Below are 51225 nucleotides of genomic sequence, written 5' to 3'. Positions count from 1 at the left end.
GGTCCCGGGTCGGCCGCCCCGCGGCCGCGGGGGGGGGGGGCCCCCCCCCCGCCCCCCCCCCCCCCCCGCGACCGTGGTCCGACCGATTTTTGCTGCCGGTTTTTGCTACCAGTTTTTGTGTACAGCATCTATGGAATCCGTGGACAAGATATTTAAGAGTCATTCGCATGGACTCTCGTATGACGGCTGGACCACCGATAGACGAACTGCACTACGACGACGCACCCGACGTCGGGGCGGTTCCCGGACCCGAATCGCAGAAGCTACTCGAAAAACAGCGCGAAATCGACAGCAGCGCGGTCGCGTACCCCGAGGACATCCCGGTCGCGTTCGAATCCGGGAAGGGCGCGACCGTCCGCGACGCCGACGGCAACACCTTCATCGACATGTTCGCGGGCATCGGCGTGCTGAACGTCGGCCACGCGAACCCCTACGTGATGGACGCGGTCCACGAGCAGGCCGACAAGCTCGTTCACACCGTGGACTTCCCGACCGAGGCGCGACTCGAGCTCATCGAGAAGCTCGACGAAATCGCGCCCGGCGGGCTCCGGGGCAACAACAAGGTCGTCTTCGGCGGCCCGACCGGAAGCGACGCCATCGAGGCCGCCATCAAGCTCGCAAAGTACAACACCGGCGGCGACGGACTCATCGCGTTCCGCGGCGCGTACCACGGCGCGACCAGCGGCGCGATGAGCCTCACCGGCAACAAGGGGTTCAAGGACAGCTACACCCCCCTGCTCTCGGACGTTGTCCACGCGCCGTACCCCCACCCGTTCGGCCAGGACAAAGCGCCTCAGGAAGCGGTCGACCACGCGCTCGAAGAGGTCCGGGCGATTCTCGAAGACCCCTACGGCGGACTCGCCAACCCGGCCGGAATCTTCGTCGAGCCGATTCAGGGCGAGGGCGGCATCATCACGCCCCCGGAGGGATTCTTACAGGGACTCCGCGACATCGCCGACGACAACGACGTACTCCTCGTGTTCGACGAGATTCAGAGCGGACTCGGCCGGTCCGGCCAGTGGTGGGCGAGCGAGTGGTACGACGTGACCCCCGACGCGATGACGACCGCGAAGGCGCTCGGCGGCGTCGGCTTCCCGCTGTCGGCGATGATGTACCACGACGACCTCGACACGTGGGGGTCGGGCGACCACGCGGGCACCTACCGCGGGCACGTCGTCGCAATGCGCGCGGGCACGCGGGCCATCGAGTACATTCAGGACCACGACCTGCTGGCTCACGGCCGGGCGGTCGGCGAGTACATCCGCGACCGACTCCGCACCGTCGGCGACGAGACCGGCAGCATCGGCGAGGTTCGCGGAAAGGGACTGTTCGTCGGCGCGGAGTTCGTGGACGAGAACGGCGACCCGGACAGCGACACCGTCGCCGCGATTCAGGACCTGTGCTACGAGCGCGGCGTCCTCGTCTGGAAGGCGGGCCGCCACGGCAACGTCCTGCGACTCCTCCCGCCGCTGGTCATCACCGACGACCTCGCCGAGACCGCGATGGACGTTATCGTCGACGCGGTCCGGGACGTCGCGGCCGAACAGCAGACGGCCTGAACCGACCGTCGAACGACTCCCAGACACTCCAGTATGAGCAACACCGACAGAATCGTGACGGACGACGCACCGCGCAACGACAACCCCTACTCGCAGGGGGTCTTGGCTGGCGACACGCTCCACGTCTCGGGCTACGGACCAGTGGACCCCGAGACCGGCGAAGATGTCGAAGGGGACATCGAAGCACAGACCGAGCAGGTCCTCGACAACATCGCCGCGGTGGTCTCGGAGGCCGGTGGCGACGGCCTCGACGACGTGGTGAAAGTCACGGTCTACCTGACCGACCTCGACGACTACGACCGGGTGAACGAGGCCTACGGCGCGAAGTTCCCCGGCGACCCGCCGGCGCGGGTCTGCGTCGAGGTGTCGCGGCTTCCGGGCGACGTTCGGGTCGAGATGGACGCCGTGGCGTATCTCGGCTGAGATTCGACGCGCCTCGGCGTCCGTCCGCACCCGTTACCTCGTGACGACCCTCCTTCGAGACGCTCCGGTCGCGCTTCGAAGGGGTGCGAGTTCACGGCTCCCATTCACAGGCGGTGCCGTACGTCAGTTCCTCGCTCTCGATGTACGCCGCGAGACACGCGTAGTTGCAGAACCGACCCGCCTGATTTCCGGGTGCATTCGCGCCTTCGTTCACGAACACGGGGTCGTGGCGCTCGATGTCACTTCCGCAGTACGTACAGCCGTCGGTCATGGTCTCATTTGGGTCGTGGCACAGTAAACCGTTGTCCCGGACGTGCCGAACGGCTCACAGAGCATGCTCGAAGGGAGTGACGACTGGCCGCTTCTCTACTCCGCCGACTCGTGGGGAACCACGAGGGGGTCGTCGTCGGGGACCGCGAGGTCGAGGAGCGGGTCGTTCTCGTAGGCGGTCGCGCCCTCGTGGCGACTCAGGACGTAGCCGTCCTCCTCGGTTCGCACGGTCGTCTTTCGCTCGCCGTGGGGCGTGAGGATGTCGGCGACTGCATCCCCTTTTTCGACGGCGTCGCCTTCGCGGACGCGATACTGGACGACCCCCGCGGTGTCGGTGTGGGGGTGGACCGACCGCTTCAGAGGGTGGGGTATCGGCGGTTCGAGTTGGGGGTCGGTCCGGGGCGATTCGGCGACCATTTCGAGCGTCCGAGCCACGTTCTTCAGGCCCTCGACGCCGTACGCTCTGGCGTCGTCCTCCACGATGTACCGCCCGCCGAGTTCCGGCGTGAAGGCGGGGATTCCGGCCTCTCGCACCGCGGCACCCGAGAGCGACCGGTGGAGACCCTCCGAAATCTCGCGCGATTGGCTGTACTGATTCACCACCGGCAGGCCGAACGCCTCGGTCAGGTCGGTGAGTTCGTCGGCGAGCGCGCGGGCCTCGTCCTCGGTTCTGTCGTCGCCGTGGGTGACGCGGGGCTGGATGACGTACGACGCCGACCCGACCCACGACGTGTGGAGCGCGACGACGGCGTCGGCGGAGTCGGTGATACGGTCGAACAGCCGCCGATTGATGAGTTCCTGGACCTTGCGAGGACGCGCGCCGCCGGCGTCTTCTGCCGGGAAATAGCGATTCGGGTCGTCGCCGTGGTAGTACGACTCCCGACCGTTCACCCGAAAGCCCGCCGGGTTCGCGTTCGGGACGCAGACCACGCGGCCCGCGAGTTCGTCGGGGTTTAGCCAGTCCACGAAGTCGTGGGCGACCGCCAGACTCGTCGTCTCGTCGGCGTGAATCGCGCCGACGACCCAGAGCGTCGGGCCGGTCTCGACGCCCTCGGCCACGACGACAGGGATTTTCTCCGCACCGCCGGTCGGCAGTTGGGTCGCTTCGACGTACCCGGTGGACAGTTCGCCCGCTCGTGACTCGGCAGTTCCGATTTTCATACACGTCCGTCTCTCGGCGGGCGACAAAGTGTATTCCGTCCCGGCAACGCGACGATTTCCGGCGCGCGAACGGTGCGAATCGCGTCGGTCGGCGCTCAGTCGTTGGTCAGTCAGCGTTCAGTCGCTGGCCGGTCGGCGCTCAGTCGTTGAGCTCCTCGACGCGCGCGTCGCGCTGTTCGGCCGCGGCGTCGACCTGCGCGATGAACTCGCTCATCTGCTCTTTCATCTCCGAGCGAATCGAGGTCGCGGAGAACTCGTCGGACTCGGAGAGCAGTCTGACGAACGCCCAGAGCTCCTCGTCAGTAATCTCGCCGAAGTCGCCGAATTCGAGTTTGTCGATGACCTCGTCTACGTCTATCTGGCCGACCGGGTCGACGTTGAAATCGACGGTCACCATCCGGTAGTCTGACCCCGCGAGTTCCTGTTCGGCCTTGTTGACCCCCTGCGAGAGCATGTCCTTGAACGGGGTGTAGTACCCCATCGTGCCGAGATGGAGGAACGCGAGCAGGTCGATGATGCCTTGCGTGTACGCGTCTCGCGCGTCGTCGTCGGGGTTGAAGACGGTCTCGCGGTCGCGGTCTTCGAGGTGTTCGAACAGAATCGTGAAATCGAGGATGGCGTTCCGGATGCGGTGTCGGATTCGGTTGCGCTTCTGCTTTTTCGAGTGTTCCGTGTAGTCAGTCTTGCGCCCGAGCAGAAACTCCCGGTCGCTCGGCGTAAGGATTCCTCTGGGCCGGTCGGCCGAGTAGGTGAGACTGCGCTCGGAGTCGCGCTCGTCAGGGCCGTCTACCATACACAGAATTTGTATACAGACGGGATTAATAGTTACGATACTCACGTAAATTCGGCGAGACGCCGACAACGGACGCCGCGGAAGGGGCGTAGCTCCCACGACACGAGCGCCGTCCGATAAGACGAGCGACCAGTCTACAATTAGTGTGTACCCCAATCAGCACTCCTGACGGCGCACAACGCCAAGCGTCGAGCCGAGTAGAACCACAAACAGATTGTCAGTTTCTCGCTTCCGTCTCACGAATTACCGTTTCGAGTGTAAACACATAGCGTATCGCAACGCCATAAGTAAACACATTCCGTATCTGCCGGCCTCAATAATCGTAATATTTATCACGATATTTCACGACAGTGGCTGATGTGCGTCACCGTGCGACACGGTGCGTGAGAGGATACCTCATGAAATCCGAGATTCACGGCGGCGAAAGGCGGCGTCGGGCGGTGAACAGTACGAGCAAACGCATCGGCTATCGGCTCGGTTCGCAGTCGCGTTCCGGGTCGCCCCGAGAGCCGAACGGGGGACGCAAACGGGGTGTTCGGACGTGAGCGACGCGAGCGGTTCGGGTGCCGTGGACCGTTTCCGCGAGGAAATCGACCCAATCGTGTTCCTGTTCGGGGCGGGCCTGACGGTCGGTCTCATCGCGACCTACTTTATCAGTCCCGGTCTCGTCCAGTTCGGTATCGACGCCGGGAACACGCTGATGAATCAGTACCTCAACTGGGCGCTGTTGGTCATCGTCTTCCTCATCGTCCTGTTCTTGCTGTTCCTCATCGTCGGCCCGTGGGGCAACATCAAATTCGGCGACGAACCGCCCGAGTACAGCTTCCTGTCGTTCTTCGCGATGCTGTACTCCGCCGGGTTCGCGGCGGGCGTCGTGTTCTGGGGACCGACCGAGGCGCTATTCTACTACGACTCCCCGTCGCCGCTGTTCGACGTGTCGAGCGGGTCGCCCGAAGCGATGGTCGTCGCGGTTCAGCAGACGCTGTTCCACTGGGCGCTCCCCCAGCTCGCGGTGTTCACCATCATCGGAATCGCAATCGGCTACTTCGCGTACAACTACGAGAGCGTCCCGCTCCGAGTCTCCTCGGCGCTCACGCCGATTCTCGGCAAGGACAACCTCGACGGGGTCGCCGCGAAAATCGTGGACATCATCGCGGTGTTCGCGACCATCGGCGGCGTGGCGACCTCGCTCGGCTTCATCGGAAGCCAGTTCATCACGGGCCTCGACTACCAGTGGGGTATCGACCTCGGCAACACCGGTGTCATCCTCGTCGTGACCGGGATGACCCTCCTGTTCACGATTTCGATGGTCCTCGGAGTCGATAGGGGCATCCGTCGGCTCTCGAACTTCAACATGATTCTGTTCGTCGCGCTCATGATTGCGACGTTCATCATCGGCCCGTCGATATTCCTCGTGCTGCTCGGAACCCAGGCGTTCGGCGGCATGATAACCGACTTCGTCTCGATGAGCCTCTTTACCGGTGCTGGCCCGATGGGCGCGGGCAACCCGGACGCCACGGAGTGGATGAACTCCTGGACCGTCTTCTACTGGGCGTGGGCGCTCTCGTGGTCGCCGTTCGCGGGGCTGTTCATCGCCCGCATCTCGAAGGGCCGGACCGTCCGCGAGGTCGCGTTCACCGGTATCGGTGCGACCTCGGCCGCCACGATTCCGTGGTTCACCATCGTCGGCGGGACCGCGGTGTGGTCACAGCACAACGGCACGGACCTGCTCGGTCCAATCGGGACCCACGGCGAGGCCGTCGCCGGGTTCGCGCTGTTCGAAGCGTTCCCGTTCGGGTCGGTCTTCATGGTGGCGTTCATGGTGCTCGTGACGACGTTCTTCATCACGTCGGCGGACTCCTCGACGCTCGCTGTGTCGATGATGACGACCGGCGGGAAGGCCCGACCGTCGAGCATCAACCGCGTGTTCTGGGGAGTCGTCCTCGGGATGTTCGCCGCGATTCTGATGACGCTCGGCGGTGCGAGCACGCTCCAAGACGCCGTCATCATCACGGGTGCGCCGTTCGCGTTCATCTGCTTGCTCGCGACGCTCGGACTCATTCGGGAGTTCGGCGCGAACTACGGGCAGGTCCTGTTACAGGAGCAGACGACGCTCATCGGGTCGCCCGACGAGACCGGCCAGTCGGGCGCGTCCAATCGCCCGGCGGCCGACGACGACTAAGTCGGTCCCTGACTAATAATAACTTTTAATTGACGGTGCATACGTTTTCTGTGTATGGATAGGGACACCGCGGAACCCGACGCGGGTGGACTTCCCGGCCCGAACGCCGAAAAGTGGATGGCGTTTCACGGCGAACACGCCGCGCCGAGCGAGTACTCCCACGAGTTCGTCTGGGACGTCACCGCCGACGCCGACGGCCCGTTCGTGACCGACGTGGACGGGAACGTGCTCCTCGATTTCACGTGTCACATCGGGGCCGCCCCGCTCGGCTACCAGAACGAGAAGGTCCTCGGAAAGCTCCGGGAGTTCGACCTGCTCGAACCCATGAAAATCGCGGGCCAAGACATGTACTTCGGGGCGGGACCCGACCCGGAGACCGCGGAGTTCCCGGGGTCGAGCCACCTGATGGACAAGCTGACCGACGTGTCGAGCCACTACGGGATGGACACCGTCTTCCTCTCGAACTCGGGCGCGGAGGCGGTCGAGAACTCGATGAAAATCGCGTACGACCGAAACCCGACCGCGAAGTACGGCTTCACGTTCGACGACAGCTTCCACGGCCGGACGCTCGGAACCCTCTCGCTCACCCGGTCGAACGAGGTGTACACCCGCCACTACCCCGAAATCGCGGGCATTCGGACGGTGCCGTTCTGCAACGACCGCGACCACGACCCCGCCGACGGCTCGTGTGATTGTGGCTTTTTCACCGCGAACGGCTCCCAACTCCGGAACGCGCTCGCCCCCGAGGGCGGCCATCTCAACCCCGAGGAGGTCGGCTTCCTGGTCGTGGAGCCGGTCCAAGGCGTCGGCGGCTACCGATTCCCGAACGAGGAGTTCATGAAGGAAATCGGCGACGTCTCCTCGGAGTACGACATCCCGCTCGTCGTGGACGAGATTCAGTCGGGCGTGGGCCGGACCGGGAAGATGTGGGCGTCGGACCACTACCCCATCGAACCCGACGTCATCGCCAGCGCGAAGGCGCTCCGGGTCGGGGCCACGATTTCGCGCTCGGACGTGTTCCCCTCGGAGGCCAACCGCCTGGGTTCGACGTTCGGCGGCGGCGACGTGCTCGCGTCGATGCAGGGCGCGTTCACCCTCGAAGCCATCGAGGAGTACGACCTGCTCGACAACGCGACCGAACGGGGTCGGCAGGCCAAGGAGCTGCTCCGGGACGCCGCGCCCGACCACCTCGTGGACGTGCGCGGGAAGGGCCTGATGCTCGCCGCGGAGTTCGACACCAAAGACCGTCGGGACGCCGTGGTCGAGGAGTCGCTCAAGCGCGGCCTGCTCACCCTCGGGTGTGGCACCAAGACCATCCGACTCCTCCCGCCGCTCGACTCGACCGAGCGCGAAATCGAACTCGGCGTCGGCATCTTCAACGACGCGGTCGAGGCGGCCGGGCGAACGTCCGTCGCGTAGTCGGACCCTCGCTACTTTCTCCGCTTGCTTACTCCGACCGACGACCTTCGGGTTCCTCGACCGCGAACGACCCCTCGCCGTTCTCATCGAGAATCACGAACGAGAGGTGTGCGAACGTCGCGTTCGGCTTCGCGCCGTGCCAGTGAGGTTCGTCGGGCGGAATCGAGATGATGTCGCCCTCCGAGACGGGGTTCTTCTCGTCTTCGCTCGCGAGGATTCCCTCACCCTCGGTCACGTAGAGTATCTGGCGGACGGTGTGTTCGTGCATCGCGGTTCGCTCGCCCGGCGCGAAGAAAATCTCGCTCATCGAGACGCCGTGGTCGCCGAATTCCTCGGACGGCCCCGCCTTCCGGTGGACCTGCGTCTCGAAAATCGGGCCGGTGAGTCGCTCGGCGTCGGTCTCGTCGAGTCGTGTAACATCCATGCGAATTGATAACGAACACCGATATAGATGTAGCTATCGCCTCGGTCGAGCGCGTTTACGCCTCGAAATCCGCGTCGATAACCGACACGCCGTCGAGCGAATCGAGCGCGGCTAGCGTCCCTTCGAGGTGGTCCGGCCCGCTCGCGGTCACGCTCGCGGTTACGGGAACACGGTTTGGGTCGTCGTCCGCGGTTCGGCGCGCGCGCCGAACCGCGTCCAGCCCCGCGCCTCGCTCCTCGACGGTGTCGGCGATTTCGCCGAGGTTGGTCGGCCAGTCGGCGACCGCCAGCCGGACCGTCGCGTACCGGCCGAGTTCCGCGAGGCCGGTCCGCGCGAGGTCGGCGTGTTCGGTGAGGTCCACATTCCCGCCCGAGACGACGACCGCGACGTGTTCGCCTTCGACATCGACCGCGCCCGAGAGGAGCGCAGCGAGGGGGGCCGCGCCCGCGCTCTCGGCGACAGTCTTGGCGCGCTCGGCGAGGAGCGCGACCCCCGCCGCAATCTCGCGGTCGCTCACCGAGACCACTTCGTCCACGCGCTCGCGGGCGACCGCGAACGTCTTCTCCAGCAGTCGGGTGTCGGCGATGCCCTCGGCGACCGTATCGACGCCCGGCAGTTCGCGTATCTCGTCGGCTTCGAGCGACGGCTTGGCGTGATACGCGCCCTCGGGTTGGACGCCGACGACGCGAACGTCCGAGTCGCGGGCCGTCAACGCAGTCGCGATGCCCGAAATCAGGCCGCCGCCGCCGATGGCGACTAGAACCGTATCGAGTTCGGGGTACTGCTCTGTGAGTTCCAGCCCCACGGTCCCCTGTCCAGCGATTATCGCCTCGTCGTCGAACGGGTGGACGAACGTCAGCCCCTCGCCGTCGGCGAGGTCGAGCGCGCGCTGATACGATTCCTCGTAGATGTCGCCCTCGACGAGGACTTCCGCGCCGTAGCCCCGTGTCGCCTCGATTTTCGCCGCGGGCGTCACCTCCGGAACTACGATTGTCGTGTCGATATCGAGCAGGTCGCCCGCGAGCGCAACCCCCTGGGCGTGGTTGCCCGCGCTCGACGCGACCACGCCCGCCTCGCGCTCGTCGGCCGAGAGCTGAGACATCTTGTTGTACGCGCCCCGAATCTTGAACGACCCGGTGCGCTGGACGTTCTCCAGTTTGAGACCCACCGACGCCGCGCCGCTCATCTCCGCGAACGTGGTCGAGCGGTCGAGCGGCGTGCGGTGAGCCACGCCTTCGAGTCGGTCGCGCGCGTCCTCGATGTCGGCGAGCGCGACGACCGACTCCGCGCTCGGGAGTTCCTCGGTAGTCACGGCCCGTCCTCCGCGACCGCGAGTATCGAGTCGGTCAGCACCGTGACACCGGTTTCGAGGCTCCGCTCGTCCACGTCGAAGGTCGAAGTGTGGTGGCTCGTCGGGTGGTCGGTACCGACGATGAGGTACGACGCGAGACCGTCCTCGTCCTGCACGCGCTCCATCAGGAAGGTAGCGTCCTCGCTCGCGCCGAAGTCGGCGGTCGGGACGACCGAATCGACGCCCGCCGCTCCCTCGGCCACGCCCGCAATCACGTCCACGAGTTCGGGGTCGCTGTCGGCCCGGGGCGACTCGCTCACGATTTCGACCTCGGCGTCACAGCCGTGCATCTCGGCGGCGGTCTCGAACGTTCTGGTCAGCCGCGATTTCACGTACTCCATGAGTTCGGTGGTCTCGCCCCGGGCCTCGGCGACCACGTCGGCGCGCTCGGCGATGACGTTGCTCGAAGTCCCCGACTCCGCCCGGCCGACGTTGACTCGGGTCATCCCGTCCTCGTGGCGCGGGATTCCGTAGGCGTTCTGGATGGCGGTGCCGAGCGCCTGCATCGCGTTGTCGCCGTCCTGCGGGGCTTTTCCGGCGTGGGCGGAGGTCCCCCGAATCGTCGCGTCCACGTGGCACATCGCGAGCGGGCGCTCGATGCCAGCGACCACCTCGCCCGTCGGGTGGTCGAGACCGACGTGGACCGCGAAGAAGTAGTCCAACCCCTCGGCGAATCGGCTCTCTGCCATCGGATGACCGCCGCCCGAGGCCTCCTCTGCTGGCTGGAAGAAGACGACCAGCCGCCCCTCGAAGTCGCTGTCTTTGATGGCTTCGAGGGTCGCCAATCCCCACGTCATGTGGGCGTCGTGGCCGCAGGCGTGCATCGTGCCGTCGGTTTCCGACCGGAAGCCCTCGACCGCGGGAACGTGGTCGTCGTCGGCCGACTCCTCGATGAACAGGCCGTCGATGTCCACCCGGAGACCGACCGCGGGACCCTCGCCCCGGTCGAGGACCGCGATTGCCCCGGTGTTCCCGCCCGCCATCGTTTCGAGGAGGTCGGGGTCCGCGCCGCGCTCGCGTGCGCGCTCGAACCATTCCTCGATGTCGTCGTTTTCGGGGACAGCCATCCGGTCGTCGGGGTCGTAGGCGTCGGCTCCGACGGCGAGTTCGTCCACGCCGATTTCGCGGAGTCGCTCGACCAGCGCGTGAGTCGTGTAGAACTCGCGCCACGCGGGTTCGGGATACCGGTGAAAGTCGCGCCGTACCTCGGTGAGTCGGCCTCGTATCGTGGGCGTCATGGGTGAGCCTGACACGCTCCAACCACTTATTTGTAAACGGTTTCCGTTGATAGCGGGTACACAAAGGATTAAGTCCACCACTCGCCATGAGTCGAACATTCACAGCGTCCGCGAGACGCGAACTCACAAGCATGACCGAGAATCCGGATGTCGTCGTCCTCCGCGAGGGGACGGAAGGCCTGTCGATGGAATCGTACGCCGACGAACTGCGCGACCGGCTTCCGGGCCGAACCGTCGAACTGGCCCGCACGCCGAAGCAGGAGCGCGAACTCCTCGAAACCGCGCGAGTCGTCACCGGCATCACCGTCGAGGAGGAGGCGCTCGCCGCGGCCGAGCGCCTCGAACTGTTCGCCTGCACGTTCGCCGGGACCGACCACGTTCCGATGGACGCCTTCGCCGAGCGCGGAATCGGCGTCACGAACGCCGGAGGTATCCACGCGCCCGGCATCGCCGAGCAGGCCATCGGCAACATGCTCACGTTCGCCCGGCGACTCCACGAGGGGTGGCGACGTAAGCAGAACCGTGAGTGGCGGCACTTCCAGTCGGGCGAACTCACCGACAGCACGGTGACGGTCGTCGGTCTCGGCTCCATCGGGCAGGAAGTCGTAAAACGCCTGCAGGGGTTCGAAGTAGAGACTATCGGCGTGCGCTACACCCCCGAGAAGGGCGGCCCGACCGACGAGGTAGTGGGATTCGACGGGGACGCCATCCACGACGCGTTCGCCCGGAGCGAGTACGTCGTCGTCGCGTGCCCGCTCAACGACATGACTCGCGGTCTCGTCGGCGAGGCGGAACTGGCGACCCTGCCGACCGACGCCGTCCTCGTCAACACCGCGCGCGGTCCCATCGTGGACACCGACGCGCTGGTGTCGGCGCTCCGGTCGAACAAGATTCGGGGCGCGGCGCTCGACGTGACCGACCCCGAACCCCTGCCCGAGGACCACCCGCTCTGGAACCTCGAAAACTGCCTCATCACGCCTCACACCGGCGGCCACACCCCGCGCCACTGGGAGCGACTCGCCGACATCGTGGCCGAGAACGTCGCGCGCCTCGACGCGGGCGAGGAACTGGAGAATCAAATCCTCGCACCGGGGACGGACTGATTCGGGACGATGGCGACACAGGACACGCCGACGGACGACGGCCCGGATGGTCGCTCCGTGGGCGACCCCGCGAGCGACCCGAGAGCCGACTACGACTACGTCGGCGGCGACGAGGCCCGGTCGGGCCTCGTCGCCGACCTCAGCGCGCGAATCGACGGCGAAGTCCGGTTCGACAGCTACTCCCGACAGCTCTACGCGACCGACGCCAGCGCCTACGAGATGACGCCCATCGGGGTCGTGCTTCCGGCCACGACCGCCGACGTGTCGGCGGTCGTGGCGTACTGCGCCGAGCGTGAGATTCCGGTGCTTCCCCGGGGCGGCGGCACGAGTCTCGCAGGCCAAGCCGTCAACGAAGCGGTCGTCCTCGATTTCACGGCTCACATGGACGACGTGGTGAGCATCGACCCGGACTGCGCTCGCGCGCGAGCGCAGTCCGGGGCGGTCCTCGCGGAACTCAACGCGGAACTCGAACCCCACGGACTCAAATTCGCACCCGACCCGGCCGCCGGAAATCGGAGCGCGGTCGGCGGTGCAATCGGGAACAATTCGACCGGTGCGCACTCCCTGAAGTACGGCAAGACCGACGCCTATGTCGAGGAGTGCGAGGTCGTCCTCGCAGACGGCACCGTGACCACCTTCGGCGAGATGGAAGTCGAAGAACTCCGCGAGCGCGCCGACCCCGAGGGTGGTCTCGAAGCCCGAATCTACGCCGAAGTCGTCCGGATTCTCGACGAGGAGACCGACGAAGTTCGGAAGCGATTCCCCGACCTCAAGCGGAATGTCTCGGGGTACAACTTCGACGTTCTCGTGGAGGAGGCAGAGTTGGGTACCGTGAATCTGGCGCGCCTGCTCGCGGGGAGCGAAGGAACCCTCGCAATCGTCACGGAGGCCGAACTGTCGCTCGAACCCGTCCCCGAGACGAAGGCGGTGTCGCTGTTGTTCTACGGGAGCGTCCTCGACGCGGTGACCGACGTTCAGCACATCCTCGAACACGGCCCCGCGGCGGTCGAACTGATAGACGACGTGCTGCTCGGACTCGCGCGCGACACCGCCGACTTCGAGGAAGTCTCGTCGCTCGTCCCCGAGCGCGCGCAGGCGGCGCTCCTCGTGGAGTTCTACGCCGACGACGACGCCGAGGGTCGAGAGCGGACCGCCGGACTCCTCGCCGACAGGGTTCCGGGGACCGACACCGAAATCGCCCCGCCCGCCGACCGCGCGGACACCGACGAGACGCTCGCGTTCGCGGGGCTGGAGGCCCACGACGAGGGCGAGCGCGACAAATTCTGGAAGCTCCGGAAGGCCGGGCTTCCCATCCTGCTCTCGCGGACCTCCGACGAGAAGCACATCAGTTTCATCGAGGACTGTGCGGTGCCGCCCGAACACCTCCCGGAGTTCGTCGAGCGATTCCAGTCGCTCCTCGCCGAGAAGGACCGGGACCTCGACGCGGCGTTCTACGCCCACGCCGGGCCGGGCGTCCTCCACGTCAGGCCGCTCGTGGACACGAAGACCGCGGCCGACCGCGAGGACATGGTCGCCATCGCCGACGAGGTGACCGACATGGTGGTCGAGTTCGGCGGGAGCGTCTCGGGCGAACACGGCGACGGCCGCGCCCGAACCCAGTGGAACCGCAAGCTCTACGGCGACGACCTCTGGGAGGCGTTCCGCGACCTCAAGACCGCGTTCGACCCCGACTGGCTCCTCAACCCCGGCAACGTCTGTGGCGACCACGACATGACCGAACACCTCCGGTACGACGACTCGTACGCCCACGACGCGGGGTTCGACCCGGCGCTCGACTGGGACAACGAGAACGGCTTTCAGGGGATGGTCGAACTCTGTCACGGCTGTGGCGGCTGTCGCGGCGAGCAGGAAACGACCGGTGGCGTGATGTGCCCGACCTACCGGGCGGCGGGCGAGGAGAGCACCGCCACGCGAGGCCGGGCGAATCTGCTCCGGCAGGCCATGTCGGGGGAGTGGGAGGCGGCGCACGCCGCCTCCTCGGAGCGGGCGAAGCCCGCGGAGACGGGCGAGCAGTTCGACACCGAGTTCATGGCCGAGGTGATGGACCTCTGCATCGGCTGTAAGGGCTGTGCCCGCGACTGCCCCTCGGAGGTCGATATGGCTAAGCTCAAGGCCGAGGTCGAGCACGCGAACCACGAGAAGAACGGCGCGAGCGTCCGGGAGCGCCTGTTCGCCGAGGTCGGCCGTCTCAACGCAATCGGGTCGGCGCTCGCACCCGTCTCGAACTGGGCGAGCAAGCTTCCGGGCGCGCGATTCGTGATGGAAAAGACGGTCGGCATCGCCAGCGAGCGAAGCCTCCCGACGTTCCACCGCGAGAGTCTGACCGAGTGGTTCGAGAAGCGGGGCGGCCCCCGCGTCTCCGAGTCCGAGGCGACCCGAACGGTCGCGCTGTTTCCGGACGCGTACACCAACTACAACCACCCCGAGGCCGGAAAAGCCGCGGTCCGGGTCCTCGAAGCCGCGGGCGTCCGGGTCCGCATCCCCGAGGGCGTGACCTCGACCGGCCGCCCCGCCCACTCGAAGGGCTTCCTCGACAAGTCGCGTGAGCGCGCCGAGACGAACGTCTCGGCGCTCGCGCCGAAAGTCGAGGACGGGTGGGACGTGGTGCTGGTCGAACCCTCCGACGCGGTCATGTTCCAGTCGGACTACCTCGACCTGCTCGGCGAGACGCCCGACGCAAACCGGGTCGCGGCCAGTACGTACGGAATCATGGAATATCTCGACGCGTTCGACCTGACCGAGTCGCTCGATTTGGCCGCGCCCGAGGAAACGCTGACCTACCACGGCCACTGCCACCAGAAGGCGACCAAGAAGGACCACCACGCCGCCGCCGTCCTCGACGCGGCGGGCTACGAAGTCGATGCCCTCGACTCGGGGTGCTGTGGCATGGCCGGAAGTTTCGGCTACGAGGCCGAACACTACTCGATGAGCCGAGCCATCGGCGAGATTCTGTTCGAGCAGGTCGAGGACAGCGACGGCGACACCGTGGTCGCGCCCGGCGCGTCCTGCCGCACCCAACTTGGCGATTGGGAAGGCACGCGAGAAGAACCACCCCATCCCATCGAGAAGGTCGCAGAGGCCGTGGGTCGGTAATTTTGGGGCCGGCAGACGGTGGTTCCGGACGCTCTTACGCCGTGAACAGTTCGCGCGGGAACTCGGCCAGCACTTCGACGCCGGTCGAGGTGACCCGGAAGGTCTCGCTGAGTTCGACGCCGAAGTCGTCGAACCACAGGCCCGGAATCATGTGGAACGTCATGTTCTCCTCAAGAATCGTCTCGTCGCCGGGTCGGAGACTCGCGGTGTGTTCGCCCCAGTCCGGCGGGTAGCCGAGTCCCATCGAGTAGCCGATTCGGTCCTCCTTCTCCACGTCGTACTTCGCGATGGTCTCGCGCCACGCCTTCTCGACCGATTCGGCGGTTACGCCGGGTTCGACCGCGTCAAGCGCGGCGTCGATGCCCTCGATGACGATGTCGGCGGTCTCTTGGACCTCGGCGGGCGGGTCGCCGACGAACGTCGTCCGGGCCAGCGGCGAGTGGTACCGGTGGCGACACCCCGAGAGTTCGATGATGACCGGGTCGCCGTCCTCGAAGGGCCGGTCGGTCCACGTCAGGTGGGGCGTCCCGGTGTGGTCGCCCGACGGCATCAGCGGCACGATGGAGGGGTAGTCGCCGCCGTACTCGTCGGTGCCGTCGATGAGCGCGGAGTAGATGGCCTCGGCGGCCTCGTACTCGGGGACGCCCTCGCCGATGGCGTCGAGTCCGGCCTGCATCGCGTTCTCGGAGATGCGGGCGGCTTGGCGCATGTACTCCAACTCCTGTTCGGACTTCTTCACCCGGACCCAGTTGACGAGCAGGGTGTGGTCCTCGAAGGTGGCTTCGGGGAGGTTCTGCTGGAGGCGCGTGTACGACTTCGCGGTGAAGTAGTAGGCGTCCATCTCCAGGCCGATTTTCGCGTCCGAGACGCCAAGGGACTCCAGTTCGTCGGCGAAGAAGTCCATCGGGTGGAGGTCGTACGGCGAGTGGACGTGGTCGTCGCTGTACGCTCGGATGCTCTCCTCGCCGAGTTTCGTGGTCGCGCGAGCGCCGTTCGCGTCCATCTCGCGGCCGACCCACACCGGTTCGTCGCGGTCGAGGGTCACGAGGACGGCCTGGTGGACGTAGAACGACCACCCGTCGTACCCGGTGAGGTAGTTCATGTTGGCCGGGTCCGAGACCACGAGCGCGTCGAGGTCCGCATCGCGCATTCGCTGTTTGGTTCGCTCTATTCGGCGTTCGTACTCGGTCTCGTCGAAGACTGCTTGCGGAATGGCAACGTCACCCACGTACTCGTTCACCGAGACGTTGTATAAGCTTTTTGTGTACGATGAATCCATAAACTGTGTACGTTTTTCGGAGGCGACTAGGGACTGCCGAGCGCGACTGCGTGGAGAAACCGAGGCAACATGTTTTTATACTATAGTATTTTTTACCTATATAATGTCTGGCGATAGCGACCCGAAGAACTGTGGAATCGGCATCCGGGGCGTGGCGATGGCCATCGATACGGTCGTCTGGCTCGTATTCCTGTTCGTCGCAGTCTACGTCGTGGCCGCAGTCACCGGAGACATCCAGTCCGGCACTGACGGGGCCCAAGCCAACTTGGAGGGCACTCCCGCACTGCTCTCGTTCGCGCTCTGGTTCGGACTCGCGATTGGCTACCACACGGTTCTGGAATGGAAGTACGGGAAGACTATCGGGAAGCGACTCGTCGGGATTCGAGTGACCAACGCCGATGGCTCGCGGGTGTCGCTCGGGTCGTCGGTAGTCCGGAACGTCCTCCGACTCGTCGACTGGCTCCCGATGTTTTACGTCGTCGGCATCGTGGCCATCGCCATATCGAAACGGCAAGCGCGGTTGGGCGACCGATTTGGCGGGACCACCGTCGTTCGCTCGTAAACTCGCTGCGACCGCACAGGCCGTAGTGAGACATCGACCGGTCGAGCACCGCGCGCTCGCTTCGCTTGGCCACTGGCCCGAACGAGTACACCTGCGTCGTCGGACGGCTACGGCGTGAACGTCGAGAAGACGAACCCCGCGCTGAGGTCGGGAGAAGTCAGCGATAGACGAGCGTAACGAACATCGCGGCTTCGCCGACGAGGACCGCCCCGCTAATCAGACCGACCACCAGTACGTCGGGCACAGGGCCAGCAGCACGGAGGAGTACGCTGACTGGCGTAGGGAACGCCACCAGACAGAGGACGCCGAGCGAGAGCGACCCCATCGCAAGCGAGCGGTATCGGTAGGCGGCCCTGGCGGCCTGTCCGGCGACGAACGTCGCCAGCGCCACGACGGCTCCGGCGGCCAGAATGGCCGCCCCGGAGCCGAGGAGAACGCCGACGCCGACCGTCGCGGTCGCGAACGCGAGCGACAGTCCGACGACCGCCAAATCGCGCGTCGTCGGACGGTGAATCAGCCGCCCGTCGGTCGGTCGCGGGTCGCCGTACATCCCCCAAAGAATCGCGAGCAGTCCCAGCGTTTCGAAAATCGGGAGGAACACGTCCCGGAGGACGGGCGGAACCGTACCCTCGACGAAGATTCGAAGCGGGAGCGGAGCGACGGCTATCAACACCAGACCGACGACGAACGACCGGAGGCCGGGGTCGGAGCGAGCGCGGTATCGGTAGAGGGCGAGTCCGGCGGTCGCTACACCCAACAGAACCGCGAGTACGACGGTCACGATGAAGGCCAATCCGAGCGGTTCATCGACCGTCATCCGCGGTTCGCGCTGGGCGACCCGCGAGGCTTCTACCGCGAGGATAGCGAGCGTCCGTGTTGCAGTGGGAACATCTGTCATTGCTGAAGTCGCTCGTACAGTCGGTTGAGTCGGTCAACGGCGTCGTCCTCGACGACCTGGCGGTCGACGTCGATATCGAATCCGTTCGTTCCGAGGTCTATCGTGACCCGGTCGAGGCGGGCGCGATAGGTGTTGAAGTGGTGACCGTCCGGGTCGAGTTCCTGGCTCTCGGTCAGCAGGTCTAACTCGACCAGGCGGCGGATACGGCGGTAGACCGTCGTCCGGGAAGACTCCGACCCCTCGACTAGCTCGTCGGCCGACAGCGCTCGATTCGCGGTTCGCACGAGGATGGACCGCGCCAAGGAGTCGTCGAGGACGGAGACGACGGTCGCAACGTCGTCGCCTTTGGTCTCGTCGCCGTCACCCATCTGTGGACGGTTCGAACTCCGGATATTTCAGTTCACGGGAAGTTTCGCAGGCCAGGTGCTCCGCCGTACCGCCCGTGCAGGTCACAGGTCGCTGGCACGGAATCGCCAGTACCCGACCGCCGCGGGAACCACCGACCAGAGCGCGAGCACGAGGGCCGAAGCCGAAGTCGAGAGAGACACCGGGACCGGTCCGCCACCCAACTGTTCGGCCGCGGTCGCGGTCATCGCGTCCGGGGGGCGAATCGAGAAAATGGACGCCTGCACGGGCGCGCCCAGCGCCGACTCGACGAGCACCTGATACGCCATCGAGGGCGAGAGTCGTTCGAGGACCAGGTACCACGCGGGAACCTCGACACCGGGAACGGTTCCAGTGACGGCGTAGTACGCTCCGCCAGCGATCAGTTGCCAGAACAGGACGAGCAGGAAATACGCACCGACCGCGAGCGCGAGCGCCTTCCCGCGCGAGCGAACCGACGCCGAGATTCCGACCGCGAGACCGACGAAGGCGACGCCCAAGCCGACCGTCGCTAATGCGAACCCCGCGTACCGGAGGACCGAGAACCCGCCGTACAGCGCGAAGCCGACGCCGCCAGCGACCGCGAAAGCGACGGCTATCGACCCCGCGACGACGACGGTTCGGGCGACGACCTTACCCGCGACCACCGCACCCCTCGAAACCGGAAAGCCGAGCAGGAGCCGCAGATTGCCGGACCGTCGCTCGCCGACGACGGCCATGTAGCCGACGACGATGGCCGCGAGCGGGACGAGCAAAATCGAGGGGAAGGCGATTGCCTCCGCCGCCCGTATCGCGGACGCCTCCTCGACGCCCAAAAGAGCGAACAGCGAGACTCCCAGAACGGAAAAGAGCGTGAACACGCCGGTCAGTCCCCAGACCATCCGAGAGCGACTGATGTCGAGGACGTCCTTCCGCGCGAGACCGATGACGCTCACGCGTCCACCTCCACAGGCCCGTCGTCCGGCCGCGCGTTCACATCGGAACGAGCGGCCGAATCCTCGATGTCGGAGCCACCGACCGACGCGGCGAACAGGTCCTCCAGCGAAGCCGTCTCGGTCTCGAAGTCGACCAGCGTCGCGCCCGATTCGCGAACCGCGGAGAGCAGTCGGAACTTGGTCTCGCCGTCCGTGCAGTCGGCCACGAGTCGTCCGTCCTCGGCCGCGACCGAGCCGACCCCCTCGACGTTCGAGAGTCGGTCGGCGTCCGGAAGCGGAACGGCGTCGACACACAGCCTCGTCGCCGCACCGAGGCGCTCGCGCAGGCCATCGACGGTATCGACCGCGAGCAGTTCGCCGCGGTTCAAGATACCCACGCGGTCGCACACCGCCTCGACCTGGTCGAGGTCGTGACTGGAGAAGAAGACCGTCGTCCCGCTGTCGGCCTCCTCGCGGACGATTTCTCGGAGCGTGCGAACCCCGTTCGGATCGAGACCGGACGCGGGTTCGTCGAACACGAGCAGGTCCGGCGAGCCGACGAGAGCCACGCCCAATCCGAGGCGTTGGCTCATACCCTTCGAGTACCCGCCTGCGGGGCGGTCCGCCGCGTCGGCCATGCCGACGCGGCGGAGGAGTCGGTCGGGGTCGTCGTCGGCCCCCTTCAGTTCGATAGCCAGTTCGACGTGTTCGCGACCGGTCAGCCGGTCGTACAGCGCGTAGCCGTCCGAGAGCACGCCGACGCGTCGGCGAATCGCCTTCGATTCATCGACCGCGTCGTACCCCAAAATGGTTACCGCGCCCGCGGTGGGCCTCACGTAGTTCAACATCACGTCGATAGTGGTGGACTTCCCGGCACCGTTCGGACCGAGGAAGCCGAACACCTCGCCCGACGGGATGGAGAGGTCCAGACCGTCGATGGCGACGGTGTCGCCGTACTCTTTGCGCAGCGACTGGATGGATATCGCGTCGTCCATGCGGAACCGTACGACGGTGGGGGACGTATACCGGGTTCGACGGTCACAGTGACCGAAACTCTGGGAAACGTATTTATACCGTGTCACGATACCCACGGTCTCGTTCGACGGCGCCCGCCAATCGACGCCGAAGGCGCGCGCTTGGGGGACGGGCCGACGACGAAAAGCGGGTTCGAGAGGAAAGGACGTTTTAGCCTCGCCGTCCATCCCTCCGACAATGAGCGAATCGGACGGCCCGAAACAGGTAGACAGCCCGGACTACCACAGCGAGAACCACACGGCGGCGCAGACGTGCGGCTGGACGGCGAACGCGCTTCGAGGTGAAGGAAAGTGTTATAAAAATATCTGGTACGGAATCGAATCACACCGCTGTATCCAGATGACGCCCGTCGTGAAGTGCAACGAGCGATGCGTCTTCTGCTGGCGCGACCACGCGGGCCACGCCTACGAACTCGGCGACGTGGAGTGGGACGACCCCGAAGCGGTCGTAGACGCCTCGATTCGCCTCCAGAAGAAGCTCCTCTCCGGATTCGGCGGCAACGACAAAGTCCCGCGCGAGGTGTTCGAAGAGTCGATGGAACCCCGCCACGTCGCAATCAGCCTCGACGGTGAACCCACGCTCTACCCCTACCTGCCCGAACTCCTCGAGGCGTTCCACGACCGCGACATCACCACCTTCCTCGTCTCGAACGGCACTCGACCCGAAATCATCCGCGAGTGCGACCCGACCCAACTCTACGTCAGCGTGGACGCCCCCGAGCGCGCGACGTTCGATAAGGTCGTCAAAGCGATGGAGGACGACGCGTGGGAGAAACTGGTCGAGACGATGGACATCCTTGCGGACAAAGACGAGACGCGGACCGTCCTCCGAACGACACTGGTCGGCGGCCAGAACGTCGCAAACCCCGACTGGTACGCCGGATTCTACGAGCGCGCCGACCCCGACTTCGTGGAACTCAAATCCTACATGCACGTCGGGGAGTCGCGCGACCGGGTGGCGCGCTCCTCGATGCTCGACCACGAGGACGTGATGGAATTTGCAGAGCGCGTCCAGGAGCATATGCCCGACCACGAGTACCTGAAGGGCGTCCCGGCCTCGCGGGTGGCGCTGCTGTCGAAGACCGACGATACGTGGGTGCCGAAACTGAAGAAGGATAGTGAGTTCTGGGAGCGTGACCCCGTGACCGGGGACTGACCGGACTTCGATTCACGCGGTCTGTTCTCGCTCGTCCGCAGTCGAGAGCGCCTCTCGAACCGCGTCGGGGAGTTCGGGCCGCGGTGCGTTCTCGTGCCGTTCAACCTTCGCGGACTTTCGGGTGTTCTCGTAGAGCGCTCGCGCCACGGGAACGCCGCGAAGGTAGTTGTACTCGTAGAGAATTTCCACGCCGCGCTCGGTCAGCCCGTAGAATTTGGAGGGGTAGTCTCGCGTCGTCTCGCTCGGTTCGTGGCGGTACAGGTCGAGGATACCGGCGTCGATGAGATTGTCGAGTTGGTCGCGAACTGCCCCCCGACGCTTTGGAACCGCGTGGTCGAGTTCGGTCCGCGATATCAGATGCTCCGGATGACCAAGCACGGACTGGATAATAAGGTGGTGCGTCTCCTGAGAGAGAAGTTCGAAGATTCGTCGTTGTTCCTTGGAGAGTGAAGATTGATCTGTCGACCAATCGTGTTGCATACGTCCTATTTTGAGCTACAGGAAGTAGTCTATTTCGACTAACTCTATCAAAGTGCGAAAGCGGGTAAATAACCGTGGGACGACTGCTTACAACTCCCCGTTCACGATAGCCGCGACCTTCTCGCGGTCGAACAACTGCGCGTCCTCGGGAATATCGGGATAGGGGTCGCCGTCCTCGTATCGGGGCCACTCGCCGAACACGTCGGGGTAGAGCTGTTTCGCGCCCATCTCGATTTGGAACAGATTCATGATGGGACCCTGATACCGCATTCCGGCGGCGTGGACGCGGTCGTCTTCGACTGCGGTGAGTTGGCTTCCGAGCGAGTGGTCTTTGAGCGACGCGCGCGTGTCGGCCATGCTGTAGTTGGGCGTGATACCCCAGAGGTGGAGAATAACGTCGGGGTCCGCTTCGAGCATCGCCTCGTAATCAACGGTGCCCCAGAGATTGCCCCAGTCCTCGTCGGCGAAGGCGTCGTTCGCGCCGAGCGGTCGGGTGTCGGCCAGCCAGTAGCCCGGCTTGTTGAGGTGGTAGGTGTAGAACGATTCGCCGTCGGCCGCGAGCGTGACGCGCACGACGGTCGGGCGGTCGTCCTCCGGCGGGAGGTCGGCCTGTATCTCGGAGACGAGGTCGGCGTGGACCTCCGCGAGCGCCTCGTAGCGGGCTTGCTCTTGGAAAACTTCGGCCACCTTCCCGAACAGTTCCCAGAGGTCGTAGTACTCGTAGTCGTCGTACTCCTCGGGCGGGGCGTCCTGCGTGCCGCTGTAGAAGTTCCCGAACCACGGCGCGACTTGGGAGTCGATTTCCTCGACATCCGTGCGACTCCAGTTGTCCTGCGTCGAGGCCCACGCGGGGTCGGCGAGATGAACGTCGCTGTCGAGTTCGAACAGCATCTCCTTCGAGAGACCGTCGCTCAGGGGGTCGTGGAGGTCCTCCCAATCGAACGAGACGCCGTCGAGGTGGTGATAGTAGTGGTTCATCGTCGTCCCGGACATCTCCGGGACGTACACCGCGTTCACCGCGTCGCCGTGGCCGAGCGCGACCGCCATGTCGGCGTACTGGGAGAACACCGTGAACACGCGCTCTGGGACCGCGTCGAACTCGACCTCGCCCATCGGCGACATCGCGACCGAGTGCGGCCCGTCGGCGTCGGAGGATTCCGAGTCGGTGGTCGTCTCTGACTCGTCGGCCGTTTCCGTCCCTGTTCCCACCCCGCCCTCGGTCGTCGCGTCGGTCGTCGTCGAGTCTGAACTCTCGCCGGTACAGCCAGCGAGCAGTCCGCCGGTCGCGAGCGCGGAACCGTACTTCAGATACGCCCGCCGCGTCGGTGCTTCGAAGTCGTCGTTCGTTCCGGCCATGTTTTTAGGCTTGCCTAAAACGACTTAGTTCTTTCTTCTTCTCGGGGGATAGCGGGCAAAATTGTCCGACGAATCAGGCGAAGAACCAACTATTCGTCGAGCGCGCGATGCGGAGAGATGTGCGGTCCGGTCGGACTCTCCGCATCGACGCTCGCATCGACCCGAAACACGTCGGCCAGCAGTTTCTCGGTCACGACCTCGCGGGGCGGCCCCCAGTCGTACAGCGAGCCATCCTTCATCGCGATGAGGTTGTCGGCGAACCGGGCGGCCTGCCCGAGGTCGTGGAGGACGACCGCGATGGTGATGTCCTGCTCGCGGTTGAGCGTCCGGACGACCTCCATGACCCGGAGTTGGTGGTGGAGGTCGAGGAACGTCGTCGGTTCGTCGAGCAACAGCAGGTCGGTGTCTTGAGCGAGCACCATCGCAATCCACGCCAACTGTTTCTGACCGCCGCTCAGACTCGACATCTCCTCGTCGCGGATGTGGCCGACGCCAGCCATCTCGATTGCGCGCTCGACCGCGACGTGGTCGTCATCGCCGACCGACTCGAAGAATCCGCGGTAAGGGTACCGGCCGTGGTAGACGAGGTCCTCGACCGTGAGACTCCCCGGCGACTCGTTCTCCTGAGAGAGCAGGCCGAGCTTTCGGGCCAGTCGCTTCGATTCGAGCGAGTGAACGTCCTCGCCGTCCACGACGACGGTGCCGCGCTCGGGCGAGAGCTGTTTCGCCATCGCCTTCAGCAGGGTGCTCTTGCCGCTCCCGTTCGGCCCGACGAGCGCGGTGACCTCGCCCGCCGGAATCACGACCTTCTCGCACTCCACGATGGGTTCGTCGGTCGAGGGGTAGCCGATTGCGAGGTCCTCGCCGAACAGTTCGCTCGCGGCGTCCGAGTCGGCCGCTCGCGATTTCGCGTCGGTCCGGGGTTCCTCGTCGAGTCGCGATTCGGCGGGCGGCGACTCGTCGCCGCCCGCCGAATCGCGGATGTCGTTCGACGCCGGGACGCCGCCGTCCGACTGTGGCGTCCCCCGTGGTTCGTCTGTAGAAGGACCCGATTCGTCGGTCGAAGAGGTTCGGTCGTCCGTCATCAGATTTCACCCAGTTGCTCCTGTTTGCGCATCAGGTAGAGGAAGTACGGCCCGCCGACCAACCCGGTGACGATGCCGACCGGAATCTGGACCGGGTCGAGCGCGAGGCGCGCGCCCACGTCGGCGGCCACCATCAGCGCGGGTCCGGCGAAGACGCACCCGATGACTAGCTTCTTGTAGTCGCTTCCGACCGTGGTTCGGACCATGTGCGGGACGATGAGACCGACGAAGCCGACGATGCCCGCGACCGCGATGCTCGCCGAGGCGGCGAGGACTGCGACACCTGAGAGCGCGAATCGGACCTTCTCGACCGACATCCCGAGCGACTTCGCGGTCTGCTCGCCGAGGAGGAGGACGTTTAGCTGGCGAGAACTGAGGAGCGCCAACAGCATCGCGACCACGGACCACGGCAGCGCCATCCGGACCTGCTCCCACCCGACGCCCGTGAGCGACCCGGTGGTCCACGCGATGGCGGACTGGACCACGCCGAGGTCATCGGCAAAGAAGAACATCGCGGTCTGGAGCGACCCGAACACGGTGCCGACGATGACGCCCGCGAGGACGAGTCGAACCGGCGAGGTGCCGTTCTTCCACGCGATGGCGTAGACGACGAGGAACGCCACCGCCCCGCCGACCGACGCGATAATCGGGAGGAACGCCGACAGCCCCGAGAACACGACGAGCGTGAGCAAAATTGCGAGTCCGGCCCCCGACGAGACGCCGAGGATGAACGGACTCGCGAGTTCGTTTCGGGTGACGGCCTGAAAGATTGCCCCCGAGACGGCGAGGTTCATGCCGACCAGAATCGCCACCAGCACGCGCGGAAGCCGGATGTTCCAGACCACGAGCGTTCCGGTCGGGAGTTCGGGGAGTTCACCCTGAAAGCCGGTAATCGCTCGCATCAGTTCCTCGCCGACGAAGAAGTTCAACAGCCACCGCGGGTCGAGCAGGACCGCGGGGTCCACGACCGCCTGCCACGCTTCGAGAATCGACAGCGAGTACGTCCCGAAGCTGACCTGCACGAGTCCGGCGGCGACGACGATGGCGGTGCTCCCGAGACACAGCGTGAGCATCGACGCGTCGAGCCAGCCGAACCATCCTGACGACGTTTTGCGGCCGCGTTCCGCGGTCGGTCGCTCGGTCATGATTCGGCGCTGGCCTCCTCGCTATCGAGATATTCGCGAATGCGCTCGTCGTCGAGCGCGTCCAGCACGCGGTCCGGGCCGACAGTTTCGACGAGTCGGGCGAGTCCGCGGCGTTCTCGGTCCTCGATTTCGTCGGGCGCGAGATACGTCTCGAACGACCGGTCGATGTCGGCCTCCCGAAGCTCCGCGAGTCGGTCGTCGCCGAGTCCGTGGTCGTCGGGAATCCGCCCCTCGAACCACTCGCGCCACCGGTCGCGGTCGCTCCACTCGTCGTCGAGTTCGGCGTCGCGTCGGAGCCAGTCCCAGTGGTCGGCGACCTCCTCGGGGTATCCCTGCTCGCACCGGTAATCCGCGAGGAGATTCCGGCCGACTTGCGCGCCGTATCCCGCGGAGATGATTGCTTGGGCATTCATCTCGCCCGCAGGCGCGGCGACGTACAGCCCCTCGATTGGAGTCCGACTGTCCGAATCGGCGTACTCCGGGTCGAAGTGTTCGTGTTCCTCGCCGCCGTGCGAGTGGGTCTCGAACATCTCGTCGCCCCCGAGCGGGCGCATGTACTCGCCGTCGTAGCGCGAGGCCGCGACGACTCGCCGGGCGGTGACGGCCCGACCGTCTTGGGTCTCGACCACGAAGCCCGACTCGTCGTCGGTGCGAGTCACCGACTCGACCATGTCCGAAACGAGGTCACAGCCCATCTCCTCGGCGTGGACACCCATCAGGTCGTAGAGCGTGTCGATGTCGATACCCGCCGGGAAGCCGAGGTAGTTCTCCAGATACGCACACCGGCGGAGCGAGGAGTTCCCGCGGTCGAAGATGACGGTGTCGAGTCCGTACCGCGCGGTGAAGATTCCCGCGGAACAGCCAGCGGGACCGCCGCCGACCACGACCACGTCGCGGTCGAACTCGGTCGAGTTCCGCGAATCAGTGGCGGTCATGAGTGGCGGTCTCCGTCGGTGTTATCCGCGACCGCGACGAGGGTTCCAGTAGCGAGAAAACGCCGTCGTCTCGGGGCGGATTTCGAGGAGCCGAACTGTGAAGTGCGAATCATATCTTTTTGGCCCACCTAAACCGTAATAGTGGTTTCGAACTTTAGGTAGGCCTAAATGTCGCCTCCGTACCACGATGAGGGCTCGGGGCGACGAATCGTCGATACCGGGGCTTATCGTTCCAATTGTGAGAACCACCCCAGTTCCGTTATCCTTAAACCGCACGCGAACGGAGTGCCAACTATGTCAGCGACACGGCCGCGCGCGGTCGGCTACGACGAACTCGCGGCGCTGAAGCTTCTCGCGCTCGACGGCGGGCTACAGGGCGAGGTTAAGGTCTCGTGCTCGGCGCTCGCCGAGCGCCTCGACGCCTCGAATCAGACCGCCTCGCGCCGACTCCAGGGACTCGACGACGCGGGACTCGTGGAGCGCGAGATGGTCAGCGACGGCCAGTGGGTCTCGATTACCGAGGACGGCGAGTGGTCGCTCAAGCGCGAGTACGAGGACTACCGTCGCATCTTCGAGACGCCCGCGGGCGTCGATTTGACCGGCACCGTCACCAGCGGGATGGGCGAGGGGCGCCACTACATCTCGCTGCCGGGCTACATGGCGCAGTTCGAGGACCGACTCGGCTACGAGCCGTTCCTCGGCACGCTCAACGTCGAACTCACCGCCGAGAGCGTCCGCGCCCGGTCGGCGATGGAGGCGCTCGACCCGGTGCCGATAGACGGCTGGGAGGACGACGACCGGACCTACGGTCCCGCGGTTTGCTACCCCGCAGTCGTGGAGACTCAGGACGGCGAAATATACGAGGAGGCCCACGTCATCGCGCCCGAGCGAACCCACCACGACGAGGACCAACTGGAGGTCATCGCGGCCGACAAACTCCGCGAGGAACTCGGTCTGGCGGACGGCGACCACGTGACCGTCCACGTCGAGGAGGAACCATGAGTCAGGCCGCTTCGGGCGTCGAAGCCGCGCTCTCGGCGTTCCGAGAGGGGTCGCCCGTCCTCATCCACGACGCCGCCGACCGCGAGGGAGAGACCGACCTCGTCTACCCGGCGGGCGCAGTCGCGCCCGCCGACGTGTCCCGGATGCGAAACGACGCGGGAGGCCTCATCTGCGTGGCCTTCTCGGACGCAGTCGCCGACGCGTTCGGCCTCCCCTTCCTCGAAGACGCGCTCGACCACGACGCGAGCGCGGCCCACGACCTCGGCTACGACGAGCGCTCGTCGTTCTCGCTCCCGGTGAACCACCGCGACACCTACACCGGAATCACCGACGAGGACCGCGCGCTGACGATTACGGAGTTGGCCGACGCCGCGAACGACCCTGACGCCACCGACTTCGCCGCGGAGTTCCGCGCGCCCGGCCACGTCCACCTCCTCCGGGCGGCCCCGGACCTGCTGGCCGACCGTGAGGGCCACACCGAACTCGGCATCGCGCTGGCCGAGGCCGCCGGACTCGCGCCCGCGGTCGTCGTCTGCGAGATGCTGGACGACGAGACGAACGAGGCTCTGGCTCCCGAGGACGCCAGAGCATACGCCGACCGGTACGGCTTCACGTATCTGGAAGGCTCGGAAATCGTCGAGCAGTTGGGGTAGTCGCTCGCAGTTTCGTTCTGATTCAGAGTTCCGCCAGCACTTCGTCTGCATCCTCCAGATATTCCCGGAGGTGGTCGTCGGTGTGCGCGAGCGAGAGGTGGTGACGCTTGTAGGGGTTCGGCGTGAAGAAGTGGCCGCGCTCGCGCATCCCGACCGCGAACTCGCGGAATCGCTCCTCGTCGATACCCACCACGTCGGCGTACGTCCGGGGTTCGTCGGTCGCGCCGAACTGGACGCTGAAGATGCTCCGATGGCCGACGACCCGGCCCTCGATTCCGCGGTCTTCGAGCAGGTCGGCGAGACCCTCTCGATACGCTCTCCCGAGTCGGGTCAGGTGGGCCTGCACGTCCTCCTCCTCGAGTAGCCGAAGCGTCTCGCGGGTCGCGGCCAATCCCGTCGGGTGGCCTGAGTACGTCCCGCTGATGACGACGCCCGAGGTGTTGTTGCCGCCCGCCTGTTCCAGTAGGTCGCGTCGGCCGCCGACCGCCGCGACCGGGTAGCCGTTGCCCATCGCCTTCGCCACGCAGGTCAGGTCCGGGGTGACACCGAGTCCGGCCTGCGCGCCCCGGGGCGAGTGACGGAACGCCGTGATGACCTCGTCGAAGATGAGGGGAACGTCGCGGGCGTCGGTCTCGGATTCGAGCGCGTCGAGGAAGTCGCCGGTCGGGTGGAGACACCCGACCGAGTGGGGAATCGGTTCGAGGATGACGCCCGCGAGGTCGTCTCCGTGTTCGGCCATCGCCGCGCGGAACGCCTCGGGGTCGTTGAACGGCACGACCACGGTGTTCTCGACCGCGGCGGGAAGCATCCCCTCGGATTCGGGGTGGCGCGCGCCGAGTTCGTCGGCGGGCGGGTAGACGCTCACGTCCACGTAGTCGTGCCAGCCGTGGTAACACCCCTCGAATTTGAGAATTTTGTCGTTGCCCGTGTGCGCGCGAGCGAGTCGAATCGCGTGGTAGGTCGCTTCGCTCCCGCTGTTGCAGAAGTTCACCATCTCGACGCTCGGCAGGAGGTTGGCGAGTCGCTCTGCGACTTCGGCTTCGAGTTCGGTCGTTCCGGCCCCGAACAGCACGCCCTCGTCGATTGTGGCTTTGACCGCGGCGTCCACCTCGTCGTGACCGTGACCGAGGACGATGGGACCGAACGCGAGGTGGTAGTCGGTCAGCGTCTCGCCGTCGACGGTCGTGAGGGTCGCGCCGCTCGCGCGCTCGAACGCGGCGGGGTACGGGTCGTGGGCCTGCGCGCGCAGGCCGGTCTGTGCGCCGCCGGGAACGACCGCTCGCGCGCGTTCGAAGACGGCTTCGCTTCGCGAGGTCGCGTCGGATGTGGAGTCGTCTGTCATCGGGGTTTCTTGCTCGCCAGCGACGGACTCGACGGCCTTGGCGTTATGGGGTCCGGCAGGCGGTACTGTTCGAATGGCGAGTTGGAACTGAGACCACGTCCTCGAAAGCCCTCGGTCGCTCGACTCCCGCGGCTCGCTGCGCGCGTCGCTCCGTTCAGTCGCTGTCGTGCTTGCACCGGAAGACGTCGCTTCGCTCGTCTTCCGAGCCTTCGGTCACTTCGTTCCCGAAGACGTCGCCGGGGTTCGTCGAGCGCCGGGAGAGCGAAGCTCTCCCGAGGTCACGCGAGCACCGCGAGCGTGACCGACCTCGCCCTTCCAGTCCACCAGGCCGGCCAAGGGATTGATTCACCGAGCGCAACGGTCGTTGACCGCGCTTATCTGAACACTACCCCGGCAGGCGACGGAGTCCTAGACGGTGGAGTTTCGCAGAGGGTGGAGTCCGGTAGACGGTGGAGTTCCGCAGACGACCGGACGACCATCGAGAGTCGAGGCCGACCCAAAATATTATTTCTCTCGGTCCGTTTCCGTCGAATATGGACGACGACACGCGACAGAAGCTCATCTCGATATTTCTGGTGTTGCTGATGATAACCTCGGGCGTCGCCTACGCGGCGTCGTTCTTCTGAACGACGCCGCGAGCGGTAGGTGACTCCTCGATAGCGGTCGCTACGCGCTTTCGTCGTCGGTGGTCGTCGCTTCTGTTTCGCCATCGGTCGTCGCTTCCGTCTCGTCAGTCGTCTCGCCATCGCTTCCGGTCTCGGTCGTCGCGGTCCCGGTCGCCTGGCCCGGACACGGCGGGAACCCCTCGACGCGGAGGAACAACTGCTTGCTCGCCGGGTCGAGGTCGTCCCAACTGACCCGGCGTTCGTCCACGATTGCGTCGGGAGCGAGCGCCGGGTCGGTGAGAACCGCGTAGGCCCCGAATCTCGGGAGCGCGGGTTCCTCCTCGCCGCCCTCCGCAGTCGTCTCACCGTCCGCTTCTTCGGTGGTCGTCATCTCTTCCGCGGTCGTGGTTCCCTCGCCCGCACACAGGTCCGGGAGCGGGTCGGCGGCCGGACCGCTCGGCGACCCGACCACGATTCGCATCGCGTGACCGAATATCTCGTGGGGCGCGCAGTGGAGTTCGTATACGCCCTCCTGGTCGAAGGTGTAGAGCCAGTAGCCGCCCTCCGGGAGCGCCGGGGCCGAGAACGGCGGCACGCCGTCTGGCACCCGCGGAACGTAACCGAACTCGGGATGGTAGGCCGTCACCGTATGGTGGGGCGACTCGTAGTTGAACCGCACCGTTTCGCCCGATTCGATGTAGAGACCGGTCGGTTCGAAGACGAACTCCGGAATCGGAGCGTCCCGCGGCCGGATTTCGAGCGCGACTTCGTGTTGCGGGCTGACCGGCGGGTCCTCGTCGTCCGTCTGGGCCGGATAGCCGTACACCGGGTCGATTTCGCCGTCCTGTCTCGCCAGTTCGCGGGCCTCCGCGGGCGTGTCGGCGGCGCTCGCACTCGCGCTCCCGAGCGCCGCGAGCGCACCCGCGCCGCCGAGCGCGCGCAGGACGGTTCGGCGTTTCGTGGTCGATTCTCCGCGCTCCGCGTCGGTTTGGAAACCCCCCATGGTCCGAGCGTGGTTCACCGTCATTTCCGATAAAGCTATTCGTGGTCTCGGGCGGTGTTCGGCTACATCGCGAGATGCGACGGAACGACGGGGGATTCGTGCCGACCGCCCTTCCACCAGTGGATGCGCCGCGCGCTCGGCCGCGTCTGCGGTGCGGTCGCGGCCGAGCGTGCAGGCGGGGAGGCACGGGGCGCGGTGCTGTGCGGTGCGGTCTTCATAGGTACCGGGAGTAGGTAGCGTCTCGCTTCGAGACCGTCGATAGCTCGCGTCTCGCTTCGAGACCGTCAACAGCGTTTTGTTCTTCGAAAGCCCCCGCCCGGTCGCGGTCGCTGACCGACATATCCGCCTCTCTCCGCACCGCCCGAGGCGGATAGGGGCCGGTCAGACGACCAAGACGAGCGCGACCGGGCGGCCCCTTTCAGTCCCGTGAGGAACGAACGGGACGTCGAAAGACGCGTCTTTCGGAATTCCCACCCCGTCGTTCGTGTCCTTCGGCCGTTTTCCGGCGGTTATGTCACCGAGCGCAATCACACGCTGTCGTCCCACACGTCCGCCATCGGACTCTTTCGGTCGCGTCCGCCCGAAGATTTCGACCGGGCTTGCGAACGAGACCCCGACGACGTGGACCCGGTGGCCGAGTTCCGACGCCGATTCGGCCTCGAACGTCCACCCCCGCCAGAACGCCCACCCGCACCCGACTCACTCGCGCTCGCGGGGTCGAACTCGGGGAGGTCCGGCCGACTCATGCGCTCGACCTGCTCGGCGAACCACGGCGGGGTGTCGGTCTCCGCGCGGTCGAAGACTTGGAGGAGGCTCGAATCCGCGAGGTAGGTCGCGCCGTGGTCGTCGGGCGACCGGACGACCCGGCCGCACGCCTGAATCACGGTCCGGAGCGCGGCCCGGTAGTACCACGCCCACTGGCCGTCTTCGAGGCGGTGGGCGACCCTCGAATCGCGGGTGTTGAGAAACGGGGCCTTGCAGATGACCTGCCAGCGCGCGAGGTCGCCTTTCAAGTCGAGCGCTTCTTCCATCTTCACCGAGAGGAACACCTCCTCGCCGTCGGTCGCCTTCCACGATTCGAGTTCGGCGTCGCGGTCGTCCTTGTCGTGGATTCTAACGCGGTCGCCGACGCCGAACTGGTCGAGGGTCTCGGCGAGCCGGTCCTGAATCGCGTAGGAGTGGGCGTGGACGATGCCCTTCTCGCCCCGGTGGGCCTGCATGATTCGGACGAGGACGCGCGCGATTTGCGGAAGCGTCTCGTCGCGATTCTCGTAGGTCATCTTCCCCTGGGTCACGTCGTAGAGCGGCCGGTTCTCGACCGGGAAGGTGTGGTCCACGTCCACGAGCGCGACGTTCTCGGGGTCGAGACCGACCTGCCGACAGAAGGCTTGCTTGTTCAGAATCGTGGCCGAGAGGAGCGCGAATTTGTTGCCCCGCTCCCAGACGGTGTGACTGAGATACCGCTCGGGATTCATCGGCTTGATGGTGATGGCTCCGCCCTCGCCGTCCGGTTGGTCCACGACCCACGTCGTCGCGCTCCGGGAGTCGCGGTAGTCCTCCACGAACCAATCGAGTTCGCCGATGAGTTCCTGCAGACGGTCGCGTTTCGCGGCCTCCGGCGGACTGAGTTCCTGCTGGGCGACGAGGTCGTCTTTCTTCCTGCGACAGACGTTCACGAGTCGGTCGGCGTACTCGACCGCCCTGTCGAGACCCGTGATTTCGGGCACCTTCAGGTCGTCCCAGATGGGGACCGTCCGGGGATTCAGGTCGATGGTCGCGTACATCTCGGCCCATTCGGCGAGACCGTGGGCCTCGTCGATGACCACCACGTCGCGCTTGCGAAACACCTCCGACCCCGCGGTTCGCATGAAGTACGCCAGCGTCATCGCCGCGATTTCGCGGTTGCTCGCGATGGCCCTGTCCGAGAAATAGGGACACCGATGTTTGACCGAACAGTCGTAGCCCTTCTCGCGGGCGCAGGGAGCGCGATTGACCGGAGTGTCAGTCTCGCCCGGCAGGATGCACGAGTAGTTTCGCTTTCCCCGGATGATTTTGAGGTCCGTGAGCAAATCGTCCTCGGCCACGTCGTCCAGTTGGGAGACCTGCGGCGTGGTGTAGTACGCCCCGGTGGCGTCGCTCGGCGCGGCGTCGTCGGCCCGGCGGGCGCACCCCGCGATGGACCGCGCGAGGAGGGACTTGCCGCTTCCGGTCGGCGCGCGGACCAACACCACGTCGTTGCCCTCGGCGAAGGCCGCGCGGATATCGGCGAGCGCCTCGCGCTGGGTCCCGCGAAAGGAGGGCGCGGGAAATTCGTCCAGAATCCGCTCGGGGTTCACTACTCCGAGTGACGGCGGTCGGGCGGATAAAGGCTGTTGGTTCGGGCGGGTTCAGTTGTAGAGATGTTCTGTGTGCGAGCAGAACCTACTGCTTGGTCGCTCCAAATCGCCGTGTGAACTACGACGGAGCAGACCTCGAAAGTCCCACCCGTGGCAGTTAGTTCGCTGGCTGTCTTCGATGCCCGGTTCGCTAGCTGTCTCCGATGGATAGCTCACCGAGCGCGAGGTCACTGAAGCCGACAGAGAAAAATAGAGTCCGTCAATCTCTCAGTACGGGTCGTATTCGGCCACGTCGAGGACCTCCCGCACCTCGGGGTTCCAGAAGTGCTTCTCGGCGGTCGCGAACGTCGCGCCGTGCTCCTTGGCGCTCGCGGCGATGAGCGCGTCCGGGTGGCCCGCGGGGACGCCACGTGCGAGCAGTTCCTCCTGAAGTTCGGCGGCCGCGACCGTCGTCCGTTCGGTCACGTCCAGCACGTCCATCGAAGACGTAATCGCCTGCCGAATCGTTGCTACGTCACCGCCGATGTAGCCGTGTATCGACCCCATCAACGCCTCGTACAGCACGATGTTCGAGACGGCCCACGGCTCGGTTTCGTGGTCCTGCAAAAACCGTCTCGCGTCGGAACTGCCGTCGAGATAGTCGCCGAGAAGGTTGTTGTCGAGACAGAGCATCACGAACACTCCTCGTCGTCGAGGCCGCGTTCGAATCCGCTTCGGAGTTCTCCACGCATCCGTTTCATGCCCTCGCGGGTGTCTTCGGTCTCGTCGGCGAGGACGCCGAATCCGCTCCATTTGTTCGCACTCGTGAGTCGATTGATTACGTCCTCGAAGCTCTCTCCTTCGCGTTTTTCCAACTCCAGCCGTCGCTTCGTCTCGTTCGAAACGCGAATCGACGTGTCGGACAGGAATATGCATACGTATGCGTATGCATTAAAGCTGTGGGCGATGTGGGGCCGACGATTTCCGACGATTCTCGACTCACGCCTCACCGAGCGCGGACACGTCCTCGCCGGTCGGGTCGTCCGGGAGGCGGTCCATGCAGTCGAAACAGAGGAAGTGTTCGGTCCCGTCGGAGTCGAACTCCAGCGTCATCCCGCCGGTGGACTGGGTTTCGAGCGTCCAGATGTTGGCGATGCCGCCCGCGATAGTGACCCGGTCGCCACACCCGTCGCAGGTCTGTTTGCCCATGTGTCGCCAAAGCGGGCGGAGAGCCAAAGCCCTGCCGACGGATTCCGAACCGCATATATACGAGTTCGTTGTGAGACAGGGTATCACAGTCGGTTCGGCCCGACTGAGACACAATGAGCCACGAACCAAATTCTCCCGTCGATGTCGCGAGCGCGCCCGGCGAGGACTCGTCGAACGTCCACCAGACTGTTCACGACTCGGAGGGCGACGGCACGCTCGTTAAAACGGTACTCGAAGCGTTGGAGGACGCGTCCGGGCTTCCGATTGACGAGATGAGCGTCCGCCTGTACGACAGCATCGACCCCGACGCGCTCGACGCCATCTTCGCACCGACTCGGAACGGTCGCGGGCGCGACCGAGGGCACGTCTCGTTCGCGGTCGGCGAGTTCGCGGTTACGGTCCACGCCGACGGTCGCGTGTTCGTCCGGCAACTGGGCTGAGTGTCGGTCTCCGGCCGAAGCACCGAGTGTTCGTACGCCCGACAGTTTATTTCGTTCGGCCGCGTATCTTCGCGGGATACCGATGGAGGTGAACTGCGAGGGGTGCGCTGGCTGCTGTCTCGACTGGCGAGCCATCGCGCCCGACCCGAGCGACCACGAACGCAGAGGCCCCCGAACCCCGCTCGACGACACCTACAACCTCGTTCCGCTGACCCGCGACGACGCGAGGGCGTTTCTCGACGCGGGACTGGCGGACGCGCTGACGCCGCGACTCTGGCGCGACGACGACGGCGTCGAAATCGACGGCGTCTCGGTCGCGGCCATCGACGGCAGGCCGGTCTTCTTCCTCGGACTCCGGAAGGCTCCCAAGCCCGTCGGCCCGTTCGACACCGATTCGACGTGGCTTCCGACCTGCGCGTTCCTCGACCCGACCACGCTCCGGTGTCGGATTCACGGCGACGAGACCTACCCGACCGAGTGCGCCGAGTACCCCGGTCACAACCTCGAACTCGGGAGCGAGACCGAGTGCGAGCGCGTCGAGGCGGCGTTCGGCGGTGACCGACTACTCGACTCGGAGCCGCCCGACGGCCTGTCGGCGCTCCTGCTCGGACCGCAAGCCATCGGCCAGAAGGTGTTCGTCTTTCCCGACCCCGACCGGCTGGCGGGCGTCGTCGCACGCGCCGAGTCCGAAGACTTGACCGACGACGACCGCGCGCTGTTCGCCGCGGCCGCAGTCGCGGCCGCGCCCGGCACGACGACCACCGACGACGAGAGATTCGAGGCCGCGCTCGCCGAGGCCCGCGCGGCCGACTCGTGGGTCGGCCGCGCCATCGACGAGTGGGAGTCGCGTGCAGGCGAACTCGGCGCGGACGCTCCCGACCCGGAGGTCGCCGAGCGCGTCGAGGACGCACGCGGCGCTCCCGAGACCCGCGGCTGGGGAGCGTGAGATAACAGAACTGGAAATCGGTCTTACTTTCCGGCCTTGATTTCTTCGAACTGGTCGAGGAGGGCCTCCGCCGAATCGCCGGAGTCGTATTCCACCGTGCCGTGGTAGGTCGTCCGGTCGTCGTCGTCGCTGACGTCGACCGTGTTGTTCTTACGTTCCCGGCGTTCGTGTTCGGCTTCGTCATAGGCACCCATTGACATGACAACCACACTCATGGGTAGGGAGCAAGAGCTAATGAATGTAACGGATAATCACATTCTTTGCGTCCCGTGAAAGGAGGTCAAATTACCCGACTCTGGTAAAATTCGGGATGAATCGGCGGGGAAAAGTTGGTTTCCGACCACTCAGTCTCGGCCTCGGCGCGCCCGCGTCTGACGCGACAAAACACGTAAATTGCTCGCGTGACAAGAAACCACCGTGGCAAGTCCGCTCCGCTTTCGCCGCTCTACGGAGCGGTGGACTGACAACAGGGTCGAACGCGACCTCTACGAACCGCTGAACGGGAAGTTCGGTGCGACGATACTCACGCCCCACTACGCCGGACCAAACGGGTACGAGACGCGACGCATCGAGATGGAGAACGGCGACCTCGCGCTCTTTCTCTGGAGCGACGACGACGCATTCTGGCTCGGCAACACCGAGACGCCTTCGACGCTTTGGCGCACCGAGAAGTACACTTTCGACCAAGTTCCCTATCCCATCGCCCGGTGGGCGCAGCGAGAACTCCTCGCTGACCTGCAAGTCGAAGCGCCGTGGCTGGCCGACCACGACCACCTCGCGTGGTTCTTCCTCCCGGTGCTGTTCTCGAAGGACGGCCGCGAGTCCACCCGGGAGTTCTTCCGCGAACACGCCGCCGGATTTCCGGACGCGACTCGCGACGACGCGCTCTCATTCTACGAGGAGTTCCTCGGAACCGGCGTTCTCGACGAGTATCGATACACGATGGCGTCGAAACTCGGCACCAGTCCGCAGGTGGACCCCGTCCGGATGGCGTCGGCGATGAGCGAGTTCACCGCCGCGAAGGTGCTGACCGACGCGGGCTACGAGGTCACGCCCGAAATCGAGGTCACGACGGGCCACTCGCTCGACTTCAGGGCCGACCCGCCGAACGGAAACGGCGAATCGCCGCTGGTCGAGGTCACCCGCCCGCGCCCGCCCACGCGCCGACGCGCCTCCACGCCGGTCGCGGCGGTGCGCGAGACGGCCGAGACCAAGACTACGGGCCAACTCAAGAAACACGGCGGCGGCGCAGTGCTGTTCGTGGACTGTTCGAGCTTTCGGGACGACGAGTGGGACGCGGTCAGGGGCGAACAGCCGGGCGTGCGACACCGGCCCGCGGTGGTGCTTCGAACTCGGCCGTCCGGCAACGTCGAAGCCTACAGCAAGGGGTCGGTGCCGCTAGACCTCGGCGGAGCCGTCGAGTGGGTGTAGGACGGTAGTGCCGGTCAGAGAGTATTGGTCGGATAGTGTTGGTCGGACCCGAGCCGATGGCTCGGGTCCGGCCAAACGGGAAAAAGCGGCCGTCGGTCAGAAGCTGACCTGCTCGGGGCCGGTCGTTCCCAACACGGTCGGGTCGCGGTCGCTGTACCCCTCGCGGCCGATTGCCTTGCTGCTCACCGCCGAGTAGAGGGTCGCTTCGGCCTCGCCGGGCGCGTCGAACGTCTCGCCGCCCACGCGTGCGAACACGTCGCCGAGCGTCTCGGTTCCGTTCGGCAGGTCGAGTTCGTACTCGCCGTAGGAGTCGGCGAGCTGGTCGGTCGTCGCGGGGTAGTCGTGTTGGCGGAGCAGTTTGGTCGCGCGTTTCAGTGACATCACCAGATTCTAAATCAAAGTTAATGATAAAGCTTGTCGTCGAGGAGTTTGGTCGGCCTTAAGGTCTTAAAGGAGGCGTTTCGGTCGCGAAACGTCGCCCGACGAGCGTTGCGAAGCGCTTTCGAACCCGACGCGCCGAGTAGCGAGTATGAGCGTCTTCGCGGACCTCCACGTCCACACGACCAACTCCGACGGCGAGATGGAGCTGTCGGAACTGCCGGAAGCCGCCCGCGACGCGGGCGTCTCCATCGTGGCCGTCACCGACCACGACCGACTACACCCCGAACTCCCGACGCCCGTCGGCGTCCTCGACGGCGTGACGGTCGTCCACGGCGTCGAGTTCCGGGTCGAGGCCCCCCACGGCGAGCGGGTGGACCTGCTCGGCTACGGCGTCACCCCGACGCCCGAACTCACTGCGGAGTTGGACCGACTCCAGACCGACCGCGAGGAGCGCGGGCAGCGAATCATCGAGAACGTCGAGGACCACCTCGGCGTGGACCTCGGCGTCGAAGCGCGGGCGGGAATCGGCCGCCCGCACGTCGCTCGCGCCATCGCGGACCACCCGGACACCGACCTCGACTTCAAGGGAGCGTTCGACGAACTCATCGGCAACGGCGGCCCGTGCTTCGTCGCTCGCGACGTGACCGAGTTCGAGCGCGGCGTCGAACTCCTGACCGACGCGTGCGGACTGGTCGGACTCGCCCACCCCTTCCGGTACGACGACCCCGAGGCCGCGCTCGAACTGACCGAGCATCTCGACGCCGTCGAGCGATACTATCCCTACGACCGTGAGGTGGACACCCGTCCGGTCGAGCGCGCCATCGCGGACCACGACCTCGTGCCCACGGGCGGGAGCGACGCCCACGACCACACGCTCGGGCGCGCAGGTCTCTCGAAGCCGGAGTATCGCCACTTCCGGTCGGCCGTTTCGTTGTAGGTGTCGGTCGGTTTCGAGGTAATCGCTCGAAACCGACCGAGGCGTAGCCTTAAATGCGATGGGGAACCTACTCGGGAGTATGCGGTGTCACTACTGCGACCGGGAAGCGTCGTTCGTCCCCGAGAAGGGCGGCGTCCGGGTGGGTCTCTGCGACGTGCACTTCCGCGAGCAGTTCGAGTACCTCGCAGACGCCGACGCGCTGGCGTCCCTCCGGCAGGAACTCGACATGGACCGACCAGAGTAGCGCTCGCGAGCGGTCGGCGTCGCCACTGCTGTCGAATCTGCGGCGTCGAAGAGAAAGACGGATTTAGGCTCGACCGGCGTCCACGTCGATGGCGTCCACGGGACACACGTCCACGCAGAGCATGCAGTCGATGCACTGGGCCTCGTTGGCGGGGTCGGCCTTGCGCTCGCTCTCGGGGTGGTCGGGCGAGTCTACCCACTCGAACACGTCGACGGGGCAGTCCTCCAGACACGCGCCGTCCGCGATGCACAGGTCGAAGTCCACCGCGACGTGGGTGCCGTGGATGCCGAGCTTTTCGGGTTCGTCTACGGGACCCCACACGTCGTGTCCGTCGTGGGTGTCCACCTTCTCTCGATTTTCGTGGAATTGCGGGTCGATAGCCATATTCTTCACCTACTCCCGTCCACGGCGAGCAGATACTTAAAACGAAGTTCCCTACTTAAAAGTATCGGCGAGAGAACAAGTTTAGGTGAGGCTAAAACCGCGTGACGTGGGCGGGGGTCCAGCTTTCGTCCCCGTATCACGGCGTAACGGTTTAAGTCGGGTCGAAGGTTCGGTGGGGCTTTGTCGCCCGGCGACCATGCCGCCGCCATGAAGAAGATTCGAATCGAGGACGTGGAATCGTGGATGGGACCGGCCGACGTGAAGCGCCCGCTGACGAAGCAACTCGGAACGACGGACGTGGCGGTGAACTACTACGAACTCGCACCCGGCGACAGCTTCGGGTTCGGCTACCACGCCCATTCGGACCAAGAAGAGGTGTTCTACGTCGAGTCGGGCACGGTCACGTTCGAAACTGAGGGCGGACCCGTCGAGGTGAGTTCGGGCGAAGTCGTCCGGTTCGGACCGGGCGAGTTCCAGCGCGGCGTGAACCGGGGCGACGAGCGCGTGGTCTCGCTCGCGCTCGGCGCACCCAAGGACGGCGGCGAACTGGAGATGCGCCGGGACTGTCCGGAGTGCGACGACCGAACCGAGAACGCCATCGAGCGCGCGCCCGACGCCGACGCGCTGGTGACGATTTGCGTCGAGTGCGGAGCCGAGACCGGACGGTTCGACTAATTTCGCTCGCACTTCGGGTCGGGGCCGAACGCCTTCCATCCGAGTCCGAGGAGGGCCACCGTCAGCACCGTCACGAGTACTTGGACGAGACCCGCGCCGAGACCCCCCGCGACCGCACCGCCAGTAACTGCCGCGCCCCCAATTGCCGCTCCGCCGACCGCCGCGCTTCCGAGACAGCAGAGACTCGCCACGCCGCCGAGTCCGAGGAGCGTCCACGAAGAATCGCGTTCAGTCATGGACGACGATTCTCGCGCGTGACCTTCGACCTTTTGTTTCCGAGTCTACACAAATTGGCTTCAGCGAGCGCTTTTGACGGGCGGCCGACAATCTCGATTCGTTCCCGTGTTCGACCACCGACCGCCGTCGCCCGTGTCCAAATACTACGTCTATCAGGCGACCGTGTCGTTCGGGTTCTTTTCGCCCGTCTTCACCCTCTTTCTGCTCGACCGCGGTCTCGATTACACCGCCATCTCGACGCTGAGCGTGGTGTACGCCGTGCTGACCGTCGTCGGCGAGATTCCGTCGGGCTACGTCGCCGACCGAATCGGTCGGCGAAACAGCCTCCTCCTCGGGTCGGGGTTCATGACGGTCTCGATTCTGGGGTTCGCGGTCGTCGAGTCGTACGCGGGTCTGACAGTGCTGTACGTTCTCTGGACCCTCTCGCTCGTCTTTCGGTCGGGGTCGGGAGACGCGTGGCTCTACGACACGCTCGAAGCCGAACTGAACGAGAACCGATTCGCGCACGTCCGCGGGCGCGGCGAGTCGGTCAGGCAGGCGGTGACCGTGGTCGCCATGCTCGCGGGCGGAGTCCTGTTCAGCATCGACCCGAGGTACCCCTTCCTCGCCTCGGGCGTGCTGAACGGCGCGGGAGTCGTCGTCCTGCTCACGCTCCCGAAGAATCGCCAGTACGTCGAAGGCGGCGACAACGGTGAAGTGGGCGACGGTGCAGAGAACGCAGACGCCGAGACCTTCACCGTCCTCGAAGCCCTCCCGGTCCTGCGCGAGCAGTTGACTCGCCCGCCGCTCCGGTGGTTCGTGGTGTACGCCGCGCTCTTCTTCGGCGTCGTGGAGGCGGTCAACACCTACGTCCAGCCGATTAGCACCGAGACGCTCGGCGTCCCGGTCGCCTCGATGGGACTGCTGTACGCCGCGTTCACCGGGGTCTCCGCGGTCGCGAGCTACTACGCCGGAGCGGTTCGGGGCCGGTTCGGCGTTCGCGGCGCGGTGTCGGTAGTTCCGGTCGTCCTCGGCGTATCTCTGCTCGCGCCTGTGGTGTGGTCCCCGCTGGCGCTTCCGGCCTTCTTCGTCCTCCGCGGTTCGAAGTCGCTGCTCCACCCCATCGTGACTCAGCACGTCAACGACCACGTCGAGTCGGTCGGGCGCGCGACGGTGCTGAGCGCGGTGTCGATGGCGTACGCGCTCGTCCGGGTGCCGCTCTATCTGCTCGGCGGCGCGGTCGCCGACGCGACCGCGCCGCTGGTCGCGGTCGGCGTCCTCGGCGCGGTGTTCCTCGCGGGAATCGGCGCGGTTCGGGCGTTCGGCTCGCCGGTCGGTCGCGGGGCGACACGCGGGTCGGACACGCACGACCGTTGCCGACGCGCGTAGCTTTTTCCCCTTCGACCGACAGTTCACGCACATGACGACCGTTCCGAGTCCGGGCCTCGGCACCTCCGGCAACGACGACCCCGAGCAGTGCGCCGAGACCGTCCGGACCGCGCTCGAAATCGGCTACAGACACCTCGACACCGCCCAGATGTACGACAACGAGGCCGCCGTCGGCGACGGCATCGCGGTGTCTGCGGTGGACCGCGACGACGTGTTCCTCGCCACGAAGGTCCATCCGAGCAACCTCGCGCCCGACGACGTGGCCGAAACCGCCGCCGAGAGCCTCGGCCGACTCGGCGTCGAGTCGGTCGATTTGTTCTACGTCCACTGGCCGACCGAGGCCTACGACGCCGAGACGACGCTCCCGGCGTTCGACCGCCTGTACGAGGAGGGCGTGACCGAACACGTCGGGGTGAGCAACTTCACCCCGGAACTCCTCGACGAGGCGAGCGAAATTCTCGACGCGCCAATCGTCGCGAATCAGGTCGAGATGCACCCCCTGCTCCCCCAGAACGACCTGCTGGAGTACTGCCGCGAGCGCGACATCACAGTGGTCGCCTACGCGCCCCTCCTCCGGGGCGACGCGGGCGACGTGCCCGAACTCGTCGATATCGCCGAGGACCGCGACACCACCCCGGAAGCCGTCAGTCTCGCGTGGCTGTGCCAGCGCGAGGGCGTGGTCCCCATCCCGAAAGCGACGGGCGAAGCCCACCTCCGAGCGAACTTCGACCCGCTCGAACTCTCGGCCGAGGAAGTCGCACGCATCGACGCCATCGGCCGCCGAGAGCGACTTATCGACCCCGACGACGCGGCGTGGAACTGACTCCAGTACGGGGTCAGTTGGGGGGCCGTGGCCTGCGGTTTCTCGTTTGGAGAGTGCGAGCAGGACGCTTCGGAGGACGGCGAATATGGCGAAGCGTCAAAATCAACAACTGAATCGTCCTGCTCGCACGTCACCTGTGAGAACCGCACCGCACTTCGGTCGCGACGGCTTCGGAGCAGTCCGGCCCTGCCTTGTCGGCGACTCCGAATCGCAGATTCGGAGTCGCCTCACGCCGGAAGCGGGAACTCCGCGACCGTCTCCTCGTAGGTCGCGTCCCAGAGAATCAGGTGCGAGACGGTCCACGTCACCGGTTCGACCTCGCGTTCGGCCAGTCGCTCGGCGGCTTCGATGCTCCCGTCGCGGGCGAGCGTGACGTGAGGCGTGTAATCGTCGCCTTCCAGGCCCTCGATGGCGGAGAACGCGTCGACGAGTTGCCTGTGGACTCGCCACAGTCCCGGACTCTCGACCGTGAGGTACACCACCGGCCCAGTCCCCTTGGTGGGGTGTGCGAAGTAGTCGATGCCGGAGATGCGGATTTCGAACGCTGGCGCGCCGGCGAGCGCAGTTCGGACCTGCTTACGGAGGCGAGCGGTTCCGCCCTCGGGCGCTTCGCCGAGGCGCTTGCAGACGAGCGAGTGGCGGTCTCGAACCGCGTCGAATCCGAACAGGGCGGGTCGAAGGTCCTCGGCGAGGCGCTCGACCGAACCCGGAACCGGGACGCTGAGACTGTACACTGCCAGAACGTCGGTGAGTGCGACACAAGAGCGTAGCGATTCGGCGAGGGCGACAGACGTGCGACCGATGCGGTGGCACGGAGGGTGCCGACCGCGTTCGGGAGACGGAAAATCTCGCCCGGCGTCGGCGCGCTCGCGCCGACGCCGGGCGAGATTCTGAAACGTGTTCGGCGAACGACCGTATCCGGTTCGGGTTCGCCGACTGGCATTCCGAAAGGGTTTAAAACCCTCGCTGACGAATGAGTATTCAATGACGCAGACTCGCGGCTCGGGCGCGTTCGCCCCCATCGAGAGCCGCGAGTCCGGCTCCTTCTCGCCGCGACGACGACCGGGGCGTCTCTAGCCCCACTATTACCTACTCCACCGATTCCGACGCACTTTCCGCTGACGACGCCACGGGTATCGTCCGCGAATTACATTCCGACCACCAGACACGACAACACACCCACCAACCATGACAGGAACATCCAAAGTCGCGCTCGCCTTCTCGGGCGGTCTCGACACCACCGTTTGCGTCCCGCTACTCGAAGAAGAATACGACTACGACGAAGTTATCGGCGTCACCGTCGATGTCGGCCAACCGGCCGAGGAGTTCGACGAAGCCGAGGAAACCGCCGAGGCACTCGACCTCGACCACTACGTCGTAGACGCCAAGGACGAGTTCGCCCAGCAGTGTCTCGACGCGGTCAAAGCCAACGCGACGTATCAGGGCTACCCGCTCGGCACCGCGCTCGCCCGCCCGGTCATCGCCGAAGCGATTCTCGAAGTCGCCGAAGAGGAGGGCTGTGAGGGCATCGCGCACGGCTGTACCGGCAAAGGAAACGACCAGCTCCGGTTCGAAGCCGTCTGGCGCGACTCGGACCTCGAAGTCATCGCGCCCGTCCGCGAACTCGGCCTGACCCGCGAGTGGGAGATGGAGTACGCCGCCGAGAAGGACCTCCCCGTCGAGGGCGGCAACGAGGGCGACTGGAGTATCGACACCAACCTCTGGAGTCGCTCCGTCGAGGGCGCGGACCTCGAAGACCCCGGCTACGTCCCGCCGGAGGACATCTACGAGTGGACCGAGACGCCCTCGGGCGACATCGAGACAATCGAAATCACGTTCGAGGAAGGCACGCCCGTCGCCATCGACGGCGAGGAGATGCCCGCCGTCCAACTCATCGAATACCTCAACGACCTCGCGGGCGGCCACGGCGTCGGTCGCTCCGACCTGATGGAAGACCGCATGCTCGGCCTGAAGGTGCGCGAGAACTACGAGCACCCCGCCGCGACCACGCTTCTCAACGCCCACGCCGCGCTCGAAGAACTGGTCCTCACGAAAGAGGAACGCGACTTCAAGACGCAGGTGGACGACCAGTGGGCGCAGAAGGCCTACGAAGGTCTGCTCTCGGCCCCGCTCGTGGACGCGCTCGACGGCTTCGTTGACACGACCCAAGAGAAGGTCACGGGCACCGTCACCGTCAAGTTCGAGGGCGGACAGGCCCGCGCGGTCGGCCGCGAGAGCGAGTACGCGGTGTACTCCGAGTCGGCCGCCTCGTTCAACACCGAATCGGTGGACGGCATCGCCCAAGAGGACGCGACCGGCGTGGCGAAGTACCACGGCTTCCAGTCGCGTCTCGCGAACAAAGTGACCGCCGAGGCCGAGGCGAAGAAGGCCGAACTCCTCACCGACGGAAGCGGCGACGACGAGAGCGCGGAGGAACAGTAACATGACGGAGGAGAGCGAGTCCGCGTCCGACGTGGTTCGCCGCGAACGCTTCAGCGGCGGCCCCGCCCGCGGGTTCCTCTCCTCGATGGACGCCGACGCGCGCATCTTCGCCGCCGACCTCGCGGTGGACCGCGCGCACGTCGTGATGCTCGCCGAGCAGGGAATCGTGACCGACGACGAAGCCGCGACCATCCTCGCGGCGCTCGAAAGCGTCGAGGACGCGGGATTCGACGCGCTCCCCGACGGCGAGGACGTTCACGCCGCAATCGAAACCGCGGTCATCGAGCGCGTGGGCGACGTAGGCGGGAAGATGCACACCGCGCGCTCGCGCAACGACGAAGTGGCGACCTGCATTCGCTACCGCCTGCGCGAGGACGTGCTGGACGCAGTCGAGACCACGCTGGGGCTTCGGGAGGCGCTCGCCGAGACCGCGAGCGACCACACAGAGACCGTGATGCCCGGCTACACCCACCTCCAGCCCGCACAGCCGACGACCGTGGGTCACTACCTGCTCTCCTACGAGCAGGCGGTGGCGCGCGACACCGAGCGACTGTTCGACGCCTACGAGCGCGTGAATCGGTCGCCCCTCGGGTCGGCCGCGTTCGCGGGCACGCCCTTCGACGTGGACCGCGAGCGCACCGCCGAACTGTTGGGATTCGAGTCGGTCCTCGACAACTCGATGGACGCGGTTTCGACACGCGACTTCCTCGTGGAGGTCGTGGCCGCGCTCTCGAATCTCGCCACCACGGTCTCGGGACTCGCAGAGGACCTCATCATCTTCTCGAACAAGGGGCTGGTCGAGCTTTCGGACGACTACGCGTCCACGTCGTCCATCATGCCCCAGAAGAAGAACCCCGACACGCTCGAACTCGTTCGGGCGACCGCCGGGGACGCTTCGGCGGGACTGAACGGCCTGCTCACGACGCTGAAAGGCCTGCCTCGCGCGTACAACCGCGATTTGCAGAAGGCCACACCCCACGCGTGGGACACCGTGGACGAAGTGACCGAGGCGGTCGCGGTCGCCGCCGGTGCGGCGGCGACCGCGACGTGGGACGAGGCGGCGCTCGCCGACGCGGCTGGCGAGGGCTTCTCGACCGCGACCGGGGTCGCCGACCTGCTCGCGATGCAGGGCGTTCCCTTCCGGAAGGCCCACGAAATGGTTGCGGAGGCCGCAGAGGAGGGTGCCGATTACTCGGCGCTCGATTCGGCCGCCGAATCGGTTCTCGGTGACTCGCTCGACGCGTACGTCGAGCGCGCGGCGGTCGAGGCCGCGCTCGACCCCGAGAAGAGCGCGGCCTCGCGCGATTCGGTCGGCGGACCCGCGCCCGAGAGCGTCTCGGAGACGCTCTCGGTCGCGGAGGCCGCGATTGCCGCCGACGCCGACGCGCTCGGAGACGAGCGCGCGGCGCTCGATTCGGCCGCCGAGCAACTCCAGACGGAGGTGAGTCGGTTTGCCTGAGCCGCGACCGATTCCACCACAGCCGGTCCCCCTCGGGACCGAATTTATATATCCTCGAAGTCCGCGAACGGACTTCGCCTGACGCAGTATTTGCCAGTTTAACGCCTTTAGACGCGTCTTTTCACTATGGAAATATTCTGACAAGTTCGACGGCTTTAAGTACTTCCGAGCGGTACGGGGAAGTACGATGGTAGAATGCGTCGAGTGCGGGGCCGACGTGGCCCTCCACGATACGGCAGAAGCTGGAGAGATAGTAGACTGCACGACCTGCGGCGCGGAACTGGAAGTCGTCGAGCGAAACCCGCCAGTCCTCGACCGAGCCCCGGAGCTCGAAGAGGACTGGGGGGAGTAAATTGCTGATTGGATTACTCTACTCCCGGATTCGGAGAGACGAGAAACTGCTCCTCCAAGAGCTACGCGACCGCGGCCACGAGGTCGCCAAGATAGACGTACGCAAACAGCGGTTCGGGCTGACCGACGCGCCCGACGACCTCGCGGACTGCGACGTGGTCGTGGACCGGTGTCTCGCCACGAGTCGGAGCCTCTACGCCACGAAGTTCTGCGAGGCGTACGGCATCCCCGTCGTCAACTCCGCGGACACCGCCGAGACGTGCGCCGACAAGGTCCAAAACAGCCTCGCGCTCGCGGGAGCAGGCGTCCCCACGCCCGCGACCGACGTGGCGTTCACCAAGGAGTCGGCGATGGAGAGCATCGAGGCGTTCGGCTACCCGTGCGTCCTCAAGCCCGTCGTCGGCTCGTGGGGCCGCCTGATGGCGAAAATCGACTCGCGGAGCGCCGCGGAAGCGATTCTCGAACACAAGGCCACGCTCGGCCACTACGAGCACAAGGTGTTCTACGTCCAGGAGTTCGTGGACAAACCCGGCCGGGACATCCGCGTGGTCGCCACCGACGGCGAACCCATCGCGGCGATGGTCCGGTCGTCGGACCACTGGCTCACGAACGCCGCGAAGGGCGCGGAGACCGCCGAGTTCGAACTCGACGCCGAGGCCGAGCAGTTGGTGAAGGACGCCAGCGACGCGGTCGGCGGCGGCCTGCTCGGAATCGACCTGATGGAAACAGGCGATTCGTACACCGTCCACGAGGTCAACCACACGGTCGAGTTCAAGGCGCTGAACGACGCCGTCGAGACCGACGTGCCCGCGAAGGTGGTCGATTGGCTCGAAACGAAGGCTGGCGCGAAACAGGAGGTGGTCGCCTGATGGCGGTCGGAGGCGAGACGGAGACGGAAGCAGAGACGAAGACGGACGCGGCCGACGCCGAAGCGTCGGCCGCGTCCGGCGAAACCCTGACCGCCACCGTAATCGGCGGTTCCGGGTTCGCTGGCGGCGAACTCCTGCGCCTGCTCGCGGGTCACCCGAACTTCGACCTCGCGGGCGCGACCAGCAGGCAGTACGCCGGGAAATCGGTCGGGTCGGTCCACCCGAATCTGCGCGGGACCGACCTGCGGTTCTCCGACCCCGCCGACCTCGACTCGGTAGACGTACTCTTTGCGGCGACTCCCCACGGCGTGTCGATGAACCAAATCGAGTCGTTCTACGATGTCGCCGACACCGTGGTCGATTTGAGCGCGGACTTCCGGCTGAACACCGAAGCCCAGTACGAGGAGTGGTACGACGGCCACGACGCGCCCCAATTCCTCGACAACGCGGTCTACGCCCTGCCGGAACTCCACCGCGAGGACCTGCCGGATGCGGACCTCATCGCGGCAGGCGGCTGTAACGCCACCGCGACGATGCTCGGCCTCTACCCCCTGTTCGACGGCGAGATTCTGGACGGGAGCGAGCAAATCGTCGCCGACGTGAAAGTCGGCTCCTCGGAGGGCGGCGCGGGCGCGAGCAAGGCCGGAAGCCACCCCGAGCGCTCGGGCGTGGTCCGGCCCTACGCGCCGACCGGCCACCGCCACGAAGCCGAAATCGAACAGGAGTTGGGAGCCTCCGTCTCCTTCACGGCCCACGCCGTGGACATGGTTCGCGGCGCGGCCGCGACCTGCCATGTCTTTCCGAACAGCCCTGTCTCGAAGGGCGACCTCTGGAAGGCGTTCCGCGGGGCCTACGAAGACGAACCCTTCGTCCGGCTTCAGTCGGGCGGAAGCGGCGTCTACCGCTACCCCGAACCCAAGGCCGTGGCGGGGACGAACATGGCCGAAGTCGGCTTCGAACTCGACCCGACGAACAAGCGCATCGTGGTGTTCAGCGCCATCGACAATCTGGTGAAAGGTACGGCCGGGCAGGCGGTTCACGCCGCCAACATCGCGCTCGGCTTCGAGGAGACTGCGGGACTCGACTTTCAGGGACTCCACCCGGTGGGAAGCCCATGACGGAGACCATCGACACCGAAGACGAACTCGAAGCGGCCCACGCACAGTTAATCGACAACGACCTCGGCGACGACGGACTCCGAACGGATGGCGGAGTCACCGAGGACGAGAGCGCCCCGGTCGTCGTCAAAATAGGCGGCGCGCGCGCCGTGGACCCGGCGGGCGCGCTCGCGGACGTTGCCCACCTCGTCGCGAACGGCGAGGACGTGGTGGTCGTCCACGGCGGTTCGACCGCCGTGGACGACGCCTTAGAGCGCATGGGCGAGCAAGCCGAATACGTCGAGACGCCGGGCGGCGTGGTCGGACGGTTCACCGACGAGACCACGATGGAGGTGTTCGAGATGGTCCTGCCCGGAAAGCTCAACACCGACCTCGTGGCCGGACTCCAGAACGAGGGCGTGAACGCCGTCGGACTGTCCGGCGTAGACGGCAAACTCCTGACCGGCCCGCGCAAGTCGGCGGTCAAGGTCGTCGAGGACGGCCGGAAGAAAATCAAGCGCGGCGACCACTCGGGCAAAATCGAGTCGGTCAACGCCGACCTCCTGAAGACCCTGCTCGTGGGAAGCTACGTTCCGGTCGTGACCGTGCCCGCGCTCGCAGAGGAGAAAGAGGGCGGCTTTACCCCCGTGAACGCCGACGCCGACCGCGCGGCCGCCGCGGTCGCGGGCGCGCTCGGAGCCGAGTTGGTCATGCTGACTGACGTGTCCGGCGTCTACGAGGACCCCGATGATTCGGCGACGCTCATCGACTCGGTGGGGTCGCCCGCCGAACTGGAAGCCGCCGAGAGCGCCGCCGAGGGGTTCATGACGAAGAAGGTCATGGCCGCCGTGGAGGCGCTGGAGGGCGGCGCGAACTCGGTGACGGTCGCGGACGCGAACAACCGCGACCCAATCACCGCGGCCCGCAACGGTCACGGAACGACCTTCGAACCGGAGGCGGTCAGATGACGGGGAGCTTCGTCTACTCCGAGAAGCCCATCCGAATCGAACGCGGCGAGGGACCGCACCTCTACGACGACGCTGGGAACGAGTACCTCGACTTCGGCGCGAGCTACGGAGTCGCGGCGGTCGGCCACTCCCACCCCGAAGTCGTCTCGGCGGTCCAGTCGCAGGTCGAGAAGCTGACGTTCGTGCAGGCGAGCTATCCGAATTCGGCCCGCGACAGCCTCTACGAGAAGCTCGCGGCAGTCGCGCCCGACGGCCTCGAAAACGGCTGGCTCTGCAACTCCGGGACGGAGGCCAACGAGGCCGCCATCAAGTTCGCCCGGAGCGCGACCGGGAACTCGAAGGTCATCGCGGCGATGAAAGGGTTCCACGGCCGGACGATGGGGTCGCTCGCCGCGACGTGGAAACCCAAGTACAAGAAGCCGTTCGAACCGCTCGCGGGCGATTTCGAGTTCGTCCCCTACGGCGACGAGGAGGCCCTCGCCGACGCGGTGGACGACGAAACGGCGGCGGTCCTGCTCGAACCGATTCAGGGCGAGGGCGGCGTGAACCCCGCGCCCGAGGGCTACCTCGCGGCGGCCCGTGAGGCGACCGAGGACGCTGGCGCGGCCCTGATTTTCGACGAGATTCAGACCGGACTCGGCCGGACGGGCGCGCTCTGGGCGTGCGAGAAGCGCGGCGTCGTGCCCGACGTGCTGACCTCCGCGAAGGGACTCGGCGGCGGCCTCCCGGTCGGCGCGACCCTTTGTGCCGACTGGGTCGCCGAAAATTCGGGACCGCACGGTTCGACGTTCTCGGGCGGCCCGGTCGTCAGCGCCGCGGCGGAAGCCACCCTCTCGACCATCGTCGAGGAGGACCTGCCCGGCAACGCCGAGACGGTCGGCGCTCACCTCCAGTCGAAACTGAGGGGTTCCGAGTTACCGATTCGCACGGTACGGGGCGAGGGTCTCATGCTCGGGGTGGAAGTCGGCCGGGGCGCGAACCGCGTCCTGCGCGAACTCGCGATGAATCACGGCGTGCTCGCGCTCCCCGCGGGCCGGACTGTGGTACGCCTGCTTCCCCCGCTGGTCGTGGACGAGAGCCACGCCGACGAGGTGGCGGCGGCGCTCGAAGACGCGCTCGCGGAGGTGACGGCGTGAGCGCCAGCGCAATCGAAACCGACGAGACGGCCCGCGACCTGCTCGTGGACCTCGTCTCGATTCCCTCGGTCTCGGGCGACGAGCGCGAGTGCGCCGAGCGCCTCGCGGCGTTCTTCGAGGACGCGGGTCGAGAAGTTTGGATAGACGAGGCGGGCAACGTACGCGCTCCCGCGGACGACTCGGTCCTGCTGACCTCGCACATCGACACCGTACCGGGTGAGATTCCGGTCGAAGTGAAAGACGGCGAACTCTGGGGACGCGGGAGCGTGGACGCCACGGGACCGCTCGCCGCGATGGCGGTCGCTGCCGTTCGGACGGGCGTGAGTTTCGTCGGCGTCGTCGGCGAGGAGACCGATTCTCGGGGTGCCCGCTTTCTCGTCTCGGACCGGGACGCACCCGACGCCGTCGTGAACGGCGAACCCTCCGGGTGGGACGGTGTGACCCTCGGCTACCGGGGCTTCCTCGGCGGCGAGTATTCGGTCGCGACCGATTCGGCCCACACCTCCCGGCCCGACCCGAACGCGATTCAGCAGGCGATGGCGTGGTGGTCTCGGGTGGAGTCGGGGGGGGGGGCGGGGGCCCCCCCCCCCCCCCGGGGGGGGCCAGGGACGGCCCAGCCCCGCGACGGGTTGTGGGGGGCCGC

Annotated in this window: 54 protein-coding genes; 26 read left to right on the top strand and 28 right to left on the bottom strand. The window is 66.1% G+C overall.

The window, feature by feature from the left end; genetic code table 11:
* Positions 1 to 179: 179 nt before the first annotated feature.
* Both EKH81_RS00855 and EKH81_RS00850 read left to right on the top strand, forming a co-directional pair.
* Positions 180 to 1559 (top strand): aspartate aminotransferase family protein, encoded by a 1380-nt coding sequence (locus EKH81_RS00855; RefSeq protein ID WP_132059346.1) that lies wholly within the window; start codon positions 180 to 182, stop codon positions 1557 to 1559.
* Positions 1560 to 1592: 33 nt separating this feature from the next.
* Positions 1593 to 1982: a Rid family detoxifying hydrolase gene (locus EKH81_RS00850; protein ID WP_132059345.1), complete on the top strand. Its 390-nt coding sequence runs from the start codon at positions 1593 to 1595 to the stop codon at positions 1980 to 1982.
* A 91-nt stretch (positions 1983 to 2073) separates the two neighbouring features.
* Here EKH81_RS00850 and EKH81_RS00845 read toward each other — a convergent pair whose 3' ends face one another.
* From EKH81_RS00845 to EKH81_RS00835, 3 genes are all read right to left on the bottom strand, one after another.
* Positions 2074 to 2253 (bottom strand): hypothetical protein, encoded by a 180-nt coding sequence (locus EKH81_RS00845; RefSeq protein ID WP_132059344.1) that lies wholly within the window; start codon positions 2251 to 2253, stop codon positions 2074 to 2076.
* A 95-nt stretch (positions 2254 to 2348) separates the two neighbouring features.
* Positions 2349 to 3413 carry a succinylglutamate desuccinylase/aspartoacylase family protein gene (locus EKH81_RS00840; RefSeq protein ID WP_132059343.1) on the bottom strand — a complete coding sequence of 355 codons (1065 nt, stop codon included), beginning with the start codon at positions 3411 to 3413 and terminating at the stop codon, positions 2349 to 2351.
* Between the two features lie 139 nt (positions 3414 to 3552).
* The gene (locus tag EKH81_RS00835) at positions 3553 to 4206 is read right to left on the bottom strand and encodes a DUF8102 family protein (RefSeq protein ID WP_132059342.1); all 654 of its coding nucleotides are present in this window, start codon (positions 4204 to 4206) and stop codon (positions 3553 to 3555) included.
* A gap of 541 nt (positions 4207 to 4747) precedes the next feature.
* Between EKH81_RS00835 and EKH81_RS00830 the strand changes: the two genes are divergently transcribed.
* Together EKH81_RS00830 and EKH81_RS00825 are read left to right on the top strand one after the other, a co-directional pair.
* Positions 4748 to 6388 (top strand): BCCT family transporter, encoded by a 1641-nt coding sequence (locus EKH81_RS00830; protein ID WP_132059341.1) that lies wholly within the window; start codon positions 4748 to 4750, stop codon positions 6386 to 6388.
* Positions 6389 to 6442: 54 nt separating this feature from the next.
* Positions 6443 to 7807, top strand: coding sequence for an aminotransferase class III-fold pyridoxal phosphate-dependent enzyme (locus EKH81_RS00825; RefSeq protein WP_132059340.1), 1365 nt, complete (start codon positions 6443 to 6445; stop codon positions 7805 to 7807).
* 28 nt (positions 7808 to 7835) lie between these two features.
* On the opposite strand, the gene EKH81_RS00820 is transcribed toward EKH81_RS00825, so the two are convergent.
* Genes EKH81_RS00820 through EKH81_RS00810 form a run of 3 tightly spaced genes read right to left on the bottom strand, consistent with a single transcriptional unit; the run spans position 7836 to position 10820 of the window.
* Positions 7836 to 8231 carry a cupin domain-containing protein gene (locus EKH81_RS00820; RefSeq protein WP_132059339.1) on the bottom strand — a complete coding sequence of 132 codons (396 nt, stop codon included), beginning with the start codon at positions 8229 to 8231 and terminating at the stop codon, positions 7836 to 7838.
* Positions 8232 to 8286: 55 nt separating this feature from the next.
* The gene (gene ilvA / locus EKH81_RS00815; protein WP_132059338.1) at positions 8287 to 9543 is read right to left on the bottom strand and encodes a threonine ammonia-lyase; all 1257 of its coding nucleotides are present in this window, start codon (positions 9541 to 9543) and stop codon (positions 8287 to 8289) included.
* Positions 9540 to 10820, bottom strand: a complete 1281-nt coding sequence (locus tag EKH81_RS00810; RefSeq protein ID WP_132059337.1) for an amidohydrolase — start codon at positions 10818 to 10820, stop codon at positions 9540 to 9542. The genes ilvA and EKH81_RS00810 overlap by 4 nt, the downstream gene beginning before the upstream one ends.
* A 131-nt stretch (positions 10821 to 10951) precedes the next feature.
* Between EKH81_RS00810 and EKH81_RS00805 the strand changes: the two genes are divergently transcribed.
* Entirely contained in the window at positions 10952 to 11923 is a 972-nt protein-coding gene (locus EKH81_RS00805; RefSeq protein WP_132059336.1) for a D-2-hydroxyacid dehydrogenase, read from the top strand.
* A 9-nt stretch (positions 11924 to 11932) separates the two neighbouring features.
* Complete coding sequence (locus EKH81_RS00800; RefSeq protein WP_132059335.1) at positions 11933 to 15037, top strand: FAD-binding and (Fe-S)-binding domain-containing protein; 3105 nt, start codon at positions 11933 to 11935, stop codon at positions 15035 to 15037.
* Positions 15038 to 15071: 34 nt separating this feature from the next.
* Here the strand turns inward: EKH81_RS00800 and EKH81_RS00795 are convergent, their stop codons facing one another.
* Positions 15072 to 16250: a M24 family metallopeptidase gene (locus EKH81_RS00795; RefSeq protein ID WP_132059358.1), complete on the bottom strand. Its 1179-nt coding sequence runs from the start codon at positions 16248 to 16250 to the stop codon at positions 15072 to 15074.
* A gap of 169 nt (positions 16251 to 16419) precedes the next feature.
* On the opposite strand from EKH81_RS00795, the gene EKH81_RS00790 reads away from it, so the two are divergent.
* Complete coding sequence (locus EKH81_RS00790) at positions 16420 to 16878, top strand: RDD family protein (protein WP_132059334.1); 459 nt, start codon at positions 16420 to 16422, stop codon at positions 16876 to 16878.
* A 157-nt stretch (positions 16879 to 17035) separates the two neighbouring features.
* Here EKH81_RS00790 and EKH81_RS00785 read toward each other — a convergent pair whose 3' ends face one another.
* The 4 genes from EKH81_RS00785 to EKH81_RS00770 form a co-directional block, all read right to left on the bottom strand.
* Positions 17036 to 17776 carry a hypothetical protein gene (locus tag EKH81_RS00785; RefSeq protein ID WP_132059333.1) on the bottom strand — a complete coding sequence of 247 codons (741 nt, stop codon included), beginning with the start codon at positions 17774 to 17776 and terminating at the stop codon, positions 17036 to 17038.
* Positions 17773 to 18144 carry an ArsR family transcriptional regulator gene (locus EKH81_RS00780; RefSeq protein WP_132059332.1) on the bottom strand — a complete coding sequence of 124 codons (372 nt, stop codon included), beginning with the start codon at positions 18142 to 18144 and terminating at the stop codon, positions 17773 to 17775. The genes EKH81_RS00785 and EKH81_RS00780 overlap by 4 nt, the downstream gene beginning before the upstream one ends.
* Before the next feature lie 81 nt (positions 18145 to 18225).
* Positions 18226 to 19095, bottom strand: a complete 870-nt coding sequence (locus EKH81_RS00775; RefSeq protein ID WP_132059331.1) for an ABC transporter permease — start codon at positions 19093 to 19095, stop codon at positions 18226 to 18228.
* Positions 19092 to 20069 (bottom strand): ABC transporter ATP-binding protein, encoded by a 978-nt coding sequence (locus EKH81_RS00770; RefSeq protein WP_132059330.1) that lies wholly within the window; start codon positions 20067 to 20069, stop codon positions 19092 to 19094. The genes EKH81_RS00775 and EKH81_RS00770 overlap by 4 nt, the downstream gene beginning before the upstream one ends.
* A gap of 217 nt (positions 20070 to 20286) precedes the next feature.
* Between EKH81_RS00770 and twy1 the strand changes: the two genes are divergently transcribed.
* Positions 20287 to 21264: a 4-demethylwyosine synthase TYW1 gene (twy1, locus tag EKH81_RS00765; RefSeq protein WP_132059329.1), complete on the top strand. Its 978-nt coding sequence runs from the start codon at positions 20287 to 20289 to the stop codon at positions 21262 to 21264.
* A gap of 12 nt (positions 21265 to 21276) precedes the next feature.
* Here the strand turns inward: twy1 and EKH81_RS00760 are convergent, their stop codons facing one another.
* From EKH81_RS00760 to EKH81_RS00740, 5 genes are all read right to left on the bottom strand, one after another.
* Positions 21277 to 21642, bottom strand: coding sequence for an ArsR family transcriptional regulator (locus EKH81_RS00760; RefSeq protein WP_238392089.1), 366 nt, complete (start codon positions 21640 to 21642; stop codon positions 21277 to 21279).
* A gap of 189 nt (positions 21643 to 21831) precedes the next feature.
* Positions 21832 to 23100: an ABC transporter substrate-binding protein gene (locus EKH81_RS00755; protein WP_132059327.1), complete on the bottom strand. Its 1269-nt coding sequence runs from the start codon at positions 23098 to 23100 to the stop codon at positions 21832 to 21834.
* Positions 23101 to 23189: 89 nt separating this feature from the next.
* Positions 23190 to 24185 (bottom strand): ABC transporter ATP-binding protein, encoded by a 996-nt coding sequence (locus EKH81_RS00750; protein WP_132059326.1) that lies wholly within the window; start codon positions 24183 to 24185, stop codon positions 23190 to 23192.
* The gene (locus EKH81_RS00745) at positions 24185 to 25330 is read right to left on the bottom strand and encodes a FecCD family ABC transporter permease (RefSeq protein ID WP_132059325.1); all 1146 of its coding nucleotides are present in this window, start codon (positions 25328 to 25330) and stop codon (positions 24185 to 24187) included. The genes EKH81_RS00750 and EKH81_RS00745 overlap by 1 nt, the downstream gene beginning before the upstream one ends.
* Positions 25327 to 26265: an FAD-dependent oxidoreductase gene (locus EKH81_RS00740; RefSeq protein ID WP_132059324.1), complete on the bottom strand. Its 939-nt coding sequence runs from the start codon at positions 26263 to 26265 to the stop codon at positions 25327 to 25329. The genes EKH81_RS00745 and EKH81_RS00740 overlap by 4 nt, the downstream gene beginning before the upstream one ends.
* A 294-nt stretch (positions 26266 to 26559) precedes the next feature.
* On the opposite strand from EKH81_RS00740, the gene EKH81_RS00735 reads away from it, so the two are divergent.
* On the top strand, positions 26560 to 27267 hold the full coding sequence (locus EKH81_RS00735; RefSeq protein ID WP_132059323.1) for a DUF120 domain-containing protein: 708 nt from the start codon (positions 26560 to 26562) through the stop codon (positions 27265 to 27267).
* Positions 27264 to 27920 (top strand): 3,4-dihydroxy-2-butanone-4-phosphate synthase, encoded by a 657-nt coding sequence (gene ribB / locus EKH81_RS00730; protein ID WP_132059322.1) that lies wholly within the window; start codon positions 27264 to 27266, stop codon positions 27918 to 27920. Before EKH81_RS00735 ends, ribB begins: the two co-directional genes overlap by 4 nt.
* 22 nt (positions 27921 to 27942) lie before the next feature.
* Here the strand turns inward: ribB and EKH81_RS00725 are convergent, their stop codons facing one another.
* From EKH81_RS00725 to EKH81_RS00700, 7 genes are all read right to left on the bottom strand, one after another.
* Positions 27943 to 29262, bottom strand: coding sequence for an aspartate aminotransferase family protein (locus EKH81_RS00725; protein WP_132059321.1), 1320 nt, complete (start codon positions 29260 to 29262; stop codon positions 27943 to 27945).
* Positions 29263 to 29928: 666 nt separating this feature from the next.
* Positions 29929 to 30870, bottom strand: a complete 942-nt coding sequence (locus tag EKH81_RS00720) for a cupredoxin domain-containing protein (protein WP_202935027.1) — start codon at positions 30868 to 30870, stop codon at positions 29929 to 29931.
* A 381-nt stretch (positions 30871 to 31251) separates the two neighbouring features.
* Positions 31252 to 31401, bottom strand: coding sequence for a hypothetical protein (locus EKH81_RS19520; protein WP_238392088.1), 150 nt, complete (start codon positions 31399 to 31401; stop codon positions 31252 to 31254).
* On the bottom strand, positions 31398 to 33206 hold the full coding sequence (locus tag EKH81_RS00715; RefSeq protein WP_132059320.1) for a helicase C-terminal domain-containing protein: 1809 nt from the start codon (positions 33204 to 33206) through the stop codon (positions 31398 to 31400). Before EKH81_RS00715 ends, EKH81_RS19520 begins: the two co-directional genes overlap by 4 nt.
* 267 nt (positions 33207 to 33473) lie before the next feature.
* The gene (locus tag EKH81_RS00710; RefSeq protein ID WP_132059319.1) at positions 33474 to 33878 is read right to left on the bottom strand and encodes a PIN domain-containing protein; all 405 of its coding nucleotides are present in this window, start codon (positions 33876 to 33878) and stop codon (positions 33474 to 33476) included.
* Positions 33878 to 34195, bottom strand: a complete 318-nt coding sequence (locus EKH81_RS00705; protein WP_394352032.1) for a DUF7557 family protein — start codon at positions 34193 to 34195, stop codon at positions 33878 to 33880. Before EKH81_RS00705 ends, EKH81_RS00710 begins: the two co-directional genes overlap by 1 nt.
* Positions 34185 to 34394, bottom strand: coding sequence for a DUF7561 family protein (locus EKH81_RS00700; protein WP_132059318.1), 210 nt, complete (start codon positions 34392 to 34394; stop codon positions 34185 to 34187). Before EKH81_RS00700 ends, EKH81_RS00705 begins: the two co-directional genes overlap by 11 nt.
* A 113-nt stretch (positions 34395 to 34507) precedes the next feature.
* Between EKH81_RS00700 and EKH81_RS00695 the strand changes: the two genes are divergently transcribed.
* Positions 34508 to 34834, top strand: a complete 327-nt coding sequence (locus tag EKH81_RS00695; protein WP_132059317.1) for a HalOD1 output domain-containing protein — start codon at positions 34508 to 34510, stop codon at positions 34832 to 34834.
* Positions 34835 to 34916: 82 nt separating this feature from the next.
* Complete coding sequence (locus tag EKH81_RS00690; protein WP_132059316.1) at positions 34917 to 35780, top strand: YkgJ family cysteine cluster protein; 864 nt, start codon at positions 34917 to 34919, stop codon at positions 35778 to 35780.
* 23 nt (positions 35781 to 35803) lie between these two features.
* On the opposite strand, the gene EKH81_RS00685 is transcribed toward EKH81_RS00690, so the two are convergent.
* Complete coding sequence (locus EKH81_RS00685; RefSeq protein WP_238392111.1) at positions 35804 to 35980, bottom strand: DUF5786 family protein; 177 nt, start codon at positions 35978 to 35980, stop codon at positions 35804 to 35806.
* A 217-nt stretch (positions 35981 to 36197) separates the two neighbouring features.
* On the opposite strand from EKH81_RS00685, the gene EKH81_RS00680 reads away from it, so the two are divergent.
* A complete protein-coding gene (locus EKH81_RS00680; RefSeq protein WP_132059314.1) occupies positions 36198 to 37211 on the top strand; it encodes a DUF5784 family protein in 1014 nt (337 codons plus the stop codon).
* Between the two features lie 96 nt (positions 37212 to 37307).
* On the opposite strand, the gene EKH81_RS00675 is transcribed toward EKH81_RS00680, so the two are convergent.
* Positions 37308 to 37592 (bottom strand): DUF5789 family protein, encoded by a 285-nt coding sequence (locus tag EKH81_RS00675; RefSeq protein WP_132059313.1) that lies wholly within the window; start codon positions 37590 to 37592, stop codon positions 37308 to 37310.
* A 148-nt stretch (positions 37593 to 37740) separates the two neighbouring features.
* Here EKH81_RS00675 and EKH81_RS00670 point away from each other — a divergent pair, with 148 nt between their 5' ends.
* Both EKH81_RS00670 and EKH81_RS19225 read left to right on the top strand, forming a co-directional pair.
* Positions 37741 to 38529, top strand: coding sequence for a PHP domain-containing protein (locus EKH81_RS00670; protein WP_132059312.1), 789 nt, complete (start codon positions 37741 to 37743; stop codon positions 38527 to 38529).
* 79 nt (positions 38530 to 38608) lie between these two features.
* Entirely contained in the window at positions 38609 to 38773 is a 165-nt protein-coding gene (locus EKH81_RS19225; RefSeq protein WP_202935026.1) for a DUF6757 family protein, read from the top strand.
* Between the two features lie 63 nt (positions 38774 to 38836).
* Here the strand turns inward: EKH81_RS19225 and EKH81_RS00665 are convergent, their stop codons facing one another.
* Positions 38837 to 39157: a 4Fe-4S dicluster domain-containing protein gene (locus tag EKH81_RS00665; RefSeq protein WP_132059311.1), complete on the bottom strand. Its 321-nt coding sequence runs from the start codon at positions 39155 to 39157 to the stop codon at positions 38837 to 38839.
* Between the two features lie 207 nt (positions 39158 to 39364).
* Here EKH81_RS00665 and EKH81_RS00660 point away from each other — a divergent pair, with 207 nt between their 5' ends.
* On the top strand, positions 39365 to 39832 hold the full coding sequence (locus tag EKH81_RS00660) for a cupin domain-containing protein (RefSeq protein WP_132059310.1): 468 nt from the start codon (positions 39365 to 39367) through the stop codon (positions 39830 to 39832).
* On the opposite strand, the gene EKH81_RS00655 is transcribed toward EKH81_RS00660, so the two are convergent.
* Positions 39829 to 40068 (bottom strand): hypothetical protein, encoded by a 240-nt coding sequence (locus EKH81_RS00655; RefSeq protein ID WP_132059309.1) that lies wholly within the window; start codon positions 40066 to 40068, stop codon positions 39829 to 39831. The two genes, EKH81_RS00660 and EKH81_RS00655, sit on opposite strands and share 4 nt — an antisense overlap.
* A 133-nt stretch (positions 40069 to 40201) precedes the next feature.
* Between EKH81_RS00655 and EKH81_RS00650 the strand changes: the two genes are divergently transcribed.
* Positions 40202 to 41437 carry an MFS transporter gene (locus tag EKH81_RS00650; protein WP_238392086.1) on the top strand — a complete coding sequence of 412 codons (1236 nt, stop codon included), beginning with the start codon at positions 40202 to 40204 and terminating at the stop codon, positions 41435 to 41437.
* A 31-nt stretch (positions 41438 to 41468) separates the two neighbouring features.
* Complete coding sequence (locus EKH81_RS00645) at positions 41469 to 42260, top strand: aldo/keto reductase (RefSeq protein ID WP_132059307.1); 792 nt, start codon at positions 41469 to 41471, stop codon at positions 42258 to 42260.
* 227 nt (positions 42261 to 42487) lie between these two features.
* Here EKH81_RS00645 and EKH81_RS00640 read toward each other — a convergent pair whose 3' ends face one another.
* Positions 42488 to 42994, bottom strand: a complete 507-nt coding sequence (locus tag EKH81_RS00640; protein WP_132059306.1) for a 2'-5' RNA ligase family protein — start codon at positions 42992 to 42994, stop codon at positions 42488 to 42490.
* A gap of 454 nt (positions 42995 to 43448) precedes the next feature.
* Between EKH81_RS00640 and EKH81_RS00635 the strand changes: the two genes are divergently transcribed.
* The 8 genes from EKH81_RS00635 to EKH81_RS00600 form a co-directional block, all read left to right on the top strand.
* A complete protein-coding gene (locus EKH81_RS00635) occupies positions 43449 to 44702 on the top strand; it encodes an argininosuccinate synthase (protein ID WP_132059305.1) in 1254 nt (417 codons plus the stop codon).
* Between the two features lies 1 nt (position 44703).
* The gene (argH, locus tag EKH81_RS00630) at positions 44704 to 46161 is read left to right on the top strand and encodes an argininosuccinate lyase (RefSeq protein ID WP_132059304.1); all 1458 of its coding nucleotides are present in this window, start codon (positions 44704 to 44706) and stop codon (positions 46159 to 46161) included.
* 187 nt (positions 46162 to 46348) lie between these two features.
* Positions 46349 to 46513, top strand: coding sequence for a lysine biosynthesis protein LysW (lysW, locus tag EKH81_RS00625; RefSeq protein ID WP_132059303.1), 165 nt, complete (start codon positions 46349 to 46351; stop codon positions 46511 to 46513).
* A 1-nt stretch (position 46514) separates the two neighbouring features.
* Entirely contained in the window at positions 46515 to 47381 is an 867-nt protein-coding gene (gene lysX / locus EKH81_RS00620; RefSeq protein WP_132059302.1) for a lysine biosynthesis protein LysX, read from the top strand.
* Positions 47381 to 48499, top strand: coding sequence for an N-acetyl-gamma-glutamyl-phosphate reductase (gene argC, locus EKH81_RS00615; RefSeq protein WP_132059301.1), 1119 nt, complete (start codon positions 47381 to 47383; stop codon positions 48497 to 48499). Before lysX ends, argC begins: the two co-directional genes overlap by 1 nt.
* Complete coding sequence (locus EKH81_RS00610) at positions 48496 to 49446, top strand: acetylglutamate/acetylaminoadipate kinase (protein ID WP_132059300.1); 951 nt, start codon at positions 48496 to 48498, stop codon at positions 49444 to 49446. Before argC ends, EKH81_RS00610 begins: the two co-directional genes overlap by 4 nt.
* The gene (locus EKH81_RS00605; RefSeq protein ID WP_132059299.1) at positions 49443 to 50582 is read left to right on the top strand and encodes an aspartate aminotransferase family protein; all 1140 of its coding nucleotides are present in this window, start codon (positions 49443 to 49445) and stop codon (positions 50580 to 50582) included. Before EKH81_RS00610 ends, EKH81_RS00605 begins: the two co-directional genes overlap by 4 nt.
* Positions 50579 to 51225, top strand: a 647-nt coding sequence (locus EKH81_RS00600) for a M20/M25/M40 family metallo-hydrolase (protein ID WP_162224476.1), incomplete at its 3' end; no start/stop codon positions are given. The genes EKH81_RS00605 and EKH81_RS00600, both read left to right, overlap by 4 nt.

Source organism: Halorussus amylolyticus, from assembly GCF_004143485.2.
GTDB lineage: Archaea > Halobacteriota > Halobacteria > Halobacteriales > Haladaptataceae > Halorussus > Halorussus amylolyticus.
This window is presented reverse-complemented; position numbering and strand designations above follow the sequence as displayed.

What these genes read in the sequence shown, in the direction of transcription:
- EKH81_RS00780 (WP_132059332.1), bottom strand. Translation starts at nt 18,144, where the DNA reads ATGGGTGACGGCGACGAGACCAAAGGCGACGACGTTGCGACCGTCGTC.
- EKH81_RS00690 (WP_132059316.1), top strand. Translation starts at nt 34,917, where the DNA reads ATGGAGGTGAACTGCGAGGGGTGCGCTGGCTGCTGTCTCGACTGGCGA.
- lysW (WP_132059303.1), top strand. Translation starts at nt 46,349, where the DNA reads ATGGTAGAATGCGTCGAGTGCGGGGCCGACGTGGCCCTCCACGATACG.
- EKH81_RS00710 (WP_132059319.1), bottom strand. Translation starts at nt 33,878, where the DNA reads ATGCTCTGTCTCGACAACAACCTTCTCGGCGACTATCTCGACGGCAGT.
- EKH81_RS00770 (WP_132059330.1), bottom strand. Translation starts at nt 20,069, where the DNA reads ATGGACGACGCGATATCCATCCAGTCGCTGCGCAAAGAGTACGGCGAC.
- EKH81_RS00850 (WP_132059345.1), top strand. Translation starts at nt 1,593, where the DNA reads ATGAGCAACACCGACAGAATCGTGACGGACGACGCACCGCGCAACGAC.
- EKH81_RS00735 (WP_132059323.1), top strand. Translation starts at nt 26,560, where the DNA reads ATGTCAGCGACACGGCCGCGCGCGGTCGGCTACGACGAACTCGCGGCG.
- EKH81_RS00605 (WP_132059299.1), top strand. Translation starts at nt 49,443, where the DNA reads ATGACGGGGAGCTTCGTCTACTCCGAGAAGCCCATCCGAATCGAACGC.
- EKH81_RS00840 (WP_132059343.1), bottom strand. Translation starts at nt 3,413, where the DNA reads ATGAAAATCGGAACTGCCGAGTCACGAGCGGGCGAACTGTCCACCGGG.
- EKH81_RS00685 (WP_238392111.1), bottom strand. Translation starts at nt 35,980, where the DNA reads ATGTCAATGGGTGCCTATGACGAAGCCGAACACGAACGCCGGGAACGT.
- EKH81_RS00820 (WP_132059339.1), bottom strand. Translation starts at nt 8,231, where the DNA reads ATGGATGTTACACGACTCGACGAGACCGACGCCGAGCGACTCACCGGC.
- twy1 (WP_132059329.1), top strand. Translation starts at nt 20,287, where the DNA reads ATGAGCGAATCGGACGGCCCGAAACAGGTAGACAGCCCGGACTACCAC.
- EKH81_RS19225 (WP_202935026.1), top strand. Translation starts at nt 38,609, where the DNA reads ATGCGGTGTCACTACTGCGACCGGGAAGCGTCGTTCGTCCCCGAGAAG.
- EKH81_RS00635 (WP_132059305.1), top strand. Translation starts at nt 43,449, where the DNA reads ATGACAGGAACATCCAAAGTCGCGCTCGCCTTCTCGGGCGGTCTCGAC.
- EKH81_RS00675 (WP_132059313.1), bottom strand. Translation starts at nt 37,592, where the DNA reads ATGTCACTGAAACGCGCGACCAAACTGCTCCGCCAACACGACTACCCC.
- EKH81_RS00845 (WP_132059344.1), bottom strand. Translation starts at nt 2,253, where the DNA reads ATGACCGACGGCTGTACGTACTGCGGAAGTGACATCGAGCGCCACGAC.
- EKH81_RS00645 (WP_132059307.1), top strand. Translation starts at nt 41,469, where the DNA reads ATGACGACCGTTCCGAGTCCGGGCCTCGGCACCTCCGGCAACGACGAC.
- EKH81_RS00670 (WP_132059312.1), top strand. Translation starts at nt 37,741, where the DNA reads ATGAGCGTCTTCGCGGACCTCCACGTCCACACGACCAACTCCGACGGC.
- ribB (WP_132059322.1), top strand. Translation starts at nt 27,264, where the DNA reads ATGAGTCAGGCCGCTTCGGGCGTCGAAGCCGCGCTCTCGGCGTTCCGA.
- EKH81_RS00700 (WP_132059318.1), bottom strand. Translation starts at nt 34,394, where the DNA reads ATGGGCAAACAGACCTGCGACGGGTGTGGCGACCGGGTCACTATCGCG.
- EKH81_RS00695 (WP_132059317.1), top strand. Translation starts at nt 34,508, where the DNA reads ATGAGCCACGAACCAAATTCTCCCGTCGATGTCGCGAGCGCGCCCGGC.
- EKH81_RS00810 (WP_132059337.1), bottom strand. Translation starts at nt 10,820, where the DNA reads ATGACGCCCACGATACGAGGCCGACTCACCGAGGTACGGCGCGACTTT.
- argH (WP_132059304.1), top strand. Translation starts at nt 44,704, where the DNA reads ATGACGGAGGAGAGCGAGTCCGCGTCCGACGTGGTTCGCCGCGAACGC.
- EKH81_RS00745 (WP_132059325.1), bottom strand. Translation starts at nt 25,330, where the DNA reads ATGACCGAGCGACCGACCGCGGAACGCGGCCGCAAAACGTCGTCAGGA.
- EKH81_RS00610 (WP_132059300.1), top strand. Translation starts at nt 48,496, where the DNA reads ATGACGGAGACCATCGACACCGAAGACGAACTCGAAGCGGCCCACGCA.
- EKH81_RS00790 (WP_132059334.1), top strand. Translation starts at nt 16,420, where the DNA reads ATGTCTGGCGATAGCGACCCGAAGAACTGTGGAATCGGCATCCGGGGC.
- argC (WP_132059301.1), top strand. Translation starts at nt 47,381, where the DNA reads ATGGCGGTCGGAGGCGAGACGGAGACGGAAGCAGAGACGAAGACGGAC.
- EKH81_RS00835 (WP_132059342.1), bottom strand. Translation starts at nt 4,206, where the DNA reads ATGGTAGACGGCCCTGACGAGCGCGACTCCGAGCGCAGTCTCACCTAC.
- EKH81_RS00805 (WP_132059336.1), top strand. Translation starts at nt 10,952, where the DNA reads ATGACCGAGAATCCGGATGTCGTCGTCCTCCGCGAGGGGACGGAAGGC.
- EKH81_RS00725 (WP_132059321.1), bottom strand. Translation starts at nt 29,262, where the DNA reads ATGACAGACGACTCCACATCCGACGCGACCTCGCGAAGCGAAGCCGTC.
- EKH81_RS00855 (WP_132059346.1), top strand. Translation starts at nt 180, where the DNA reads ATGACGGCTGGACCACCGATAGACGAACTGCACTACGACGACGCACCC.
- EKH81_RS00825 (WP_132059340.1), top strand. Translation starts at nt 6,443, where the DNA reads ATGGATAGGGACACCGCGGAACCCGACGCGGGTGGACTTCCCGGCCCG.
- EKH81_RS00665 (WP_132059311.1), bottom strand. Translation starts at nt 39,157, where the DNA reads ATGGCTATCGACCCGCAATTCCACGAAAATCGAGAGAAGGTGGACACC.
- EKH81_RS00750 (WP_132059326.1), bottom strand. Translation starts at nt 24,185, where the DNA reads ATGACGGACGACCGAACCTCTTCGACCGACGAATCGGGTCCTTCTACA.
- EKH81_RS00785 (WP_132059333.1), bottom strand. Translation starts at nt 17,776, where the DNA reads ATGACAGATGTTCCCACTGCAACACGGACGCTCGCTATCCTCGCGGTA.
- EKH81_RS00720 (WP_202935027.1), bottom strand. Translation starts at nt 30,870, where the DNA reads ATGGGGGGTTTCCAAACCGACGCGGAGCGCGGAGAATCGACCACGAAA.
- EKH81_RS00660 (WP_132059310.1), top strand. Translation starts at nt 39,365, where the DNA reads ATGAAGAAGATTCGAATCGAGGACGTGGAATCGTGGATGGGACCGGCC.
- EKH81_RS00740 (WP_132059324.1), bottom strand. Translation starts at nt 26,265, where the DNA reads ATGACCGCCACTGATTCGCGGAACTCGACCGAGTTCGACCGCGACGTG.
- EKH81_RS00655 (WP_132059309.1), bottom strand. Translation starts at nt 40,068, where the DNA reads ATGACTGAACGCGATTCTTCGTGGACGCTCCTCGGACTCGGCGGCGTG.
- EKH81_RS00800 (WP_132059335.1), top strand. Translation starts at nt 11,933, where the DNA reads ATGGCGACACAGGACACGCCGACGGACGACGGCCCGGATGGTCGCTCC.
- EKH81_RS00755 (WP_132059327.1), bottom strand. Translation starts at nt 23,100, where the DNA reads ATGGCCGGAACGAACGACGACTTCGAAGCACCGACGCGGCGGGCGTAT.